This window comes from Arcicella rigui (genome assembly GCF_034929435.1).
GTDB classification, from domain to species: domain Bacteria; phylum Bacteroidota; class Bacteroidia; order Cytophagales; family Spirosomataceae; genus Arcicella; species Arcicella rigui.
On record NZ_JAYFUM010000009.1, the window covers coordinates 115,343 to 173,013 of the forward strand.

The 57,671-nt window shown below is 35.7% G+C and carries 45 protein-coding genes (2 of these 45 running past the window's edge); 18 read left to right on the plus strand and 27 right to left on the minus strand.

Annotated features, from left to right (window positions below):
• The 6 genes from VB248_RS09285 to VB248_RS09310 form a co-directional block, all read left to right on the plus strand.
• Positions 1–348, plus strand: the 3' end of a protein-coding gene (locus VB248_RS09285; protein WP_323296489.1) for a TonB-dependent receptor. It extends 2,079 nt beyond the left edge of the window; 348 of the gene's 2,427 nt are visible here — the last part of the coding sequence; its start codon lies off the left edge, out of view; the stop codon is at positions 346–348.
• Positions 349–393: 45 nt separating this feature from the next.
• On the plus strand, positions 394–1,530 hold the full coding sequence (locus tag VB248_RS09290) for a DUF4249 domain-containing protein (RefSeq protein ID WP_323296490.1): 1,137 nt from the start codon (positions 394–396) through the stop codon (positions 1,528–1,530).
• Between the two features lie 135 nt (positions 1,531–1,665).
• Positions 1,666–2,730, plus strand: a complete 1,065-nt coding sequence (gene hemH, locus VB248_RS09295) for a ferrochelatase (protein ID WP_323296491.1) — start codon at positions 1,666–1,668, stop codon at positions 2,728–2,730.
• Between the two features lie 179 nt (positions 2,731–2,909).
• On the plus strand, positions 2,910–3,806 hold the full coding sequence (locus VB248_RS09300) for an EamA/RhaT family transporter (RefSeq protein ID WP_323296492.1): 897 nt from the start codon (positions 2,910–2,912) through the stop codon (positions 3,804–3,806).
• 63 nt (positions 3,807–3,869) lie between these two features.
• Positions 3,870–5,045, plus strand: a complete 1,176-nt coding sequence (locus VB248_RS09305; protein WP_323296493.1) for a class I SAM-dependent rRNA methyltransferase — start codon at positions 3,870–3,872, stop codon at positions 5,043–5,045.
• Between the two features lie 292 nt (positions 5,046–5,337).
• On the plus strand, positions 5,338–5,568 hold the full coding sequence (locus tag VB248_RS09310; RefSeq protein ID WP_323296494.1) for a hypothetical protein: 231 nt from the start codon (positions 5,338–5,340) through the stop codon (positions 5,566–5,568).
• Positions 5,569–5,694: 126 nt separating this feature from the next.
• Here the strand turns inward: VB248_RS09310 and VB248_RS09315 are convergent, their stop codons facing one another.
• Entirely contained in the window at positions 5,695–7,662 is a 1,968-nt protein-coding gene (locus VB248_RS09315) for a tetratricopeptide repeat-containing sensor histidine kinase (protein ID WP_323296495.1), read from the minus strand.
• A gap of 445 nt (positions 7,663–8,107) precedes the next feature.
• Between VB248_RS09315 and VB248_RS09320 the strand changes: the two genes are divergently transcribed.
• Positions 8,108–9,871 (plus strand): ATP-binding protein, encoded by a 1,764-nt coding sequence (locus VB248_RS09320; RefSeq protein WP_323296496.1) that lies wholly within the window; start codon positions 8,108–8,110, stop codon positions 9,869–9,871.
• On the plus strand, positions 9,861–11,612 hold the full coding sequence (locus VB248_RS09325; RefSeq protein ID WP_323296497.1) for an OmpL47-type beta-barrel domain-containing protein: 1,752 nt from the start codon (positions 9,861–9,863) through the stop codon (positions 11,610–11,612). Before VB248_RS09320 ends, VB248_RS09325 begins: the two co-directional genes overlap by 11 nt.
• A gap of 70 nt (positions 11,613–11,682) precedes the next feature.
• On the opposite strand, the gene VB248_RS09330 is transcribed toward VB248_RS09325, so the two are convergent.
• The 14 genes from VB248_RS09330 to VB248_RS09395 all read right to left on the minus strand — a co-directional run bounded on the left by VB248_RS09330 (position 11,683) and on the right by VB248_RS09395 (position 31,179).
• A complete protein-coding gene (locus tag VB248_RS09330; protein ID WP_323296498.1) occupies positions 11,683–13,155 on the minus strand; it encodes a Gfo/Idh/MocA family protein in 1,473 nt (490 codons plus the stop codon).
• An 80-nt stretch (positions 13,156–13,235) separates the two neighbouring features.
• Complete coding sequence (locus VB248_RS09335; RefSeq protein ID WP_323296499.1) at positions 13,236–14,027, minus strand: hypothetical protein; 792 nt, start codon at positions 14,025–14,027, stop codon at positions 13,236–13,238.
• A gap of 161 nt (positions 14,028–14,188) precedes the next feature.
• Positions 14,189–14,494, minus strand: coding sequence for a DUF4286 family protein (locus VB248_RS09340; protein WP_323296500.1), 306 nt, complete (start codon positions 14,492–14,494; stop codon positions 14,189–14,191).
• A gap of 271 nt (positions 14,495–14,765) precedes the next feature.
• Positions 14,766–15,488, minus strand: a complete 723-nt coding sequence (gene gldF / locus VB248_RS09345) for a gliding motility-associated ABC transporter permease subunit GldF (RefSeq protein ID WP_323296501.1) — start codon at positions 15,486–15,488, stop codon at positions 14,766–14,768.
• Positions 15,489–15,518: 30 nt separating this feature from the next.
• A complete protein-coding gene (locus VB248_RS09350) occupies positions 15,519–16,052 on the minus strand; it encodes a DUF4199 domain-containing protein (protein WP_323296502.1) in 534 nt (177 codons plus the stop codon).
• A gap of 2 nt (positions 16,053–16,054) precedes the next feature.
• Positions 16,055–16,606: a DUF4199 domain-containing protein gene (locus VB248_RS09355; protein WP_323296503.1), complete on the minus strand. Its 552-nt coding sequence runs from the start codon at positions 16,604–16,606 to the stop codon at positions 16,055–16,057.
• Positions 16,607–16,758: 152 nt separating this feature from the next.
• Positions 16,759–18,027, minus strand: a complete 1,269-nt coding sequence (locus tag VB248_RS09360) for a dihydroorotase (protein ID WP_323296504.1) — start codon at positions 18,025–18,027, stop codon at positions 16,759–16,761.
• 292 nt (positions 18,028–18,319) lie between these two features.
• Complete coding sequence (gcvH, locus tag VB248_RS09365; protein WP_323296505.1) at positions 18,320–18,700, minus strand: glycine cleavage system protein GcvH; 381 nt, start codon at positions 18,698–18,700, stop codon at positions 18,320–18,322.
• A gap of 94 nt (positions 18,701–18,794) precedes the next feature.
• The gene (gene sov / locus VB248_RS09370) at positions 18,795–26,060 is read right to left on the minus strand and encodes a T9SS outer membrane translocon Sov/SprA (RefSeq protein ID WP_323296506.1); all 7,266 of its coding nucleotides are present in this window, start codon (positions 26,058–26,060) and stop codon (positions 18,795–18,797) included.
• 187 nt (positions 26,061–26,247) lie between these two features.
• Entirely contained in the window at positions 26,248–26,841 is a 594-nt protein-coding gene (gene ruvA / locus VB248_RS09375) for a Holliday junction branch migration protein RuvA (RefSeq protein ID WP_323296507.1), read from the minus strand.
• A gap of 160 nt (positions 26,842–27,001) precedes the next feature.
• Entirely contained in the window at positions 27,002–28,525 is a 1,524-nt protein-coding gene (locus tag VB248_RS09380) for a lytic transglycosylase domain-containing protein (protein WP_323296508.1), read from the minus strand.
• Between the two features lie 301 nt (positions 28,526–28,826).
• The gene (gene gatA, locus VB248_RS09385) at positions 28,827–30,251 is read right to left on the minus strand and encodes an Asp-tRNA(Asn)/Glu-tRNA(Gln) amidotransferase subunit GatA (RefSeq protein WP_323296509.1); all 1,425 of its coding nucleotides are present in this window, start codon (positions 30,249–30,251) and stop codon (positions 28,827–28,829) included.
• Positions 30,252–30,431: 180 nt separating this feature from the next.
• The gene (locus VB248_RS09390) at positions 30,432–30,635 is read right to left on the minus strand and encodes a Sec-independent protein translocase subunit TatA/TatB (protein ID WP_323296510.1); all 204 of its coding nucleotides are present in this window, start codon (positions 30,633–30,635) and stop codon (positions 30,432–30,434) included.
• A gap of 109 nt (positions 30,636–30,744) precedes the next feature.
• Positions 30,745–31,179 carry a YkvA family protein gene (locus VB248_RS09395; RefSeq protein ID WP_323296511.1) on the minus strand — a complete coding sequence of 145 codons (435 nt, stop codon included), beginning with the start codon at positions 31,177–31,179 and terminating at the stop codon, positions 30,745–30,747.
• A gap of 190 nt (positions 31,180–31,369) precedes the next feature.
• Between VB248_RS09395 and mdh the strand changes: the two genes are divergently transcribed.
• Complete coding sequence (gene mdh / locus VB248_RS09400) at positions 31,370–32,308, plus strand: malate dehydrogenase (RefSeq protein ID WP_323296512.1); 939 nt, start codon at positions 31,370–31,372, stop codon at positions 32,306–32,308.
• Between the two features lie 171 nt (positions 32,309–32,479).
• On the opposite strand, the gene VB248_RS09405 is transcribed toward mdh, so the two are convergent.
• Positions 32,480–33,757 carry a M20/M25/M40 family metallo-hydrolase gene (locus VB248_RS09405; protein WP_323296513.1) on the minus strand — a complete coding sequence of 426 codons (1,278 nt, stop codon included), beginning with the start codon at positions 33,755–33,757 and terminating at the stop codon, positions 32,480–32,482.
• Positions 33,758–34,152: 395 nt separating this feature from the next.
• Here VB248_RS09405 and VB248_RS09410 point away from each other — a divergent pair, with 395 nt between their 5' ends.
• Positions 34,153–35,046 (plus strand): OmpA/MotB family protein, encoded by an 894-nt coding sequence (locus tag VB248_RS09410; protein WP_323296514.1) that lies wholly within the window; start codon positions 34,153–34,155, stop codon positions 35,044–35,046.
• 74 nt (positions 35,047–35,120) lie between these two features.
• Here the strand turns inward: VB248_RS09410 and VB248_RS09415 are convergent, their stop codons facing one another.
• Positions 35,121–36,026: a prohibitin family protein gene (locus tag VB248_RS09415; protein WP_323296515.1), complete on the minus strand. Its 906-nt coding sequence runs from the start codon at positions 36,024–36,026 to the stop codon at positions 35,121–35,123.
• A 170-nt stretch (positions 36,027–36,196) separates the two neighbouring features.
• Positions 36,197–36,664 (minus strand): Mpo1 family 2-hydroxy fatty acid dioxygenase, encoded by a 468-nt coding sequence (locus VB248_RS09420; RefSeq protein WP_323296516.1) that lies wholly within the window; start codon positions 36,662–36,664, stop codon positions 36,197–36,199.
• A gap of 191 nt (positions 36,665–36,855) precedes the next feature.
• Between VB248_RS09420 and VB248_RS09425 the strand changes: the two genes are divergently transcribed.
• On the plus strand, positions 36,856–37,434 hold the full coding sequence (locus tag VB248_RS09425; RefSeq protein WP_323296517.1) for a thymidine kinase: 579 nt from the start codon (positions 36,856–36,858) through the stop codon (positions 37,432–37,434).
• A 24-nt stretch (positions 37,435–37,458) separates the two neighbouring features.
• A complete protein-coding gene (gene porZ, locus VB248_RS09430) occupies positions 37,459–39,276 on the plus strand; it encodes a type IX secretion system anionic LPS delivery protein PorZ (RefSeq protein ID WP_323296518.1) in 1,818 nt (605 codons plus the stop codon).
• Between the two features lie 44 nt (positions 39,277–39,320).
• Here porZ and VB248_RS09435 read toward each other — a convergent pair whose 3' ends face one another.
• Positions 39,321–39,908 carry an NUMOD4 domain-containing protein gene (locus VB248_RS09435; RefSeq protein ID WP_407652903.1) on the minus strand — a complete coding sequence of 196 codons (588 nt, stop codon included), beginning with the start codon at positions 39,906–39,908 and terminating at the stop codon, positions 39,321–39,323.
• A 78-nt stretch (positions 39,909–39,986) separates the two neighbouring features.
• Positions 39,987–42,080: a hypothetical protein gene (locus VB248_RS09440; protein WP_323296520.1), complete on the minus strand. Its 2,094-nt coding sequence runs from the start codon at positions 42,078–42,080 to the stop codon at positions 39,987–39,989.
• Positions 42,081–42,130: 50 nt separating this feature from the next.
• Between VB248_RS09440 and VB248_RS09445 the strand changes: the two genes are divergently transcribed.
• The gene (locus VB248_RS09445; protein ID WP_323296521.1) at positions 42,131–42,487 is read left to right on the plus strand and encodes a CoA-binding protein; all 357 of its coding nucleotides are present in this window, start codon (positions 42,131–42,133) and stop codon (positions 42,485–42,487) included.
• Between the two features lie 145 nt (positions 42,488–42,632).
• Here VB248_RS09445 and VB248_RS09450 read toward each other — a convergent pair whose 3' ends face one another.
• Positions 42,633–45,929, minus strand: coding sequence for a TonB-dependent receptor (locus VB248_RS09450; protein WP_323296522.1), 3,297 nt, complete (start codon positions 45,927–45,929; stop codon positions 42,633–42,635).
• Between the two features lie 416 nt (positions 45,930–46,345).
• Here VB248_RS09450 and VB248_RS09455 point away from each other — a divergent pair, with 416 nt between their 5' ends.
• From VB248_RS09455 to pssA, 4 genes are all read left to right on the plus strand, one after another.
• Positions 46,346–47,119 carry an alpha/beta fold hydrolase gene (locus tag VB248_RS09455; RefSeq protein WP_323296523.1) on the plus strand — a complete coding sequence of 258 codons (774 nt, stop codon included), beginning with the start codon at positions 46,346–46,348 and terminating at the stop codon, positions 47,117–47,119.
• 17 nt (positions 47,120–47,136) lie between these two features.
• Positions 47,137–47,829: an SAM-dependent methyltransferase gene (locus tag VB248_RS09460; RefSeq protein ID WP_323296524.1), complete on the plus strand. Its 693-nt coding sequence runs from the start codon at positions 47,137–47,139 to the stop codon at positions 47,827–47,829.
• Positions 47,830–47,895: 66 nt separating this feature from the next.
• The gene (locus VB248_RS09465; RefSeq protein WP_323296525.1) at positions 47,896–48,537 is read left to right on the plus strand and encodes an MBL fold metallo-hydrolase; all 642 of its coding nucleotides are present in this window, start codon (positions 47,896–47,898) and stop codon (positions 48,535–48,537) included.
• 14 nt (positions 48,538–48,551) lie between these two features.
• On the plus strand, positions 48,552–49,277 hold the full coding sequence (gene pssA, locus VB248_RS09470) for a CDP-diacylglycerol--serine O-phosphatidyltransferase (protein WP_323296526.1): 726 nt from the start codon (positions 48,552–48,554) through the stop codon (positions 49,275–49,277).
• Positions 49,278–49,407: 130 nt separating this feature from the next.
• Here pssA and VB248_RS09475 read toward each other — a convergent pair whose 3' ends face one another.
• The gene (locus tag VB248_RS09475; RefSeq protein WP_323296527.1) at positions 49,408–50,061 is read right to left on the minus strand and encodes a gluconate 2-dehydrogenase subunit 3 family protein; all 654 of its coding nucleotides are present in this window, start codon (positions 50,059–50,061) and stop codon (positions 49,408–49,410) included.
• A gap of 155 nt (positions 50,062–50,216) precedes the next feature.
• Complete coding sequence (locus VB248_RS09480) at positions 50,217–51,962, minus strand: GMC family oxidoreductase (RefSeq protein ID WP_323296528.1); 1,746 nt, start codon at positions 51,960–51,962, stop codon at positions 50,217–50,219.
• A gap of 240 nt (positions 51,963–52,202) precedes the next feature.
• Here VB248_RS09480 and VB248_RS09485 point away from each other — a divergent pair, with 240 nt between their 5' ends.
• Complete coding sequence (locus VB248_RS09485) at positions 52,203–54,155, plus strand: sialate O-acetylesterase (protein WP_323296529.1); 1,953 nt, start codon at positions 52,203–52,205, stop codon at positions 54,153–54,155.
• Positions 54,156–54,250: 95 nt separating this feature from the next.
• Here the strand turns inward: VB248_RS09485 and moeB are convergent, their stop codons facing one another.
• The 4 genes from moeB to VB248_RS09505 all read right to left on the minus strand — a co-directional run.
• On the minus strand, positions 54,251–55,303 hold the full coding sequence (moeB, locus tag VB248_RS09490) for a molybdopterin-synthase adenylyltransferase MoeB (RefSeq protein WP_323296530.1): 1,053 nt from the start codon (positions 55,301–55,303) through the stop codon (positions 54,251–54,253).
• Positions 55,304–55,445: 142 nt separating this feature from the next.
• On the minus strand, positions 55,446–56,558 hold the full coding sequence (gene thiH, locus VB248_RS09495; protein WP_323296531.1) for a 2-iminoacetate synthase ThiH: 1,113 nt from the start codon (positions 56,556–56,558) through the stop codon (positions 55,446–55,448).
• 195 nt (positions 56,559–56,753) lie between these two features.
• On the minus strand, positions 56,754–57,524 hold the full coding sequence (locus tag VB248_RS09500) for a thiazole synthase (protein WP_323296532.1): 771 nt from the start codon (positions 57,522–57,524) through the stop codon (positions 56,754–56,756).
• Positions 57,505–57,671 carry the end of a thiamine phosphate synthase gene (locus VB248_RS09505; RefSeq protein WP_323296533.1) on the minus strand. 487 nt of this gene lie beyond the right edge of the window, so 167 of the gene's 654 nt are visible here — the last part of the coding sequence; the start codon falls outside the window, past its right edge; the stop codon is at positions 57,505–57,507. Before VB248_RS09505 ends, VB248_RS09500 begins: the two co-directional genes overlap by 20 nt.

Genomic DNA, 57,671 nt, shown 5'->3' on the forward strand with positions numbered 1-57,671 from the left:
ATTCACCACAGTTTTTCTTTTACTTTTGCTTATAATACTGGTCGCCCGTTTTCTTCTCCATCAGGTTTTTTCCAGTTGAACAATCAGAAATATCCTGTGTATGAAACACGAAATAACGACAGAGTTCCTGACTATCACCGTTTAGATTTTTCTTGGACAATCACCAATCCAAGCCTAAAAGAAAAACGCTGGGAAGGCAGTTGGACTTTCACCGTTTATAATCTATATGGAAGAGCCAATGCTTACTCGGTATTTTTCAAACCTTACAGAGGTGGCTTGCGTCCGTATCAGCTAAGTGTATTTGCCAATCCTTTGGTTTCATTAACATACAATTTTAAATTTTTATAAAAATCTCCAATCCTATTTTATTCAAGATTAGAGTCATTCAGCATTATGAAAACACAATTCCCAATATATTTTATCTTGTTAATCATCTTGATAGCATCGTGTATTACTCCTATCTCAGACTTTGAACAAGTAAATACCAAAAGTTATTTTACCATCGAAGCCTCGCTTACTGACCAAGCTGGCCCGCATACTGTGCATTTATATATGTCGTCCAATCAGATTTCGGGTGGATATTTTCAGCCAGTAATCAACGCTAATGTAACTATTACAGATGAAAAAGGAACTGTCGAAACCCTAAGCGACCCTACTCAGAAAGGATATTATGTCACTTCAAGTACTTTTAAAGGAAAAGTGGGAAGTACTTATACTTTGAATATTGTAACAAGTGACGGAAGAAAATATGTTTCGCAGCCAGAAACGATGAGAGCCGCACCTGAAATTGAAAATCTTATCACAAAATTTGAAGTAGAAGATATTTATGCCAAAGGTGACCCTCGTCGTGGAGGATTTAATGTTTATGTAGATTTTCAAGATTTTCAAACCCTTGGCGATAACTATCAATGGTATTGGAGACATTACCAAAAAGCTTATATCTGCGAAGTATGTTCAAATGGCTACTATGATTTCAGAAGTAATTCATGTACTTTTCCAAGAGTACCTACCGACATTACGCTAAAATATAAATGCGATGGCGATTGTTGGGATATTACTTATGCCACTTCTTTAAATGTATTTTCAGATGCTTTATTAAATGGTAAAAGAATTACTGGAAGAAGAGTAGCTCGCATTCCTTTCGATGATATTACGCCTTATTATCTACAATTTGAACAAAGGTCTATTACGCAAAACTCTTATAATTATTACCAAAGTTTGGTGGCTCAGACTCAAAATAACGGTACTTTATTTGATGTGCCTGCTGAAACAAAGTTTAGTTTCAACGTAAAATCAACTACTAATTCATCTGAAAAAATACTTGGTATTTTTGATGTATATGCTGTAAAATCTAAAGTTTTCTATATCGACAGGTCGGTTGGCATTCCTGCTGGTGAAACGCCTACGCCTAATATTGTTTATGGCGATGTGTTTTCTTGTCCAGTTGGTGCTGTTGGTTGTAAAGAATATGTGCAGTGTTTTCAAAGTTCCAATCGTACTCCATTTAAACCTGTTGGCTGGCGTGATTAAGTAAAATTATCAGAAATTAATCCACTGATTTTCGTTACAGAAAAGATAAAATCGAACAAATTTGTATTTGAATGAGTTGTCTAATGACAATCTATTAAATTCTTTCTTACGTAAATAGTAGAAAAAATACTCTCAATGCAAGTACAAGAACCACAACTGTCATCAAAGCAAAGTATTGCTAACCATTTTAAGACTGGCGTTTTAATTGTCAATTTAGGTACTCCAGATTCGCCAAGTACGCCTGATGTTCGTAAATATTTACGTGAATTTTTGATGGATGGCAGAGTAATTGACTTTCCATTTGTGTTCAGATGGATGTTGGTAAATTTAATTATCGCTCCGTTTCGTTCGCCAAAATCAGCGAAAGTGTATCAAGAACTTTGGACAGACAGAGGTTCTCCCCTAAAGTTTTATGGCGAAGACGTTGAGCGAATGTTACAAGCTCAGTTAGGAACTGAATACGATGTAAAACTGGCGATGCGTTACCAAAACCCAAGCATGGACGCTGGCTTGGAAGCATTCAGAAAAGCTGGTTATAAAAAAATTATTGTCGTTCCATTTTTCCCTCAGTACGCTTCAGCAACTACGGGTTCGGTATATGAAAAGACGATGGAAATTGTAAAAAATTGGCAGATTATTCCAGAAATTAGTTTTGTCAATACTTTTTACGACCATCCTAAATTTGTTCAGTTCTTTACAGAAGCCGCACAGCAATACATGGCAAAACATGAGTATGATTACTTTATGTTTAGCTATCACGGTTTGCCTGAAAGACAAATCAGAAAAGGCGATTGTACGGGCAATACTTGTAAATTAGGTTCATGTTGTGATACCATCCATGCGATGAATCAATATTGTTACAGAGCTCAGTGCCATGAAACTACTCGTCTTTTAGCCAAATCTTTAGGTTTGAAAGAAGGTGATTATATGACTACTTTCCAATCAAGATTAGGAAAAGACCCTTGGATTCAGCCATATACCGATGCTACTATTAAAGAGATGGTAGCTAAAGGCAAAAAGAAAATCTTGGTTTTCTCGCCTGCTTTTGTGGCGGATTGTTTAGAAACTACCATCGAAATCGGCGAAGAGTACAAAGAACTTTTTGAAGAATTAGGCGGCGAACATTGGCAATTGGTTGAAAGCTTGAACAACTCTCCTCTTTGGGTAGATTTATTAGAAGATTTAATAAAAAAAGCATAGCAACCATTTCAAATACTGAAAAGCTTAGGCTAAAAATACCAAACAAAAAAGTTTTGATATATTCTTGAAGAGAAGAAATATATCAAAACTTTTTTTTGTTACTTGCCACAGTTTATTGTCTGCTTTCCAGCAAGGACAAGTCCAAATTCATAACTCATAATTCAAAACTCATCACTTTTATGATATATTTATTACTCAGTATTTTCTTTTCTGTACTCTTACTCATCAATTTTCGATTGCACCCACGTTTTCAGGTCAATACTTTTCAGGCAATCATTCTTAATTATCCTGTTTGTATCATTACAGGCTTGTTGTTTCTTCCTAAAGACCAACATTTTAGTTTAAATCTCTCCGAAACCTCCACACAATTAGCCATGCTTTTGGGCGTAGGCTTTGTGATTACTTTTATGTTATCAGGTTTTTCTACACAAAAAATCGGGATGGCTACTACCTCTTTGGCAAATAATATGTCGCTGGTTGTTCCTGTGATTTTTAGTTTGATAGTTTTGAAAATGAGTGCCTCTTTTGATGTTCTCAATTACACTGGTTTGGCATTGGCGATTGTAGCGGTTGTGTTAAGTACGGTAAAGAAAGACGCACCTTCCGAAAACGCCTCTTCACTCAATCAATACTGGTGGTTGCCTGTGGCGGTGTTTACAATGTACGGCATTACGAACACAAGTTTTAATTATCTGAATGCTACTTATGTAACAAAGGCTGGTACAACCATTCCTTTTACGCTTACGATTTTGGTTGGCTCGGTTGTGGCGGGCGGTTCGGTTTTATTGTTAAGATTGATTCAACAAAAAGAGGTTTTTGACCCAAAAAGTATCATCGCCGCTATTCCATTGGGGATTCCTAATTTCTTATCTTTTTATTACTTACTAAAAGCCTTAGACCAATACCAAAACAATGGTGCTTTTGTGTTGCCGATGTACAATATTGGGGTAATTGTGGGTTCGGCTTTGGTGGCTTTTGTTTTTTTCAAAGAAAAATTCTCTTCACTCAATAAAATTGGTTTATTATTGGCAATTCTTGCGATTGTTTTGATTTCTCACCAAAGTTTAAATTGGTAAGCATTTCTAAAAAAAGCTATTCAACAAAAATTTAAAACCATTTTTCATCTGTAATTTTACAGCATGAAATCACAAATAATATTAAAAGCAGGAAAAGAGAATCCTGTGAAACGTTTTCACCCATGGATTTTCTCGGGTGCTATTGCAAAAATTATTGGCAGTCCTACCGATGGCGAAGCGGTTGATGTGTTAGATTCACATAAAAACTATTTGGCTACCGGACATTATCATGAGGGAAGTATTGCCGTTAAAATATTTTCTTTTCAAGAAACTACTTCTGATGAAAACTTTTGGTTTGAAAAAATCCAAAAAGCCTACCAAGTTCGTCAATTAATTGATTTTGAAACGACCAATTGTTACCGTTTAATTCATGGTGAGGGCGACGGATGTCCCGGTCTTATCATTGATTTTTATAATGGTGTTGCGGTTTTTCAGGCTCACAGTATCGGAATGTACCTTGAAAAAGACAAAATTGCTCTTGCTCTTCAAAAAGTTTATGGCGATAAGTTGTTAGCGATTTACAATAAATCGCATGAAACACTTCCCAATCAGTTTGCGGCATCTGTGCAGAATGGTTATTTGTTTGGAGCTTGCCCAGTGCCACATTCGGTGCTTGAAAATGGCTTTAAGTTTATGATTAATTGGGAAACTGGACAAAAAACGGGTTTCTTCCTCGACCAAAGAGATAATAGGGCTTTGTTGGCGAAGTATTCTAAAGGCAAAAAGGTATTAAATTCTTTCTGTTATTCGGGTGGTTTTTCAATGTATGCTTTGGGAGCTGGTGCAGAATTGGTGCATTCGGTAGATGTTTCTCAAAAGGCGATTGATTTGGTCAATCAGAACATTTCAGCGAATGGTTTTGAAGGATTAAATCATCAAGCTTACGCAGAAGATGTGATGAAGTACTTGAAAGCGAACGACCAGTTCTATGATCTTATCATTCTCGACCCACCAGCTTATGCTAAAAATGTAGCAACTCGCCATAATGCTATCCAAGGTTATAAAAGATTGAATACAGAAGGCTTTAAGCGTTTAGCAAAAGGGGGAATTTTGTTTACATTCTCTTGTTCGCAAGTGGTAGATAGAGAATTGTTTTATAATACTGTGGTTTCGGCGGCTTTAGAAGCAGGACGACAAGCAAAAGTATTACATCACCTTACGCAACCAGCAGACCACCCTGTCAATTTCTTTCATCCTGAAGGAAGTTACTTAAAAGGTTTGGTTTTATATGTAGAATAGCCTCCTCAATGAGCCATTCGGGCTTATCAATATTTATTCAGGGTAAAGCTAAAAGATGTAGGTATCAAAAAAGCTTTACTCTGTCTAAAACAAATGTACTTTGTGCTATCACAAAAACATTTTTATACCTCACATTAAGGTTTTTACTACTCTCAAAAAGCTCTTCCATTCAAACATCTATTACTCTTCCTCAATCAAGAAGTAATTCATGTTAAACATTGATAAAATAGACTCAATCAAGTAATAAGTCATATCAAACATTGATAAAATAGACTCAATCAATGAGCAATTTATGTCAAACATTGATAAAATAGATTTAATCAAAGAGCAATTCTTGTTAAACATTAACCAATTAGACTCAATCAATGAACAATTCTTGTTAAACATTAACCAATTAGACTTAATCAATGAGCAATTATTGTTAAACATTAACCAATTAGACTCAATCAATGAGCAATTCTTGTTAAACATTGATGAATTAGATTTAATCAAGAAGCAATTCTTGTTAAACATTGGCGATTAAGATTGAAGCAAGAAGGCATTCTGATAAAACATTGATGATTAAGGATTTATCAATGAGCAATTGATGCTAAAAATTGATAATTTCTATGCAGATAAATAGCTATTTTAGGAAAATAATAATAGGCTATTAAGCAACAGGAATCGAAAAGAAGAAGCTTGTTCCCTCATTTGGTTTACTTTCAAACCAAATTCTTCCTTGATTTTTCTCTACAAGTTCTTTACATAGTAAAAGTCCTAAACCACTCCCCTTTTCTTTGTTAGTGCCATAAGTAGAGTATGAAGTATATTTATTAAATATCTTATCTTGAGCCTCTAATGCAATACCTACGCCATCGTCTTTTACCGAAACTATCACTTCATTTTGTTCAGTTTGTAATTGAGCTTTGATAGTAATACAATTACCTGCATTTAAGAACTTTACCGCATTCTCAATCAAATTTCTAAGGACAATATCAATCATCGTTTCGTCAGCAAAAACCGTCAAGTCTTCTGCATGCTCGTCTATTTGTAAGGCAATCTTTTTATCTGAAGCCCTACCTTCAATAAGTGCAATGTTTTGTTTGATTAACTTTTGAATATCAAAATGTGTGGGTTTAGTTTGCATACCATCCATTTGACTTTTCGCCCAATACAATAAATTATCAATCAAATTGGCGGTAACATTCAAGCTTTGGGAAGCCTTTTCGATAAAAAACTTTTTCTCTTCTTCATCCAATTCCTCCATTCCCAACATCTCCATCATCCCTTTGATTGAATGTATAGGCCCACGTAAATCATGCCCAATGATAGAAAACATTCTGTTTCTAACTAAGATAAGTTCTTCTAAATGTTTATTCTTCTCTACAATCTCATTGTTTTGTTCTTCAAGTTTAAGTATCAACTTTCGTTTAGCAAGATAGTTTCTTACTAAAAAAACTACAATACATAGTAAAGACAAAGCACAAACAGTTATAAAATCACGTTTGAGTTTGATGTTTGCAAGTTCTTTTTGGTCAATTAGTTTCTCATTTCGTAAACCATCTACTTGCTGCTGCTTTTTTTCGAGCTCAATCACTGACATTTTTGCAATCATTCTCGACCGCTCAATGCCAATCACAGAATCTTTGAGAGCAATTTCAAGATTTCTAAAGTAAAGAGCTTTATTATAATCACCCATTTTTAAATAGGTCATATACAAAGTATTATCAATCACACGACCAAGCTCCTGAATCCCAAGTTGTTTATTCTCTTCAAATGCCATTTTCCCATAATACAAGCTTAGTTGATAATTTCCTGTATAGTAATTGATAAGGGCAAAGGCACTATGGCAATAAACTATTCCCTCTACATCCTTAGTTGCAGTGGCGATACTCAATGATTTATTAATGTATTTTAGAGCAAGTGGATACTTCCCTTGAATCATTAAATTTTCACCTATATTGTAAAGAGTTATGGCGATTCCCAGTGAGTCTTTTAGTTGAGTGGCAATGCTCAAGGCTTTTTGATTATAAACAATGGCAGAATCGGATTTGGAGTTATCCTTAAAAATTTCGCCAATGTTTACCAAAACACTATGAATCCTGTGTTTGTCAGGCTTTTTTTGTTGAATAGCAATTTTATAAGACTTCTTGTAAAAGTAGAGAGCTTTAGGGAAATCTTTTAATTGAGCATAAACAATTCCGATAGCGTTTAAGGCATTTCCTTGCACTTCGGTTAGCCCTAATTCTTCACTTATTCTTAATGCCTCAAAGTAATACGCTAAGGCTTCTGGAAGTTGTGCTTTTGAAACTAAGGCTAACCCTTTTGAAATATTAGCAAGGGCTATGCCTTTTTGAAAACCTAATGCTTTTGAAAGGGTTAGAGACTGTTGGGCGAAGAATAAAGCACTGTCGGAGTTTCTATTCCAATAAAATTTTGAGAGAGCGTAGTAAGCATTTACTTTATCCGTGTCTTTTTTAGCTGTTTTAAGCTTTTCATGTAAAGACTTTATATTTTCAGATTGAGCCAATAGATTCTCATTCAACATCAATACCAATATTATCGCTGAAAATAAACTTATGATAAGTTTTTGTTTCAATCTCAGAAAAATCGGTAAAGTATAAATCAAGTTTATCATATTTTAAAATTAAACCTATTCAGAACTAAAATAGTCAAAAGCCATTGAACAGGAGTATTTGATTTATTTAGTTAGCATGTATCACCCAATAAATGCTGTAAGACAAGCGAGAAGAAATCATTCTTCTTGTGTACTTCCACAAATAAACTTATACATAATGTCTTAAATCAACAAGTTTAATGAGCTTTATTTGATGTAAAAAATAAAAATATTATCAAAAAAAGTAGTCAAAACAAAGGTTGGGTGAATCTTAAAAAACAGCAATTATTTCAGAAAATACCAAGAGCAAATATCTTGCTAAAAAAATAGATATTCATTAAATCCTATAAATTCGCTTGCATTCTTGTACTTTTTGAAGTGGTGTTCATGAAAAAAAGACTTAAAAGAAAAAATTGTAGTATAAAAGCCTTAATTTTGCAAATGAAGTTTCTTTTATATTCTCAATATGTATTTGAATAGGCCACTATTAAATCTATTATACATTCTTGTATTCGCCTTTAGTCTTCCTTCAAAGGCACAGGTACTTCCTCTGAATCGTAGCGACTCAGGGCGGGTAGCTCAATACCAAGCTTTGTATGAATCCTACAATCAAGCTAATAATTTAAAAGAAGCATCCAGAATGATGAATGAAATTGGCTTCATTTACTGGAACTACAATCAGTATAAAAGAGCCATCAGTTTTTATGAAAAAAGTTTGAAACTTAACTATGCCATTGACAACCGCAACGGCGTAGCGATGCTTCACAACAATTTAGGAATGCTCTATGCCGATGTGCAAGATTACGAAAAAGCCTTGTATCACTTTTCGCTGACACTTGCCGCCAGACGCATCAATAAAGAACCCATCAGTATTATCTCATCTCTAAAAAATAGAGCAGTAGTTTATAACAACGTAAGAAAATACAATGAAGCCATTAAAGACCTACAAGAAGCACTTAGTTTAGCAAGGGAAGTCAACAACTCAAACGAGATGTCGAGTGCCTATGCGATGTTGAGCGAAACCTTCGAAAAAATGGGGAACGTTGATGAATCTATCAAATACTTTAAGTTGTATAAATCTTTCCATGATGCCGAACAAAAAAATAAAGTTGAAAAACTGGATTATGAATTGCAAAAGGAAAGCCTCAATAAGCAAATTGCAGAGTTGAATGCCAAAACAAAAGAAATTGAGCTTCAACAAAACGAGAAGAAATTAGAAGAAAGTAAAGAGTTACTTCGGATTAAAAATAATGCTTACAAAGAACTTTATAAAAATTTTACGAAGGCAGAATTAATTGTAGAACTTCAAAAAAAACAGATTAAAGTAGAAGAAGCAGAAGCACAAGCCAAACAAGCCGAAGCCGATATTCTTAAAAAAGAAAGATGGTATGTTTGGGTGATAGCAATCATCATTACTTTAGCGGTATTAATTATTGCTACGATTATTTATTTGAACAGTAGAAAAATCAAACAACAGAATCAGCAATTACATCAACAAAATATCGCAATCGCCAAGCAAAAAGAGCAATTAGCGATTTCAAATGATGTAAAAAATAAAATCTTTTCAATTATCGCACACGACCTTCGTGGACCAATTGGTTCATTGAAGAGTTTCTTTATGATTTTAGAAGAATTTGATGATATTCCAGAAGATGTTCAAGAGATTTTGGAACAATTGAACATTGAAAACTCTCAGATTTCTAATATATTAGACAACTTATTGAACTGGGCAAAAACCCAAATGGCTGAACTTACGCCTAAACTACAAGCCGTAAATGTAAACCAAGTAGTAGAAGAAAACGTAAATCTTTTACAAAGAATAGCCGAAGGAAAAATCATTACGCTTAAAAATGAAGTACCTAAAAGCTTGGTGGCTCATTCTGATGTAGAAATGACCAAGATTGTCTTTAGAAATTTAATTCAAAACGCATTAAAATTCACAAAAGCAGAAGGAACAGTAACCATTACGGGAAAAAGATTAAGTGACGATTTATTAGAATTTAAAGTAATTGATAGCGGCGTAGGCATGAGTGCTGAAAAAGTGCAAACCTTATTTAACTTAAAGAGCAATAAGTCCACTTATGGTACTAATAATGAAAAAGGAACAGGACTTGGGCTTGTACTTTGCAACGACTTTATAAGAATATGCGGTGGTAGCCTTGTTGTCACCAGTGAAGAAAACGTAGGAACTACCATTACTGTAACCTTGAATACAAACCATGATTCGTAAAAACATTTTAAAATCAATGATTTTGGCAGCTTTGGCATTTAATGCTTCGGCACAAACTGCCCAAACTATCAAACCAAAGTATTTTAAAGATAATTCAACAGGTAAATTATACTGGAACAAAAAATTGCCAGTATATATTTGGGTTTCAACCACCCCCGACCACGCTGAACAACTTTTACAAAAATCTTCAAATGAAAAGTACTCTGTACCTTTTTATTTAGATACCGAAGGCGTTAATTTCATTCGTTCTAAAAACGCAGTTGACCCTGTTACCAAAGAACCTGTGAAGCCCTTGCAAGAAGTAATGTTAGAAGTATATGCCGATGGTGTAGCCCCAGAAACGGGCGTTACTTTTTATAATGGCTTCAGAAAATATGTTAATGCTACTGGAAAAGTTTTTTATGGCCCTTATGTCAATTTCAATTTGCAAGCAACTGATAAAACCAGTGGGGTTGAATCTATTTTCTACTCAATCAACAGTAGTCCTTTTGAAGTATATCACACTGAGAAAAAATTATCAACTCAGGGCAATTATACGCTTAAATTCTTCGCCAGTGACCGTGTAGGAAATGCAGGAAAAGTACAAGAGCAAATTTTTACGGTAGATAATACTCCGCCGTTTACCAATTTGAACGTAAATGGTATTACAGACGAAAAAGCAGTTTCTTTTACCAGTAAAATGTATTTCAATATGGTTGATAGCATTGCTGGGTTGAAACAAACTTACTACAAATTTGATAATGGGAATTATGTTCCTTATGATGGTGCTTCGATTCCATTTTCGGCATTAAATGAAGGACAACATACTTTGGCGTATTATTCAACGGATAATGTCAATAACCAAGAACCAGAGAAAAAATTCGATTTCTTTCTCGATAAAAGCTCACCTTTGATGGCTGCTGATATTTTGGGAGATAGATACATTGCCAATAATATCATTTATTTCTCTGGAAAAACGAAATTAAAATTAACAGCCATTGATAATAAAGTAGGCGTTAAAGTAGTAAAATATGCTATTGATAATCAGCCATTTACTACTTATAGCAATCCGTTCTATTTGCCAAGTATTTCGGGTTTACACAGCATTCGCTACTATTCAATTGATAATTTAGATAATCAAACTACGGGTGTAACAGGAGTTGGTTATGAAGAGTACAAACACAGTGTAAGTAAAGTATATGTTGACTTGACAGGGCCTACGCTCTCGCATGAAATTATTGGTGATGTTGTGATTAGAAGAGACACGATGCTTTTAGGACCAAACAATTTTATTAAACTAAATGCTGTTGACCCAGAATCTGGTTTACAAAAAGTTACATATAGTTTTGATGGTAAGCTGATTGAGAATGATTACACAACGCCAATCAAAATGACACAAAAGGGCGTTCATACATTTGAATACTTCGGTTATGACAATGTAAACAACCGTAATGTAGCTGCCTTTACATTTATTAGTGATATTGAAGGCCCAGAATTATTCAATTTCTTTACCGTAGGAAGTATCAGTAGCAAACAAGGCTTAGAAGTATATCCTTCAAAAGTTGGCTTCTCTCTGGCAGGAACAGACGTTTTGGCGGGCTTAAAAACTATTACATATAGTATTAATGGTCAGCCAGCGAAATTGTACACTACTACCGTGAATGGATTTAAACCAAATACAAAATATACCATCAAAATTGTAGGAACAGACTACTTGGGAAATCAATCTTCAAAAGAAGTTAGTTTCTTAACTGGGAAGTAACATTAATTTTCAAAATCAAAAAGCCGTCAAAATTAAATTTTTGACGGCTTTTTTTGATACTTATCAATTTTTATAAATCTGCAACTTTCCAGCCAGAACGATATTCACGACCAACAAATTGATTGGCATCATCAAAATTAGTGATTTTCATATCGTTGCCATTCCAGAGTAATTTATTTCTTCCATAGAAATCAAATCCACCTCTTTCATTCTTTTTACGAAGCATATAACTACGAATGGCTAAATTACCCATCAAAACAGTTTCAGTAAGTGGCCCAGAATAATCAAACGAAGAAGTTAAAGCTTTGTGTTCTTTACTTTCAAAACCTGCCTTACAAGCATTTGTCCAACTTACTTGGTGTCCGTACTCAGGTAATCCTTTCACATCGCTTGGAATATCTTTTGGCATTTCGATTTTCTCACCTGATTTCAAATAGATTTTAGGGTCATTGCCATACATTCCGATAGTCATAATTCCTTTTGTACCTGTCAAGATAATACCGTTTGCTCCAGCATCATTACTGATTGGTTCATTGGCAGGAATCAAGTCTGGGTGCATTGGTCTGATACCGCCATCCATCCAAATCATTTTCATTGGTGTTTTATTCTTCTTGGTTTCAGGGAATTTAATTTCCACATGAGACGAAGGCGGACAACCTTCTGGAATGTACTCTGGCGTCCAATCTTTAATAAATACCGCTCCAACGCTACATTCTACTTCTGTTGGATAGCCCAAACCTAAAATTCTAAAAGCAGAGTCGATTGTATGACAGCCAATATCTCCTAAAGCACCTGTACCAAAATTCCACCAACCACGCCATTTGAATGGATGATACAATGGATGATAGTCAACCCATTGAGCCGGCCCAACCCAAGTATCCCAGTCTTGTGGAGACATAGCATCAATTAATTTTGGTTTGTCTGTTGGCACTGGAATACCTTGTGGCCAAACAGGACGGTTTGTCCAAATATTTACGGTATGTACTGGTCCAATTTTACCTTCATCAAACCATTTCATCGCTACATTCTGAGCAGGGTTTGAAGACCCCTGATTTCCCATTTGTGTAACTACTTTGTACTTTCTGGCAGCGTTTGTCAATAAACGAGCCTCAGCAATATTATGCGTTAATGGTTTTTGTACATAAACGTGCTTTCCTTGCTGCATACAAGCCATGGCTGCATAAGCATGGAAATGGTCGGGCGTTGAAATCGTTACGGCATCAATATCCGAACGCATTTCATCCAACATTACTCTAAAATCACGGTATTTTTTAGCATTAGGGAATTTATCAAAGGCAGTTTTAGCTCTTGAAAAATCGACATCACAAAGCGCTACTACGTTGGAAGTTCCATTGTTATAGGCATTTATAATATCAGATTGACCTTTACCACCTGCACCGATGGCTGCAATATTAAGTTTATCGCTTGGGGCAATAAAGCCTTTACCAAGCACGTGCCGAGGAACAATAAAAAAGCTACCAACGGCTAAAGAACCTTTTTTTAGAAAATCTCTTCTGGAGTTTTGCTGTTTAGAATTGGACATAGTTAATTTTGAGTTTGCTTTAGAATAAAACTCAAATTACGTTTATTCAACAAAAACTTTATCCTGTTATAGCAATAATTCTATTTAGAAAGTTTTAAATGATAGCCAACAGTGGGAATTAAAAATACTTTTGAGTCACTTGATGTTAAACCTGCTGGAAAAGCAATGTTTATATCAAAAGCATGTCTTGCTCTATCGAAACGTAAGCCTCCCGAAAATACAAATCCATCCTCAATACTCAATCCGTTATCTAAAGCAAAAAAGTTTTCAGTAAAGAAGGTAAGGTTCGGCGATATTTTTTTCATGTATCCGATTGATACTCCTACACTTCCACTGTTATCTTCTACAAAAAAAACTGGACTTATATTAAAAAACTCTTCTTTCTTTCCTAAACTCAGCGAAGGAATTACGGCTAAAGTATGTCCAATATGATCTCCTCCTAAAAGATTTCCAGAAACAGATAGATTTACTTTTTTGTTGGATATGACGTTTAGTTTAGCTTTTAAATTATAAAATTCAGTTGGAATAATAGTAAAAAAGCCTGCTCCAACACTTAGCCTTTTGGTAACACCAATAGCAAACTCGCTATAATAAACCATTATATTGTGGTATTCTACGGCTTCGGCTTCTACTGGAAATGCGGTGGGTGTAAACATAAAGCGATTTACAAATCGGTTTTCATAATACGATTTATTGAAAGTACTTTTATTTTTATCGTACAATTCCATACTCAAAATCTGGTCGGCTTTTACTGTAACAAGCCCCATATTTTCAGTTTGGATTTTACTTTCAACGGTATTTTGCTCAATGATTTTACCAAGTAATTGCGTGCCATCTTTCAAACGAATGATGAAAATACTGGGAACGGACACGGTGGTATCTTTTTTATAATAATCTTGAGCAGTGGCACAAAAGCCAACTAAAATGAAGCAAAATAGAAGCAAGCCTTTTTTCATAGTAATATCAGAGATGTTTATAGAGGTTTTAATTAATAACAAAATAAGCAATGTAATGCTACATTGCTTAAAATGGTTTAAAAAATTTCTTGAAGTAAACTCGCAAAAAACACATACTTTCCTCGGTATCGTTTATCAACTGACAAGTTTAGGTCGTCTAAATAATCATTTTCATATACTTCAAAACCTTCAATACTATCAAAAAAATATTGCACAGAGTAAGTAACTCCGCCATTATCAATTTCAGTAAGTAATTTCAGCATTTTAAAGCTTTTCGGAAAACCAGTACGCATAACATTTGGGATGTGTGTAGTTCGCATCCAATCCAAAAAATCCGCCTCAGCGTTTAAGTCGATATTATAAGTAATATTATGAAATAGCATGAATTGTATTGTTTTTAGCTGTGAGCTATGAGCAGTTAGCTTTGAGCTTTTTTTTGCTTTTTAAGTCTTAAATTTAAAATCTTACTTCTTGAAGTCCTAAAGTCTAAAATCTTACTTCTTGTATCTTAAAGCTATAAAGTCCCAAGTCATAAAATCAAAAATCTAAAATCTTGTTTCTTGAATCTTGTATCTTAAAGTCTTTAAGTCCTAAATCTTAAAGTCCTAAAGTCTAAAATCTTGTATCTTGCTTCTTGTATCTCAATAAAAAAACTCATCTAATCGTCGATAATTTCAATTTTGTTCCCCAAAGAGCTATGAATATCACTGAAAAAAAGTAAATAAGATTTCTGGAATCAATCAAGCCTTTACCTAAAGCATCGTATTGATAATCAAGACCTAATTGATTAAAAATATAGGCAAAATCACCCAAGAATGATAATTGTGCTAATTGTCCGATTCCATAATACAAAAACAAACAAATCGTAAATGCCAGAATAAAAGCAGTTACTTGGTTGTCGGTTAATGAAGAAGTAAAAATTCCAATTGCCACAAATACACAAGCCAAAAAGAAAAGCCCCAAGTAAGAACTAATGACGGCGGCGGTATCAATATTTCCTTGTGGATTGCCCAACTGATATACAGAGTAATAATAAATTGCCGTAGGCAGAAGAGATAACAATACCAAATAGCAACAAGCAAAGTACTTTCCGAGAATAATCTGCCATTTTGAAAGCGGTTTAGTAAACAGTAACTCAATAGTTCCCGTTTTTACTTCCTCCGCAAAAGCCTTCATGGTAATAGCAGGTATCAGAAACAAAAAGATAAAAGGAGCAACTTGAAAAAAAGAAGACAAATCTGCATAGCCAAAGTCAAGAATATTGTCTTTGAAAAACCATACAAATAAACCAGTAGCCGTAAAAAAAACACCAATAACAATATAGCCTACCAAGGAGCTAAGAAAAGTATTGACTTCTTTTTTGAAGATTTGATACATAATAAATTATCTTTTGCAAATGCTGAACGCTTACTCAAAAATTGATTTTTCCTTTTTCAGAATCGCAGAAATGACCAAAGCCAGCAATAATCCAGTTAGAAAACCCATAAAAATCGTAACGATGAAAGCTAAACTTGGGTCGGTAGCCCAAGCAATAATTTTCTCATTCATTTCCATTTGTGCTTCTGAACCGCCTTGTTCTTCCATTTTTTCACGCATCATATTCGCCTGACGCACTACTTCTGAATTATCAATATATTTAATGTAAAGCATATTGAAACCTCCAGAAACAACTCCCCAAACTGTTCCAGCCAACAAACCAATTCCCAAACCTTGTCCGTAGGTCATCAAATCGTTGTTTTGACTTTTAAAATCTTTCATTGCCAATACTTGTATCAAGCAAGTAAATGCCAAAGCAATAATACTTAGAACAAAACCAATAGAAGCATCGCCAGTATTCTTAATACCTAAAAATTGGGTTGCCAATGATAAAATAATGGAGATAATCCCAGAAATCAATCCCCATTTAAGAGCAATTCGAGTAGTAGTTGTTTGATTTTCCATTGTTACTTGTTTTTAATATACACATATTGCTTTCTAAAAAACAGAGAAATCATAATTGAAACAAGGATTCCTAAAGGGATTTTTCCTTTCAGACCAATGATTTCGTCAACAGCAATATCTTTTGGCGATAATACTTTAAAAGCGGCAATAATACTGTTGAACGATTCTACACCCATTTCTTTGATATATCCATTTTTTACAGAAGGCATTTGAAGCATCTGAATTGTTTGTGAAATATAGTCAGATAAAATGGTATTTCCAGATGAACTTAACCAAAAATAAAGTCCAACAGCACTTACAATTGCTCCGAAAAGATTCGTAAGGTTTGCTACGGCAAGTCCTTCCCAAAAATGTAAAGTTTGGTCAGTGTTATTCTTACGATATGCACGAACAGCCAAAACCATACAAACAAAACTTAGCAAAACAGAAGGTGCTTTTTTGCCATCTAAAGGTACTTGTCCAAGACTTTTTACAAACAGACAGTATCCTAAAGTAAGAAAACCAGCCAATAAACCGTAAAGAACAATGGTTTTGATAAATGATTTATTAAACATTTTTTTGATTTTTTTAGCTACGAGCTGTGAGATTTGAGCTATGAGATTTAAGCTTTGAGCTATAAGCCTTGAGCTATGAGTAAAACAAAGTTGAAAGTTGACTCACAAGCTCATAACTCATAGCTCATCGCTCACAGCTTATAGCTCAAAGCTTACACAATTACACTTATAGCTTTTCCTCTTAAAGTTTTTCCAATAAAAGGTGAATTTTTTGAATTTGAAACAATTTTCTTTTCACGATAAATCCATTCTTCATCTTCCGAAAATACCGTTAAATTCGCCTTTACTCCTTCTTTAATTTTAGGAATAGGAAGTCTCAAAATTTTACGTGGATTTACCGTAATTTTTTCAATCAAATCCGCCAAGTCCATACTTTCATTATAAGTATTAGCCGCAGCGAAAAGTGTTTCCAAACCAATTACACCAAACTCCGCCATATCAAATTCCAATTTCTTTGCCTCTTCGTCCTGTGGATTATGGTCTGAAACAATGGCATCAATTGTTCCATCTTCCAAGCCTTTCCAAAGTGCCTCTACGTCTTCCTGAGTACGGAAAGGAGGATTTACTTTGAAGTTTGTATTAAAATCAACCAAATCATTTTCGGTAAAACAAAGCTGATGAGCGGATACATCACAAGTAATCGGAAGCCCCATATCTTTACCCATTCTAATTAAATTCACCGATTCAGCCGACGAAATTCCTGCAAAATGCAATAGACTTTTATCCGTAGGAATTTCTGTAAAAGGCGTATTGATAAGGTATTCAAGCAATTTCAAATCTCTCATCAACATAATTTCTTCTGCCATTTGTGGCATTCCTTTCATGCCCAAAAAAGTACTCATCATACCATCGTGCATTTGCCCGAAATGAGTAAGATTTGTTTCTTCAGGACGATTGATAAGTACGCCACCAAATTGAGAAAGGTATTGTAAAGTTTTTAAGAGAATATCAGGATTTTGGATGGGATGTTCGCCATCGGTAAAGGCAACTGCACCCGCTTCGTGAAGGTCAATCATTTCGGTAAAATCTTTACCTTCGCACTTCAAAGTAACGGCTGCCATCGGGTGAAACTTCACCTTCTCCCCTGCTCTTTGTAAATATTTTACACTCTCACGAGTTTGTACTACTGGTTTGGTATTGGGCAATAAAGCAATTTCAGAAAATCCGCCAGCCAAAGCGGCAGCCTCCATCGACTCAAAACTTTCTTTGTGTTCGTAGCCCGGTTCTTTGGGATGTACTCTTAAATCGAACCAACCTATTGAAACACAAATATTTTTACCTTCTATAATTTCGTCTGCTTCAAGATTTATTTGTTCATCTATATGACGAATGATGCCTTCTTCAACAAAAATATCTTTTACCTGTCCGTTGAGGTCAGAGTTCTTAGCAATAATTTTAGCGGAACGAATCAGAATTTTCATATTTTTTACCAAGACTTAAATGTTCTATTTGTGTTTTGATTGTCTTTGATGTCTATTTCTTTAAATCAATTTTGGTGGATACTCTCAATATAAGTAATGAACACAATTTAAGTGACGTTTTGATTTAGGTAAAATTTTGATTGTCAGCTACCTAAAATAACAATCACCAATCACTTTTTACTAATCACTTAATTTGTAGCGAACCTTATTCTGATAGATTGGAATCATGCAGAGATTTGTGTATCAAAAAAAAGCCCTGACTGTCAGGGCTTTATCAAGTATCTATTTTGGATTAATGTCCAACGTGTGCTTGGTAAGTATCAGCATCCATCAAAGCTTCAACGTCAGCAGGATTAGCTACTTTCATTTTAATCATCCAGCCTTCACCATAAGGGTCTGAGTTTACTAATTCAGGAGCGTTTACTAAAGCTTCATTTACTTCTAAAACTTCGCCTGCTACTGGTAAAAACAAATCTGAAACTGTTTTTACAGCTTCAACTGAACCAAAAATTTCGTCTTGTGCTAAGGTTTGTCCTTCTGTTTCGATTTCTACGTAAACAATATCACCTAATTCACCTTGTGCAAAATCTGTGATTCCTACGATAGCAATATCACCCTCTAATTTCACCCATTCGTGTTCTTTTGTATAACGAAGCTCTGCTGGAAAATTCATCTCTGTCGATTTTTTGTTGATTTTTAAATTGGCTCGCAAGTTAAATTAAAATTAGTAAAGTTCAAAAACCTTGCCTATCAATAATCAAGCTGTTTTATTCAGATAAACTAAAGCGTACTTGGAAACCTGCTGCCACTGTTGAACGATAATAAGAGTTTGAAACCAATGGATTATTAAACATTTTATCAAAGTAAACATTCACACTTAGGCGTTTATTTACGTTGTAAGATGCCTGTGGACGGAATTGAAAATTGATAAATCCTTGCGTAACAACTGTTTCTGCATCTAATTTTCTCTGAATCGTTCGGGTGTCTCTGATTGTCAAATTAGCACTAAATTTCAAATCATTCGGAAGCCTTACTCTTCTGCCTCTTACATTGAAAGGTACTAACATATTGGCTTTGGTAAAGCCCATTCCTACCGTCAAATCTTTATTGCTTAGTTCATTTACTTGCGAGTTCGCTAAATTCAAACCTACTGTTCTATCTTGGTTATATTCAAATTTCAAAGAAATTTTACTTTTTGTAATAGCATTAAAACCTACAAATGGAGCAAAACGCTCTTCAAATTTGATTACGCTCATCACAAAAACGGGTATCAAAGTACCGTCTGAATTTACTTTAGATGACAGTGGATACATCAAATTATCTAAAGTCAATTGGAATGGGTCTGTATATTCCAAAGATGACACAAAATTTCCTACGCTATAAGTAGAAGTATAAGAATGTGTCAGCGAAATCGTTGAAAATCTTTGCTTAAACCACGGTACATTGGTTAAACCATTGTAATCTACTCGCCAGTTGGGCAAAGGTAAATTCACAAAAGGTGAAAAGCTTACTTTATTCGGTGAAACGCCACTGTATGCCGCAAAAAAAGCAGGAATTAATACATCTTGTGAGTTTAGATTGTATTCGCCAGAACCAGATTTCTGTGAATTAAGTCTTTCTAAAATAATCTGACGATAACTTCTAAAACGATTAAAAATCACGGAATTGTCATCTGGTGAATTACTATCAAAGGTAGTCAAGAAAGATAAAAATGACATACTGTAATTTCCAGAGCGTACAGGACTTTGACTTTGGAATTCTCCCCCAACCGAAGCGGGTCTGAAAAACTCTTGATAATTATCTGTCCTACTCCATTTTCCTTCAATCTGAATTTTGAAATCTCTGACAGGTTCTAAAGCACTTCGGTAGGTGAAATTTTGCGTTCGGGTTTGTACAAATGGAACGTTCTGAACTGTACTTTTAGTAAGCCAACCGTTTTCGGCTGCCCTGAAACGAATATTACCATCCTGACTTCCTGTAATAAAACCAAAACCGGGTGCTGTACTTTGGTTGTTCATCCCAAACAAACCGGGATTTGGCATAAAACCAGCCAAAGTCGTAGATTCATCAATATTATAATTGACATTAATTCCCCTGACAGTCATCAACAAACGAGTAATACTTTTGAGAATGTTGGACTGAGGTTTTATAATTTCTTCATCGTCACCCGGATTTCGAGCAATATTTTTCCTGATAACTCTTGGTTGATTGGCAATTCTTAAAGCTCTTACACGGTTGTAAAGTGCTACTAAATCTATTTTTCCAGTGATTCCTCGGTTTCTGGTATTTTTAATAATATTTCCAAAAGGTGTTCCTAATGAATCTACAATGTTGTAAGAATTCGCCGCATAAGTATAACCAAAACGATGCGAATACTCTGCCGTCATCCAGTCGGTTAGCGGTGATTTATTCAATGGTAAACGCCAAACTGAGTTTACTTGTTGGTCGAAATTTTTCACACGACCAAAGCGTCGTAAATTGGCATTTACTGAATCTCGGTCTTTCTGAGTCGTTAGTTCTCCATAAGGTTCATCAATAATGGCGTTGGCAGTAGCACTATAATTGAGAGTTACGCTTTTAGTTAAATTCCAACCTAAATTATAAAAACGATTAAAAGTCCAGTACTTCTCAAACATCGGAGCTACGCCGTCGGTCGTTAGAATCGGTATTCCACTACTTCCCGAAAGGCTTACTTGTGCATTTCGTAATTGCGTTTTTACAAAACTTCTATCCATTTCAGCACGCAGAGTTACGGAAGTAGGTAAAGGAGCAATATTAAAATCTTTCACCCACTGGAGTAATGGATGTTCGGTTTTCATTCGCCTAAATGGTTCAATGTACCTCGGATTATTGGTGTAAGAGTACCTCAGCCCTCCTCTATGCGAAGTTTGTCGGTATTCATCAATCAGAATACTACTTCTTTTTGTTTCAGCAAAAGCGTAGGTAATACTGATATTTTCAATGTCCCACAAATGCGTAACTGCATTAGGTTTGGTTTTTATTTTCCGAACGTTGGTTAAATTAATACCCTTTCTTTCAGTATTATCTTGTACCATTTTTCGGTACTTTTCACGCTCAATCGGGTTAGAAATGGTGGCTAAAGTACTGTCAAGATAAATGTCTGGGTCGAGCGGGTTATAAGTGGGTGCTACATTTCTTCTATCATAGCTTACGTAAAGTGGGATTTTCATTCCCCATTTTTCAGGAAAAAGCTTGTCGATATTAATATTGGCAGCGATACCATACTCAATCGTATTTTCTCTGGCTCTTTCTGAAATCTTCGATTGTACTCCTCCAAAACCAAAGTTTTTAAACGAACCACTCATCGTTACATTGGCAAAATCTGCCAATTTCAAGCCTAATTTTCCAAGAGCGGCTTGTCCAGAAGTTTGGTCAAAGCCTGATGCTCGTAGTTCATCTACCCAAATACAAAAAGATTTTGCTTGTTCATCGGCTGATTTTGGGTTTCTTACACCAATCATTGTGGTTAGAATAGCACTTTGGTCGGGACGACCCACAACGGTAACAAAATACGTGTGTCCATTATTGCCGACTACTTCTTTTCTGTATGGCGAAGTAAGACTCTTTCCAAGTCGGTCACGTTCTAATTTTACACTTTTGATAACAGCAAAAGGAATATCAATTTCATTTTCTGAACGCCAAACTTCTTCCGAAGTCAATGAAGTAGCATAATGTGTTTGTTTCAAACCTTTAGTTTCTACTTCATAATAGTTGTCTGTCAAGTCAGTACCAATTCTGATAAAAGCTGATACTTTGTCTTCCACATCGTTGTTGGCACTGTTCATGTGGACGAACATTTTAAGGTTTTTATAATTGATAAAATCAAAAAGTGTATTTTTAAAACCTGCTCTTGAATCTCCGTCACGCAAACCATCTACACATAAGCTCAAAGATTGTTCATTCAGTTGTGCGTTAGTAATGGTAGTAATATCTCTGTCTCGAACAAAACCGGGCGGAACTGCATAAGGTACAGTATTATTTCCTTTATTGGCTGGGCCATTTTCTTCGATATTGACGGTCGTGATTCTAAAATTGGCATCATAAGGTTCTGGTACATCCTGCAAACCTCTTGGCGTAAGTTCTCCTGTATATTTACGATATTGAAAACCTGAAAGTTGGAACGAAGTCATACGAAGTACAACGGGTTGTTCCCAACCTGTCAGGAAAGTACGGATAAATCTCATGGATTTAAAGCCATTGACATTCCCTACTTTTGAAGTATATTCTTTGATTGGAATTCTGAACAAGAACCAATCTACGCCGTTTTCGGTGATTTTATCTACAATATAGTTTTGTCCAACCACCATTTTTTCTTGTTTCAAATCTAACTCGTACTGATAATAAGCTTGGTTATCATTTACGGTGTTATCGTTGTTCAAATCTTCACGGTCGGGTTGTTGGTTACTCGATTCTGTATAACCAGAATTTGTATTGGCAGAAGCCGAAGTAGTAGGCGAGTTGTTTTCAAGCCCCATGTAATTTTTATAACGAAGTACAACACTTGAAGTATTGTTATATTTTTCGTTGAGATAATGGACAAAATCATCTCCTGATGGGTCGCTTTCAAATTCTAATAAAGCCGTTTGGTCGGTTACTTTTTTACGAACTTCATCTAAATAAGTACTAAAAAATTTCTGCTCATTTAGGTTTTCATTGTCAGCGGTAGCTCTGTTGGGTAGTCCGTCTAAACCAACATCTTGTAAACTTCTTTCTGAAGTACTTGAGAAAGCATTCGTTACAAACTGTTGATGCGGAGCAAGTCCCCAAATGGTTTGTTCTACATTTAAAGATGTACCAGAAGTAATTTTTTCACCCGCAGGAATACCATTTTCAAAATTTGAAAATCCATCTGGCACAAAATCTTCTGAAATATCACCAATATTAAAAATCAATTTTCCCCCAGTTTGATTTCTTCTTTGGCTATTTACTCTATCCACTGCTAAATCGCCTGTGGCTCTTACAATTCCTAAATCGCCTTCAATCAAGGGATTCATCATCCAAAATTCTAAGGTTTCAATATTGGCATTGTCAAAATCGGTATCCGAAGTAATGGCACGAGTGATAGCTCCAAAGTTTTGCGTTGGATTATTCAAGAAACCTCTATCGTTCAAATCTGTTGAATAATTGTACAAGCCTCTTTCTCCCGGGAAATAAGCAATGTCTAAAACTGCCAATGGAAGCCCTGTAATATTGTTGGCTAACTGGCGATTGGGGAATAAACTTGTTACCGAAACGGCTCTTTCGTAAGCAAACTTCGCTGATTCCTCCGCACTTACTCCACTCACGTTAATATCATAACCGCCACTTCCGTACAAACTGAAATCGGCGATATAAGCCGAAATTTTTGCTCTTTTATAAGCACTGGCATAAGTATTAGTGGCTGCATCAGGAAACATCAAAGGCGTTGAGCCAGGTTTCCAAGATGTCGCCTGACTGCTCAAGCTAAAAATACTTCTACTTGCTTCAAAATCATCAATAAAAGCATTGTCTTGCACTGCCTTATTTACACCCGGTATCAATTGTGCGTACTCTCCTTGAAAATCAATTCCTGACATTTCTTTTGTAGAAATCAAAGGAAGAGCATCTACTAATTTGGTAAGAAATTTTGAAGGACGTTGAATGGAAGCGTCAAAACCGAAAATGGTATTATTAACGGGTTCGTTCCCGATTTGTACTCTGGTTAAAAAATTAGGCGTACTTTCTTTCATGTGTTGAATGGTTGCTCCCAAATGGAAGTTTTGTCCAACGGTATAATCCAAGTGTGTTCCTAATAAAGTACGCACTTGGTTATTGAAAATATCAGGTTTTTCATAACAAATCTTGATTTCTCTACCAGAGTTGGCAAGACCTGTATTATCTAAAATTCTTACTCTTGCCGACTGAGCTTCAACGATATAATCTGTTCCTGCCGTCAGAGGAACACCGCCCACAGATACTTGTACTGATTTTGCATCAACCCCAATCGGAATAGATACATCGCCTCCGCCAGAGGACTGATAACTACCTTTTATGAAAAATTTATCTTTACTGGTAATTTGTGCTGCATCGGTTTGGGTACTACTGTAAAGTTTTTCAAACACATATTTGTCTGCTAATTGAGCTTCATCAATATCAAACTGCTTTTGTAAAGTTGAGCCAAATGGTTCAAGTACAGGAAATATAATTTTACCATTTTTGCTATCAACTGTTACGCCTTCTACAAAGTCAAAGTTTCCATCTACTTGTGCATCTCCGTTTTGATTCAATTTATCAAGTCCCAAAACTCTAATCAAAGGCACATCTTTCAACTTTCTCCCTTCTTGTAAATTAGGGTTATCAACGCCTGTTTGGTCATCTTTATAAACGACTCTCAACTGAAAACCCTGCTTTGACAATTGCATGGCATTGAGTGTGTAAACGTTTTTCATCATCAAATCCCACATCGGATGCTCCAGATTGTTTCGGATGGTTGAAGATTTTAACATTTTCAAAATCAATACTTTATCATCGGCAAGGTCTTGGTAATCTTCTGTAAGCTCTCCTACTTGATGTCTTTGTCCGTTCAAAGTATATTCATAGGAAACTGCAAGAATTTCATCGTTTCTCAAAGGAGTAATCAATGAAATATATCCCAATTCTGGACTGAACTTAAATTCACGGTCAGTAAGTCTTTTTGCCCCACGCAATAAATCAAAGTCAGTTCCTTTGGTCAGTCCAAATTCTGATTGTAAACGATAAGTAGCTTGGTCTGCTTTTCTTACTTCCGAATCGGCTCTTAGCTTATCATACAAACCATTGTTTTTATTGTCAACGGGAGTTTGTGCATTACCGTTGATTGGCTGAATATTTTTACTGATTTTATTATAAGGATTTCCTTCTCCTAAATCAGAGAAAGCTGCCAAATTCCGTAAGGTTTCAGTACTTTGTGTTCGGTTGGTTACATATACTTCAACACGAGTAATAGTAATACCCGAAGTAATAATTGGCAAATTCTTGAGCGAGCGTTCGTAATTATCTCTAAAATAATTTGAAAGGAAAAAGTGTCTATTTTCATCATAAGCACTTGATTTTATTTCAAAAGATTTCCCTTGAGTACCGCCTTTTAGCGTAATACAATCTTGTTTTGAACGCTGTTGTGCAATAACCGTAGTTACGTCTAAATTCCCAAAACGCATCAAAGTTTTCAAACCGAAAAGGTTTTGAACGCCCGGTATCAATTGGCTATTGAGTTGCCACGAGGTATTTCCAACTTCTACATTTTGTAAAATATCTTCTTCATTCGTTCGCCAGTTAAGTTTTAATTGATTTTGAAAATTGAAACTTGCTTTTGTATCAAAATTGGTATTAATATTCAGCTTGTCACCAATTTTTCCTTGAAAGTTGATATTGGCTTGTTCGGTAAAATTCAAATTTCCGATATACCGTTGTTGCACTGGAATCGCTGGATTATCAACAAACTGCCCTAAGTAACCAATGTCCAACAATACAAATCCGTTTGGTTTAAAATCCACTTGAGTGCCTCCGAAAATTCTGTCAATGGCTGGCGGTAATTCAAGTTTTGGCAACAAACCTCTTCCCTTTGTTTCGTCTTTTCCATCTTGCGAAGCAGCGTATTTTCGCCAATAGTCTCGCATAAACCGACTTTCTTGTAGCGTAGAGTATTGCTTAATACTTAGCTGTTCAGCAGGGCGATAGTCTGGATTGCCGTTAAGATTATTGATTTTTTCGTAAACAGATATTTTTCCTGAAGAATCTAATTTAAAATCTGTGCTAAAATTTTTATTGTCTTTCACCACAAATGGAGAAGAAGGCGTTTTTTCAGAAAAACGAGTAGCACGACGGTCTTTTAATTTTAAGCGAGGATATTTACCCGATTTTTTAAGGGTGGTGTCGGTAATAGCAGAAAATAATTTTCGTGAAGTATTCGGTGCCAGATGATGTGCTAATTCACGCACAGGCGAAACCCATGCAAGAGAAGCAAAAACTGACAATATAAAACCTCCAGAAAGTAAGTAAAACTTTTTTCGTTGCACAGTTAAGTAGCTTGATAGTCAAATACCGAAGTATTTTGTTTGATGTGGCACTATTGAGAAATTAACACTCTAATCAATCTCAATAAGGTAAAGTTGGACTCTTTACCTTATTTTCAAACGTCTGTATGATACTCAATATTTTCAAGAAGTAATTTTTTAACATAATATTTCTTGAAAACTAAAACAATTATCGTAACGCCATTTTAATTAATTGTTCTACCGTAATATCTTGTCCTTCTTTTTTCAAAATGGCGTCTATACTTTTCTCTGCTACATTTTTCGGTATTCCCAAAGTAACTAAGGCTGCCAAAGCTTCGTTTCTCACTTTGGTACTTTGTACTGGGAACATCGAAGGCGTAGCAGTACCCAACATATTTTCTTTCCTGAGCTTATCTTTGAGTTCGATAATGGCTCTTTGAGCGGTTTTTGCTCCAATTCCTTTGATACTCTGAATCGTTTTTACGTCTTCGTTCATGATTGCATGACGAATTTCAGCCGATGACATCGACGACAACATGACCAAAGCAGTACTTGGCCCAATCCCAGATACACTCACCAAATCCAAGAAAAGTGTTTTTTCATCAGGTTCTTTAAAACCGTATAAAATATGGGCGTCTTCTCGGATATTCAAAAATGTGTAGAGTTTACAGCGTTCTGTTCCGTCTTGCAAAGCGGCATAGGTTTGTAATGAAATCTTGATTTCATAGCCAACACCATGCACGTCAATAATAACGTAGGCAGGGTCTTTATAAGTCAATTTACCGTCGATATAGGCAATCATCTAAACTTTTGTATTAATAGAAATTCTTACGTTGTCTTTTCTAAACGATAGATTTTCTCCTTTGTGAATATATTTGATAAATTCAAAAATACGCAAAAGTCCGCATAACACAAATGTCATACGGACTTTTAAATTAATGTCTGTTGGCTAAAGCCTTCGTTTATGAAACTCGGATTTTCATTCCAGCTTTTACAATATTACTTTTTATTCCGTTGAGCTTTTTCAATTTGTCAATTGAAATACCGCCATAACGTTGTGAAATATTCCAAAGTGTATCGCCATCTTGTACATTATGGAAACGTACTTTTCCTTTACGAACGTTTTCTTTGTCTTTATGATTTGAACGTGCGTACTTAATCGTACTTGAAACCGCTACTTCTTTGAAAATCACTAATTTTTGTCCGGGCTGAATCATAGAGTTTTTCAAATGATTCCACACTTTAATATCATAAACATCTACATCAAAACGCTCGGCAATATCACTCAAATTATCTTTTTTACGCACTACATATACTTTCTTTTTCGGCTTTTTGTTGATTACAACATCTTCCATGTCGTCTTCAATCGTTTCTTTGTTTTCCGTAACCGCAGCGGCAGTTAAGTTTGCCTTCAAAGTAGTATCATCAGTCCTTCTTGCTAATAATATTTCAGTATTTTGTTGAGCTTTCTCAAAAATTGAAGCGGGCATTTTAGTTGCCGAATCCAAAATTGTTTTACGATTATCTTTGAAAAAAGCTAAGTCGTATTTAGGAAGTCTCAACTGAAAATTACGAGTCTGACTTGGTAAAATATGAGTCAAAACGTGTGGGTTCAATCTTTGAATATCTTCTAAACAAATATTACTCAAAGAGGCGAATTTATCTAAGTCAATATAAGAGTTTACAAGGATAGTATCGTGTGGAAGTGCTGTTTCTAAATTTTCAGCATAAATATCATGTGAATCAGCATGGTTCATCATGTACAAAATACCAATATACTGTGGCACATAAGCACGGGTTTCACGAGGCAAATAATTGTAAATTTCCCAGAAAGTTTGTCCACCATTACTTTTGCGAATAGCTCTACGCACATTTCCCGGCCCTGTGTTGTATGCCGCTAAAACCAAATGCCAGTCTCCGAAAATATTATACAACTGACGCATATATTTACAGGCAGCTTCAGTAGCTTTTTCAGGGTCAAAACGTTCATCTACGTACTCATCTATCTTCAAACCAAAATCTACACGAGCAGTTTTTGGCATAAACTGCCACAAACCACCTGCCCCAGCACGAGATATTACTTTAGGGTTCAGACCTGATTCAATCAATGACAAATACTTCAGTTCGTCGGGTAGATTATATTTCTTTAAATACTTCTCATACAAAGGGAAAAAAACACCTTTACGTTCGAGCATCGTTTTCGTAAACGAAGGTTTACGGTAGGCAAAATACTCTACAAACTGATGAGTAACAGTATTATATGTAAGAGGAATCTCTTTTTGAAGGGCTAATAAACGAGGCTCTACAATCTTAGGGTCGATTAACCAAGTAGGCTCAGGTTCAACAATTGGCTGTACATTTGTTACCGTCGTGGTATCTGTTTTCGCAGTTTCTTGGTCTGGGCCTGCTGTTATTTGGGCATTTGTCATTGTGCCTACCAAGAGTAAACAAGCAAGACTAAATGTTCTAAAAGTGGCAAGTATCATACGGTAAGGATGGGTCAATCATTTATTAATGGTTCAATTACAAAACTAACAAGTACAAATTTAATTAAATTATACTTAAAAAACGAACAACATTTTGTATTAATAAAAGAATGTGTAGTCTTTAATAAAGAAATAAGCTTTTTGCTTTTTTTATTAAAAATGGAAACGGCAGACAGTGAATTGACTACAAGATTAGTCTTTAAAAAAATTTCCCTTATCCTTCTTTGTGAAGATTCAGGATAAGGGAAATGATAAAATGTAATTATTTTAATATCTGTAAAAAGATAAAAACTCAAAATTTTTAGTTTTGATACAATTCCTGAGCAAAAGCTAATAACGATGCTTCTTCAAAAGCACCAGCCATTACTTGAAACCCAATTGGCATTCCGTCGTTATCTAATCCATTTGGAACTGAAATGGCAGGTAAGCCAACTACATTTGCTTGAACGGTAAACAAGTCGCCCAAATACATTTGTAATGGGTCAGATGTTTTTTCTCCTAATTTGTAGGCGGTGGTTGGCGTAGTTGGGCAAACCAAAAAGTCGTATTCAGATAATAAATTATCGGTATATTCTTTAATCAAGCGTCTGGCTTTTTGTGCTTTGGTATAGTAGGCATCGTAATAACTTGCACTTAGCACAAAAGTGCCTAACATGATTCTTTTTCTTACTTCTTTGCCAAAACCTTCAAACCTTGATTTTTTATAAAGCGACATCAAATCCGTAGCCTCAGCACTTCTATGTCCATAACGAACGCCATCAAACCTTGATAAGTTTGAACTCGCCTCTGCGGTGGTCAAGGTATAGTAAGTAGGTAAGAAGTATTTTATCAAGGGAAAATCAACTGCTTCTACTTGATGACCTTGGGCTTTCAACAACTCCAATTTCGCCAATGTGGCAGCTTTTACTTCTGCTTGCAAACCTTCACTTTCTACGGCTTCTTTCAAATAACCAATCTTAAAGGTTTTCTTTTCTGACTGATAATTTGAATAAGAAGGTACTTCTTTTCTTGAAACTGTACTATCGTTTTCGTCTTTTCCAGCAATTACTTCTAATAAAATAGCGGCATCAGAAACTGATTTTGTAATAGGCCCGATACAATCAAATGAAGAAGCGTAGGCAATCAAACCCCAACGAGATACACGAGTATAAGTAGGTTTTAGCCCAACTAAGCCACAAAAACCAGCTGGCATTCTTACCGAACCACCTGTATCTGTACCCAAAGAAGCCAAACACATATCTGCTTGAACTGCCACTGCCGAACCACCCGATGAACCACCTGCTACACGATTTTCACCCACCGCATTTAAACATGGCCCAAAGGCTGAATTTTCATTGGTTGAACCCATTCCGAATTCATCACAGTTCTGACGACCAATAATAATGGCATCTTCATCAATCACTCTTTGTACAGCCGTAGCGGTAAATTGTGATTCAAAACCATTTAAAATCTTACTTCCTGCTTGTGAAACGTGGTCTTTATAACAAAGCAAATCTTTAATTCCCAAAACCATCCCAGCCAATTTTTTAGCTGTTCCAGCTTTGATTTTAGCATCAATTTCGTCAGCTTTTGCTAAAGCTTCTTCATCAAAAACTGATAAAAAAGCGTTCAACGTTTTGTTCTTCTCCTCAATATTTCTCAAATAGAATTCTACTAACTGGCGACAAGTAAGGCTACCAGCGTAAAGGTCTGTTTGAATATCTTTTAAGGTTGAATATACTTTCATAAATAATTCTAAATTTTAGTGTAATGTCAATAAATACCTGAAAATCAGAGAATTTTATTGATAATATTTGCTAACAAAGAGTACCAAGTTTTAATTTTGTCCAATTGCTTAACAAAACAAAAGCATAGTCAAGACGGGAAAAATCATCTTGACTATGCTCTGGTCAAAAATACTTTAATACTATTTTGTATCGTCTTCTAAGCCTTTAGTAATTTGCTCAGTAACATCTTTCTGAGCTTCCTTGAATTCTTTGATGCCTTTTCCTAAGCCTTTCATTAATTCTGGTAATTTTTTACCGCCAAAAAATAACAACACAGCTAAACCCACCAAAATTAATTCTGGACCGCCCATGTTTAAAAAGATAAAAATTGAAGTAAGTTCCATGTCCTTAGTTATTAAATATTTGCGTAAAGATAAGCAATGATTTTAGATTTTAGTTTTCAGTTTTTAGTTTTTCTTTTATCAGAATAGCATACAGAGCCTTGTAAAGGCTCTATTCCGACAATAATTCACCTTTTTCCCAAGCGATAAAATTCTCAATATCTGTTCTGAGCGAAGTAAATACCCACATGACCAAAGCCAAATCATCGGAAAGCCCTATAATTGGTAAAAAATCAGGAATAAAGTCGAATGGTGAAATAAAATAAATCAAAACTGTTAGAATCTTTAAAATAGAACTCCAAGGCACTATTCTATATTGCCCCGATACATAAGCTTTTACCATTCTACTGAGCGTTGTAATTCGGTCGGCAAGTACTTGTCCGATTCCCTTGTTTTCTTTTTGAGCTACTTCTTTGGCTTTGGTGAGTGTTTCTCTTAATAATTCCAAAATTGCCAAACCTGCTCCTGCATATTTTCCCGCTTTTTTAGAAGCAGTTTTAAAGAAAACTGATTTTAATACTCGGCTCAATAATTCTTTATTTTCCATGATTTAGTAGATTGATTATCATTTACTTTCAGCGAATTTACGCTATTAACGCAAGACAAATATACAATTTACCAAACTTTTACTAAGAATTTTACAAAAAAGGCTTGTAAAAAAAACTCTGAATAAGCAAATGGCTTACTTTTGCGTTATATTTTCAACATATTTATAAAACAATTAATTCAAATCAATTATGTCAAAAATAACTGTTGTTGGTGCAGGAGCTGTGGGTGCAACCACTGCTGATAACATTGCCCGTAAAGAATTAGCATCGGAAGTAGTATTACTTGACATCAAGCAGGGTTTTGCTGAAGGAAAAGCCTTAGATATGTTTCAAACTGCTGCCATTTTGGGTTGGGATACTAAATTAAAGGGTGTTACAAATGACTATTCTCAGACTGCCAATTCAGATGTAGTGGTTATTACTTCTGGGCTTCCTCGTAAACCGGGTATGACTCGTGAAGAGTTAATTGGTGTAAACGCTGGCATTGTAAAATCAGTAGTTGATAATATTTTGAAATATTCGCCTGATGCTATTTTTGTGATTGTATCTAACCCAATGGATACTATGACTTACTTGGCATTGAAGGCTTCTGGCTTACCTAAAAATCGTATTATTGGTATGGGTGGAGCTTTAGACTCAGCTCGTTTCAAGTGCTATTTGTCTTTAGCCATGAATGTTTCTCCAAATGATTTACACGCATCGGTAATCGGTGGACACGGAGATACTACTATGATTCCTCTTACTCGTTTGGCTACTTGGAACGGTACTCCAGTGGCAAATTATTTAGATGAAGCTACACTTGGCAAAGTGGCTGCTGATACTATGGTGGGTGGTGCTACACTTACTGGTTTATTGGGTACTTCTGCTTGGTATGCTCCGGGTGCTGCAAGTTTATCGGTAGTAGAGTCTATCATTCGTGATGAAAAACGTGTTATTCCTTGTTCAGTATTATTAGAAGGCGAGTACGGTCAGTCTGATATTTGTTTGGGCGTACCTGTTGTTTTAGGCAAAACTGGTTGGGAAAAAATCATCGACTACAACTTGAATGAAGCTGAACAAGCATTATTTGCTAAATCAGCAGATGCTGTTCGTAACATGAACAATGTATTAAGTACTTTAGAATTGTAGTAAATTTATATATCAAAAAAAGGCTACCTCAAAATTTTTGAGGTAGCCTTTTTTATTTAATAAATCAATGAAGAGACAATTTATATTTGGGATTTCTGATTTCAGAAATATGATAAATACTCCTTAACAAGCTATTTTAAAAGCCGAAATCCGAAATCCGAAATCAATACATTACCTTGTCAATCTATAAATAAACAAAGCCGTTCGTTGCACTAATTTTGGAAACTCTTTAATATTCATCGTTTCACCGGGTGCATGAGCTCCTCTGCCCGAAGCTCCCAGACCGTCCAAACAAGCGACATACTTGGCAATATAAGAAATATCCCCTGCTCCTCTCGAACCTGGGTCGCCAGCTTGTACAGGGCCGAATCCTAAATCTATGCTTACTTTGCTAAGTTCTGCCAATAGTTGTTCGTTTTCTTTGGTAGGTTCCATGGCAGGAATGCCATCTTGAAAAGTAATTTCAGCCTTTGTTTTATTTAAACTTTGGGCTACAATTTCTTTCATTTTCAAACGAGCATTTTCTTTTTGACTTTCTGTTAAAAAGCGTAAATCACCCGAAACAATTACTCTTGGAGCAATAATATTATCTTTCCCGATAGCTTCCTTATTATCGTTAATTTCAGAACCTCCCACTATCAAACCCGGATTGAAAGTTAGATACCGTTCTTGACTCAACTTTTCTCTGAATTCATTCAAAATTCTGGCGGCTTCATAAATTGCTCCGTATCCAGCTTGCTGACTAAAAATCGTTGAAGAGTGTCCCATTACTCCTTTTACATTTAATTTCCATCCACTCGAACCTCTACGAGCAGTCGCCACTGTGTTCATACCTACGGCTGTTTCAAAAGCCAATGCTATTTCAGCCTGCTTGGCTCTTTCGATAAAATCTTTACGACTAATACTGGTTGGTCGTCCTGCACTTTCTTCATCTCCTGTAAAATAGGCAGTCAGCGAAGTATTTTCTAAAAGTCCATTGGCTTGCAATGCTTTCAAAGCGGCTATCAAAACTACATCTCCGCCTTTCATATCGTTTACGCCTTGGCCAGTTACTGTCGAATCATTTACATAAGAATAGGGCGTAAATGTCATTGCTTTTTCAAAAACTGTATCTAAATGTCCAATCAAAAAAAGTTTTTTGCCTGCTTTCCCTTTTCTTTCAGCCACTAAATGCCCTGCACGCTTCAAAGAATCTGGCAATGAAACCCATTCTGTTTGAAAACCTAAATTATCAAACTCTTTTCTGAGAATCGCTCCTACTTCTTTGACACCTTCGGTATTCAAAGTACCGCTATTGATATTTACAATTTTCTTGAGAAGAGCTTCAGATTCTGACAACTGCTGATTGACAGTATTGACAATCTTTTGCTCGGTAGTATTTAATTTTTGGGCTTCAGCTTGAAGCAAACTTGCAAGAAGTAAGGATGAAGTTAAAATGATTTTTTTCATGTAATTTTTATTTATTTAAACTAAAAATAAGGCTTTTAAGAGAAAAAAAGAAACCTTATTATCTCAAAGAGTATTTATCGAAAGAAAAAACTTATGTTCATAAAGGTTTTTTCCTTTATGATGAGTCTTACAGAATCAACCTTATAAAGGATGGCTTGATGTAAAATAAATTATCAAAAAAATATTTTTTTAAAATGAAGTATTTTCAAACTCAAATTTGTACAAACTCAGTTTTTAATTGTTTTTTTTGATGATTTTTCAAAATAAAGGGCTTTTTTTGCGATAAAAGAATTATTTTAGAATTCACGTACCAAACAAAGCATTACAATCATGTAACTTTTTTGTAGTAATTTCGTATTAAATACAATTAAGCAATTAGCATAAACTAAAAAAGTATGAAAAAATTAATTTTGTTTGCCTCAACTATCGTAATCATGTCTTCTTGCGTTAGCAAGAAAAAATTAGCGGCAGCTCAAGCAGATTATGCAAACTTAAAAGCAAGTATGGAGAAAATGGCTTCTTCTTCTAAGCTTAGTTTGAAAGACTGTGAAGACAAAGTAGCTAAATTGGAAGCGGACTTGAACGCTAAAGACAGCGAATTACAAACTAAAACCAAATTATTGAAAGGCTTGGAAGACCAAGTTGACTATTTGAAAAAAACTAACACTAACTTGTTAGACAGAATGTCAGACCTTTCAGTAGTTAGTAAGTCTGGTGCTGAAAGTATCAAAAAATCTTTGGAAACTTTGAACGAACAAAGCAAGTATATCAAAGATTTGAACTCTTCAGTTCAACGTAAAGATTCTTTGAATTTAGCTTTAGTAATGACATTGAAACGTTCATTAGCTGATGTAAATGACGAAGATGTAACTGTTGAAGTGAAAAAAGGTGTAGTTTACATCTCTATTTCTGACAAAATGTTATTCCAGTCGGGTAGTGCTGTAATCAACCAAAAAGCTGAAGCTGTTTTAGAAAAAGTAGCTAAAGTTGTAAACGACCACAAAGATTTAGACATCTTAGTTGAAGGTCATACTGATAGTGTACCTATTTCAACTGACTGTTTGAAAGATAACTGGGATTTAAGTACAAAACGTGCTACTTCAGTTGTTCGTTTATTACAAACTAAATTCAGCGTAGCTCCTGAGCGTATGACTGCTGGTGGACGTTCTGAATATGCTCCTAAAGATTCTAACGATAAGAGTACTGGACGTAAATTGAACCGTAGAACTGAAATTATCGTAACTCCTAAATTGGATCAATTCTTCCAATTATTAACTCAAGGAAAATAATTTTAGATTCCATTTCATAAAAAAAGCTGTTTTCTTCCCGAAAACAGCTTTTTTATTTTTACAGAAAATAGCCTTTACTTATCTCCAAGAATGAGTGGCATATTCCCTTTTCCTCCTAAAATAATTACTTTGGTATTCGGTGAAGTAGCAATTTCTTTCTGAGCTTTAATGGCTTCATATTGCAATTGTTTATCGCTCAAGCCCGTAGAAAGTATTTTTTGGTAATCTGCTATACCTTGTGCTTCTACTCTTTTTCGCTCGGCTTCTTGCTTTTCTTTTTGAAGTACAAACTGCATTTTTTGTGCATCCTGTTCAGCATTAATTTTCGATTCTATCGTCTGTTTTACCGAAGTGGGTAAGTTGATATTTCTTACCAAAAGTTGTTCAAGTAAAAGACCTCTTTGACGTAAATCTTTTTCAATAGATTTAAAAATTCTATTCTGAAATTCATCTCTTTTAGTTGAATACAAAGCAACGGCATCATAATAAACGGCATTATCTCTGATTTTTGTACGAGTAATTGGTCTTACTACTTTATCGTTGTAGTCTAAACCTATTTCTTTGAAAATCTTAGGTGCTTCTCCCGGAATTACTCTGTACAACACGGTAAGGTCGATAATTACTTCCAAACCGTCTGCCGTTAATACTCTAATCGCATCGTCGCCATCTTTACTTCCTTCATCGTGAATAGCCGACATGGTATAGTTTTGTGTTTTGGTATCAAAAGTTTGTACTTCTGCCAAAGGGTTTACAAAATTCAAACCACTGGAAAGAATATTTGGATTGACATTACCAAATAAAGATTGAACGCCCACTTCGCCAGCATCAATTTGCTTGACACCCGAAGAAAGTACACCAATGATTAATAAAATTCCTCCGACAACTTTTACAGGACGAGAAAACTTCGCAAACGTGAGAGCAGGTGTATTAATCGAAAAACCTGCTACAATGACAATCAGTCCAATGATAATTAAAAACATGGTCTTGGTTTATTTAAGTGATTTTGAGCCTATTTACAGTAATTTTAAAATCCTCTGTAAACAAAAACAGTATCAAATATTCACTACTTGATACTGTTTTATTCTGAAATAGTATGAATGGTATGTTTGAGGGATTGGAAGGATAAATTCCTGAAATATTAACAATTAGATTAATAATGAATACCCAAACGCTGATAAATGAAGCTCATCAACCAAGCTGGGCCAATCATAAGAAAGAGTAAATCTTTGAAAAATGAGGGTTTTTTACCTTCTACTTTATGCCCCCAAAATTGACCAATCCAAGCCAAAACAAAAATGGTGACACAAACTTGCCACAAGGGAACAAAATTTAAGTCTTCTATCAAATAACAAAGAAATATACAAAAAGAAGAAAAGAGGAACATCCCGAAGGACAAAGATTTTGAAAGGGTAAAATAGAAAATCAAGGTAAACGTTAATATGACTAATGCTACATTCCCTTGAATTTGCCCAATATTGAAGTATGAAATTTTAATAGTGTACAACAAACCTAAAATACTAAAAAAAATAAGTGGCACACAAATCCAATGAATTGTTTTGTTAGTGGGATTTTGGTGGCTTTCTCCATATTCTTCAAGCCATTTGTCTATTGATTTCATTTGAGTATGAATATTGAGTGGTTTAACAATATACAATTATACAAATATTTCTTCAAATAAGTCAATAAAATTATATATTTTTTGTACTATTCTATTAAGAGATGTTCTGAATTAATAAAATATACTGACGCATTTCAAAATCGTGTAACTTCGTAAGCAAAATGTATTCAAACCAAAAAAAACTTTAAAAAGTGTTTATTGAACCTTATCACAACCAACATCAACAAAATACTATAAAAACAGGCTGGATAGAAGTAGTCTGCGGTTCGATGTTTTCTGGAAAAACAGAAGAATTAATTCGTCGATTGAATCGTGCAAGAATTGCCAAACAAAAGGTTGCAATTTTCAAGCCTTCTATTGATACTCGCTATCATCAAGCAAATATTGTGTCACATAATGCTTCTTCTATTAGCTCTACTCCCATTCAAAACTCCATTGAAATACTCCATCTTGCAGGCGACTGCGACGTAGTGGGTATAGATGAAGCTCAGTTTTTTGATGAAAAAATTGTGGAAATAGCCAATCAATTAGCCAATGAAGGCAAAAGAGTAATTGTTGCAGGCTTGGATATGGATTTTCAAGGAAATCCATTTGGGCCAATGCCCAAATTAATGGCAATTGCCGAATACATCACAAAAGTTCATGCTGTTTGTATGGTTTGTGGCGATGTAGCCAATTACTCTTACCGCAAAACAGCCATCAAAGAACAAGTAATGCTTGGCGAAACCGACAGCTACGAAGCCCGATGCCGCAAATGTTTTCATTTGTAAAATACAAGCGTAATGATACCAAATTTGAAAAAAATACCATATTTCTTGCTGATTACTTGCCTTGTTTTTCTGACGAACAAGCTGAATGCACAAACGCCCATTGGTACTTGGCAAACCTATTTTAACTACGCCAAAGCCAAACAAGTACTGGTATTGGGAAACAAAATTTATTGTATCAGCGAAAATGGATTTTTCTATTATGACACCTCCGAAAACCAAGCCATTACTTTATCAAAAATAGATGGACTCAGCGAAGTAGGCATTGCAAAAATTCATTACGTGGCTTCAAGGCAAAGTATTATTATCGCTTACACTTCTGGTAATATCGACATACTTAGCCTTTCGTCCACCAACGAACCACTTGAAATCAGTAATATTTCTTTATTGAAAGAATCGACTATTCAAGGAAGTAAAGGGGTAAATCATATCGCCTCCAAAGATAATTTAGCCTATTTATCTTACAACTTTGGCTTGGTAGTTTTGGACGTAGCTAAGCAAGACATTAAAGAAACCTATCAAAATTTAGGAGACAAGGGTTCATCTATCGAGATTTATAAAACTGCTTTTGCCAACGACAGCATTTACTTGGCAACTTCGGTTGGAATCAGAAAGGCAAAGTATGCGAGTAATGTCAATTTGCAATATTTTGGTAATTGGTCAACTTTATACCCAGTCAAAAGTACGCTAAGTACTTGGCAAAATGGTATTCTTGTGGCTGATAACTCTGGAAAGATTTTTTCATATCAGAATGGCAAAAGCACTAATTTAATCGACCTCAGTAATAAAATTGATGTATTAGAAATCCTGCAAGCCAATAAATACTGGGTTTTGACAGGAACGTCGAGTAATATTTTAGATTTATCCCAAAACACATACAGCAGTTTTGGCAATGCCAATATTAAGGCAATCAAAGATTTACAAGTTGATGCACAAGGGAAATACTGGTTGGCTGATTATCAGAATGGTTTGATGAGTAACTCAGAAGGCAGTTTCAAATCTTATAGTCCACAAAGTTTGGATACGCTTTACCAAAACCGTAAAGATTCAGTTGTAGCAGATACCGAGGGAAATCTATGGATTAGAGGCTCAGTTTTTGGTGGCATTCTTGTCAAAAATTCAAGTAATCAACAAAAGTATATTTCTACGGGAATCGGCTATGGAAATTTGCCAAGTAGCAATGTGAAAACTTTGGTTTTGGATAAAGATGGACAAATGTGGACGGGAACAGACAAAGGAGTAGTCGTTTTTGACAGTCCGAGTAATGTTTTTTCGGGAAGCAACTTTGATGCTTACACGCCCATTTATGAAAAGAGGCGATTACTGGGCAATGAAACAGTCAATACGATTGCAGTGGATGGCGGAAATCGTAAATGGATGGGAACAAACAATGGATTGTTTCTATTCAGTTCAGATGGTACTTCATTGGTTTCGCAATTTACTGAAAGTGATTCTCCTTTGCCCTCAAACGAAATTTTATATGTAAAAACCGACAGCAAAGGCGAAGTATTTATTAGAACATCAAAAGGTTTGGTTTCTTACAGAGGCACAGCCACAGAAAGTACTTCTTTACAATCTGAAAATACCGTAAAAGTATTTCCTAACCCTGTTCGCCCTGATTTTGAAGGAACAATCGGTATTGAAGGCTTGGTAGAAAATGCTTTTGTAAAAATCACTGATATTGCTGGCAATCTCATTTATGAAACTCAGGCAAATGGCGGAACTGCCACTTGGAATGGAAAAACACTTGCAGGTAAAAAAGCAGAAACAGGCATTTATTTGATTTTTAGCGGAAATGCTAAAGGAGAAGAAACTTTAGTGAATAGATTGGTCATTGTAAAATAATAAGGGTTTAGCCTTCAAAAGAAATGCTAAACCCTTATTCTGTATTAGTCTTCTAATTTCACATGTCCCCAGTTTTCACCCGAACGAATTCGGTTTAACTGAGTATGAGTAATGCCAAATTGCTTGGCTATCATTTTCAAACGGTTTTTATCAGACCTCAACATTTTTTTAATCATCAATACTTTACTTTCTGTTAGTTTGTAGTTTTTAGTCCTTTTCGGAATTACTCTATCTTTCACCGCAGGATTGTCACGATTGTGGATTGTCATTTCGTCACGAGTAGCCCATTTTAAATTTTCAAAATAATTATTTAGCTTATCGTGGTCGAGATGGATAACAAATTTTTGTTCTTCATTATCTTTTGGTACAAAAAACTCAGCAACTAATTTATGTACATAACGATTTAAGGATTTATTACCTTTTGCTCTGATATTGAGCGACTTGTAACCTTGAATTTTTGAGCCATTAATAATCTCGCCATGTACCGAATTATTCTGAAAGCTCTTTAATCGACCGTAATTTGACACCTTGTAAACAGGTGGATTTTCAACTTCATTAAAAGGAATATCTACCCATTTTTCATTCCAGAAACTTAAATTCTTCTTAGCTCCTGAAGGTCCTTTTTTGTCCATCATGTTAGTAAAATTAGCGTTTTATGTGGTCAGTATTTATTTAATTTAACTATAACTCTTAGGCAATGTTTGTATAATTTAATGATGGTATCTATAAATTCTACACTCTCCGGCATCGAGTGAACCTACATTGATTTGGTTTTGAGAAGGCACAATATTTTCCGTACTTGGGTGAGTAGAATAAATATTTTCTAATTTATTCAATTCAACAGCATTTTCCAATACAACTTCACTGCTTTTATTTTCCAAATCCATATTTACAATAAATAAGTAAGTTCGGTTTTCGGTCTGAGTCCAAGCGATTACCTTCTTTTGTCCAGCAAAATCTGGTTCAATTAGCCAACGTGTACTTTGGTTTCCAAGTGTTGGGCAAACACTTTCAGAAATTTTTCTCAAAATAGTCAAATTATGGAATAATTCCCCATTTTTCCCCCACTGAAATTTTGTTTTCGTTGCTTTTGGTCCTTCTGAAAGCTGAAATACATACAATTTTGTATAATGCTCGTTTGGTGCAGGCGTTGGGTGAGGGTCACGTTGTTCAAAACCTAAACTCATATAAGTAGGCATATCTGCGAGAAATAATGCCATAAACATTCTTACTTCGTTGCCTTTTAGGTAAAATTCATCAAAACGTGGGTCGTCTTTATCTGCGGTAATGATGGTAAAATTCGGAGCAAATTTTCTGGTTGTTAATAAATGATGATAACGGGCAAATGAGGAAACAAAAATCTCTGAACCCAATACCATCGACTGTAAATCACCTAAAGTACTGTCAGCATCCGAGCCTTCTAAATGGTCTTCTTCTACCCCATAAGCCATCGTATTGGGTGGTGCTAAGAAACTTTCTGCAAAATAGCCAAAATAAGGTCTGTGCTGGCAAATTTCATGTTTGATATACTTATGAATGTCATAATACAAATCTGGGTTTTCTGGCGTACCTTCTTTCCTCAACTGTACGTGCGACATATCTCCACGCATAAAGTCAAAATTATAATCACGAGCAAAACCTAAGTACTTCTCTGCGGTATATGACCATACTTCATAGCGAGGTTTCGAGAAATCAATTTCCCAATCTGCATTATCATTTAAACTTTCATACAGTTTGAAACGAGCTAATGGGCCAAAAACCCTTGACATTTCTTCTGGCTTTGAAATAATAAAATCACGCCAAACTCTACCGTCAGCATCAACCGTTTTAGCTTCTTCTCTTTTATCTACTTCCAAACCTCTATATGGCGGTGCCATTGTAGCAGGTACTGGTTCGTAGCCTTCAGCAAATAGATGATTGATGAGTTGATTTCGGCGTTGGTTACGTCTTTCTAAATGCTCCTTCTCACCAAAAAGTACTTGTAATCTTTTTTCTTCAGCAAAAAGACGATTATCAAAAAATACTTCTTTTTCTTTTGGATAGTCATCAGCGGAAACGCCACCAAATTGAGCTAAAAAATCTAAAATTAGTTCTTGTACTTTTTCATGCAAATTGGCAGCATGGTCTGTAATTTCAAACTCTCTTCTTTGTAGCCATTCAAAAAAATGTGGATTAGCCAATGCCACTTCCGAATAGCGGTCGGTGTGTGGAATCACATCCATCCCAACGGTTTTGCCCATCAAATGCAGTAGATTGGATACAACCTTTAGCTGTTTCTCTACGGTATTCAAATGAGGGAAGTATTGAGCTAATTCAGCATCAAAAAACTCGGGATTAATATTCCAACTCGCCATACCGTATAAGCTTGCGACTACACCACACTCCCAAATTGGAAGTAAATGAATAGAAGACTGAGCTTGCGGAAGAGTAAGAGCATACTTCACTACATTGAAAAAACTACCAATGGTACGAACGTTGATACCTACCATGTTGACAGTCTTGAACCAAGAAGTGTCCGTATTTTTTTGAACTGGGCTTTCAATACTGTTGTTCGGATTGAGAGCCTGATACAAATCTGCTTGACCAAAGCGTTTTTCCAAAATATAAAGTAATTGGACTGCAGGAATTTTCACTGCTTCTTCGGGCAATAGATTTACAATGAAGGAATGTTTTTGGGTGGAAAAGGCCGTAATAGCCTCCTGTTGATGATTCGTCCAGTAGTGCTGAAAATCATCATAATGTTCAGGAATATTCATAAATGTTGTATAAAAATGGTCTTTCGTTTTTTTGAGAACTAAAGTCACTCAGAAAAATGTTTAAAAATAAAATAAATTATTGGAAAATTTATACAATTATGAAAACATTAGTCGTTGGAGCGTCCACAAATCCAGAAAGGTATTCATTTATCGCTACAAATATGTTAAAATCTTATGGACATGAAGTGGTTTTGTATGGAAAAAAAAGCGGAGAAGTAGCAGGAAGTGTAATTGAGACTGCTCAAAAGCCATTTGAAGGAATAGATACTATTACAATGTACGTTGGTGCAAATCATCAGTCAGAATTGTACAATTACTTAATTCAATTAAAACCCAGAAGAATAATTTTTAATCCCGGTACAGAAAATCCAGTTTTTGAAGAAAAAGCCTTACAAGCTGGTATAGAGGTAGAAGAAGCCTGTACTTTAGTTTTACTTTCTACGAAACAGTACTAATGATTGGATATGAGTTTTGAATGATTAATTATGAGATAGTCTTGTTTAAAACTTTTTACTCAAAAATCATTATCAACTCAATTATAACAATAAAGCCCGAAGAAATTTCTTCGGGCTTTATTGTTATAAAAAGCTTTTATCAATCTTAGTTGAAGATATAACGAATACCTAATTGAATTTGGTAAACGTTTGATAAAGCATAGTTTTTAACAAAAGTATCTTGTAATAAAACAGTCTTGTTATTTACTACTTGAGTAGCTAATCTATAGCTTGGGTTACCAGCAGCATCTACACTTGCTAATGTTAAAGGAGCAGTTGTAGCAGCAGTATAAGTTAAACCAGCTGTATTAGAAATAAGGTTACCTACGTTCAAAATATCAGCTCTGAAACGAAGCGTATTTACTTTCTTACCTACTTTGATGTTGAAGTCTTGTTCAGCAGAGAAATCAAAACGAGTCAACCATGGGAATTGCTGTCCATTTCTTTCAGCATAAGAACCTCTTCTTGATGATAAATATTGATCGTTATTAATCCAAGCATCAAAAGCAGCTTGTTGTTGTTCAGGAGTAAATGTACCGTTAGCAACAAAGTTTAATTTTTCACCAGCTTTAGGGATATAAATCAAGTCGTTGTTGTTCTGACCATCTCCGTTAAAGTCGTTAGAATAAACATAAGAAAGCTTAGTACCACTGTTTGAAACCATACCTAAAGTAAATGTAGTAGCTCCACCGATTTTACCGCCATAATTGATACGGTAATTTACATATCCTACAAAACGGCTACGTAAATCGTTGTTTGAATAACCTAATCCTAAATAGTTTACACCGCCTACTGTTGGAGTAGCAGCATCAACTGTACTACCTACTGAAGCAATGTCTTTAGCATAAGCATAAGTATATGCAATCATACCACCCCAACCATTAGTGTTTGGTTTTTCTAATTTAGCTGTAAAGCTGTAAGAATAACCTTCGTCTGTGTTAGTTAAGATGTAAGCACTGTTTGTTTTGGCGTTAATATAAAGCGAGTTAGCAGCAGCCACTGATCTTGGATAACGGCTACGGTTATCAGCACCTGCAAAAGTTGCCGTAGGAGCTTTCAAGTTTACGTCGATATATTTCAAACCATTTACGTTTTGGTTATAGATATATTCTAAAGTACCGATAAATCCGAATGGAAGCTTGTGGTCAACAGCGATGTTTGTTTTCCAAATTTGAGGGAATTTTAAATTCTCATCATTAGCATTCAACGTAAAGGCAGGAATTGTTGAAAGGTCTGTTGTCGAAGGCGTGTATTTGCTTGGGTCCAAAGTGAATGGGAAAGCAGTTGTGTTATCCGCACTTCTCAAAGCTGTGTTCACACCGTTGTTACCTAATTGGTTAGAAATTAACACATAAGGAATACGAGCTAAGAATAAACCAGAACCACCACGAATTTGAGTTGTTTTATCGCCTTTCAAGTCATAGTTAAAACCAATTCTTGGAGATATATAAACTCTATTTTTCGGCATATTTGCTGTGTTGATTGTATAATCAGCACCATCTGGCGTTTTGTAAGTTAAACCTGCCACAGTAGCATTATAGTAGTCGATTTCAGTACCAACTGCGATATAGTCTGCACGAATACCAGCTGTAATTTTCAAGTTTTCTTTCAATTGATATTCATCTTGAACGTACGCTGAAGTTGTCGATACTTTCAATACTTGCCAAGGGTCTTGTCCGTTAGGCAATAATGAATAACGGTAGTTGAAACGAGCTAAAGTAACTGGAGAAACTGTCAAATTTGGATTTGCCAAGTATGCGTTCATTGCCGTCTCGAAATCTGCCATTGATCTATACACATATACACCTTGTGAAGATGGGAAGAATAAGTTATCAGACTTGAAGAACTCGTAAGATAAACCTGCTGTAAGTGTATGCTTTCCAGAGAAGTAAGTAAAGTTATCTGTTAAATTGAAAGTAGAATATCTCAACTTGTTGCTTGGAGTGAATGGGTCCATACCAGCAGATGTATAAGTTGATCTTGTAGTTGGGTCTTGAATCTCAATCAATGGGAACAACTGTGTACGATACTCTCTGTCTTCAACTTGCTTATTATAAGTAGCAATTAAGTTGTTTGCCATTCTTGAATTAAACGTTGAGTTTAATTCCGCAACAATTGAACGAGTGTTATCTTGAATGATATAACCTGTATTTTGTGGCGACATAGCCGTTGCAGAGTTAGTTCTGTTACCAAAACCAGCAGTAGCACTACTATTACTACCCGAAATTAAATTGTCTGATTTTGAATCGTGGTGCGAGTAACGAACTGTTAACTTATGCTTATCATTGATGTTGTAATCAATACGAGCTAAGAATTTCTTACTGTTTGAAACGCTGTTAAATCCGTCTAATGCACCAGCATTCCAACCAAGCTTACCCATAATATCTGATACTTTCTGTAAGTCAGCAAGAGTTGTTCTTGAAACGTTACCTCCACCGCTTCCAGTATTTGCCGACCAGCTTAATGCAGGCTGAGTACTTTCAATTGTTTCAGCATTGATGAAGTAAAACAATTTGTTTTTGATAATAGCACCACCTACACGGAAACCTGTTGTTTTTTCGCTAAAGTCTGTGATTTTTACTGTAGTTGTATCAATCTTGTTACCAACTAATTTTTGGTTTTTGAAGAAGTGATACACAGAACCTGAAACATCATTTGTACCCGAACGAGTTACAGCGTTGATAGCTGCCCCTGTAAAACCTGACTGACGAACATCGAAAGGTGCAATGTTGATTTGTAATTGTTCAACCGCATCTAAAGAAATTGCACCATAACCAGTTCTACCACCTGCCTGAGCATCACTACCCAAACCGAAACCGTTGTTAAATACAGAACCGTCAATGGTAAAGTTGTTGAAACGTGAATCTTGACCAGCGAATGAAGTACCATTACTATAAGCGTTGTACTTTGTAACACTGTTGATTGTACGGTTTAAAGTTGGTAAACTCGATAAAGTTTGTCCAGAGAAAGTACTTGAAGCACCTGTTTTACTTGAACTGAAAATATCGCTTTTACCTGCAGTTACTACTACTTCAGCCAATTGCTTACCTTCTTCTGTAAGTTTGATATTAAAGTTACTCGCAACCCCTAATGTTGTAAAAACTTCTGAAAGAACCTCTGGTTTGTAACCTACAAATGTTACAGTAACTGTAAATGGTCCACCAACCCTAACGCCCGGTAATGTAAAACGACCAGCAGCATTTGTTGAAGCACCATAACGTGAACCAGAAGGAGTATGTACAGCAACAACGGAAGCTCCTGGCAAAGCCTCTCCCTTTGCATCTACTACACTACCTGTAATAGAAGAAGATGTCACCTGAGCAAAAACCTGTACACTGGAAATGGTAGCCATTATCGCAATAACAATTGCAGTAACTACCTTTGTTGTAAAGAATTTCTTCATGTTTGAAAATTTGGAATTTAGTTAGAATTAGTACTGTTGAATTCTTCACAAAATAACAACATTTTTTTAGCTTGAACAATACTCAACGGTTAAGAATCTGTAAATACAAATTATACAACCTACTGATTTATAGATATAATACAATTATTTATTTGAATAATCAAGCCTATTTACAAAAATGATATTTATTATTTTTAAGAAAATCTCTTTTTTTACAAAGTCTATCAGTTTGGTATTTTTTTAAGATGTGTATTTTCTAATAACCCTATATTTATACGTTAATTAATTGTTAAGAACTTGTTATTATTCCAATAATTCATCTCTACAATGTGCTTGTTTGTAAATTTCAAGAAGAAAGAAGAACTTTGGCGTTTGGATTTATTACCGACATTGATTTGATTTAACAATTTTAAATAATGAAACTATACTTTAGACAAAGCGGCGAGTCGGGTTCGCCTATTATCATATTACATGGGATTTTTGGTTCTTCGGACAACTGGCTGACGATTGGAAAAATCTTGGGAGAAGAAAACCGTGTTTTTATGGTTGACCAACGAAATCATGGGCAATCGCCGAGAAGTGATGAGTTTAATTATGATGTAATGGCGGCAGATTTACATGAATTTATTCTTGAACACAAACTTGAAAACCCAATCATCGTTGGGCATTCGATGGGTGGAAAAGCGGTTATGCAATTTGCGATGAGCTACCCCGACGCTTTTTCAAAAATGGTTGTAGTAGATATTGCTCCAAAATATTATCCTGTTCATCATTCAATGATTTTACAAGGTTTGGCTTCTGTCGATTTAAAAAATCTTAAAAGCAGAACTGAGGCTAATGAAATTCTCAGCCGTTTTGAAGAGAATGAAGGCGTTCGACAATTTCTTTTGAAAAATTTATGGAGAAATCCTGTTAAAAATAATGAATTTGATTGGCGAATCAACTTGCCTGTGATTACTCAAAATATTGATGTAGTAGGTCATGAATTACAAAATGAACAGACCGTAGAAAAACCTGCTTTGTTTATTCGTGGTTCAGAATCGCACTATATTCAGCCCGAAGATGAACGTAAAATTTGGGAACTCTTTCCAAATTATGAGCTTGAGACAATCGAAGGTGCTGGACACTGGGTACAAGCCGACAAACCCAAAGAATTTATTGAAATATTAACACGATTTGTGAAATCGTAAAAACAAATCGTAAGATTATGCTATTTCTCATTCCCACGATGCTTGCTCCCGAAACTGCCGAGGCAGTACTTTCGCCACAAATCAAAGAAGTGATTCGTAATACGGAGTATTATTTTGTGGAAAATATTCGCACGACACGTCGCTTTATCAGTGAATTGAAAGTTGGAAAAGTAATAGACCAACTTCATTTTTTTGAGTTAAATAAGGATACTTCTTTGGCTCAAGTAAAACAGTATTTCAAGGAAATTCCACCACAAAAAAATATTGGTGTAATTTCCGAAGCAGGTTGCCCGGGCGTTGCCGACCCCGGTGCTTTAGCTGTACAAGTAGCACACCAAATGGGCATAAAAGTAGTGCCTTTAGTAGGGCCTTCTTCAATTTTATTAGGCTTGATGGCATCTGGCTTTTCTGGACAATCTTTTGTATTTCATGGTTACTTGCCCATCGAAAAAGTAGAGCGAAGTAAGAAAATTAAAAGTTTGGAACAAGAAGCTAAAAAAGGACAAACCCAAATTTTTATGGAAACCCCTTTTAGAAATAATCAACTCTTGGAAGATTTGTTCGCCAACCTTAGCGGAGCAAGTTTACTTTGTATTGCTTGTAATGTTACGGCTGCCGACGAGATGATTCAAACCAAAAGTATTAACGATTGGAAAAAGCAAAAACCTGATTTACACAAGAAACCAACGATGTTTTTACTTTCAATTTAACAATTTTAAGGAATTATTTTCATCTTTGTAATTACGTAAAATAGCATTATTCCGAAAACGACCAACATGATACAAGTTCAAGCATTTACCTTCAACCCATTCGGTGAAAACACCTACCTTCTTTTTGATGAAACAAAAGAATGTGTAGTTGTTGACCCTGGCTGTCATAATTACGAAGAAAGAAAAATATTAAAAGATTTTATTGAAGCACAACAATTGAAAGTAGTGCATTTGCTTAATACTCATGCACACATCGACCACGTACTTGGCAATGAGTTTATTAAAAGAACTTACAACGTAAAGCTACATCTGCATCAAAAAGACTTACCATTATTGAATAATGCCGCAAGCCGTGCAGAGTATTATGGCTTTCCAAATTACGAAGGCTCAACGGTAGATGTTTTTATTGAAGAAGGCGACAAAATTACTTTCGGAAATTCAACCTTAGATATACTTTTTGTGCCGGGTCATGCACCTGGTCATGTGGCATTTGTGAATGTTGAACAAAATATTTGTATCAGTGGCGACGTGCTATTTAAAAGTAGTATCGGAAGAACCGATTTCCCTTTATGCAGTTACGAAGATTTACAAAAGAGTATTAGAACCAAACTTTATACTTTACCTGCTGAAGTAGTTGTTTATCCCGGTCATGGCATTACTACTACCATCGGATTTGAAAGAAAACATAATCCATTTATTAAATTATAATCCACTCTGAATTTATGAATGAAATAAAAAAACACATTCCGAATGCCTTGACTTGTGCAAATTTACTTTGTGGTTGCTTTGGAATTTTGAATGTATTCAGAGGAGATTTAGAAACTGCTTCTTATTTAATTGGTATTGCTTTGGTTTGCGACTGGCTTGATGGTTTCGTTGCTCGCATACTTCATGTAAGTTCGCCCATTGGCAAAGAATTAGATTCATTGGCAGACATGGTGACATTTGGTGTATTGCCTGCTTTTATGATGTTGCATTTATTAGAAGGTAGTTGCAACGGTTATTGTACTACTGGACTTTTTGGTTTTCACAAACCTTATATTGCTTTTGGATTGGCTGTTTTTTCGGGTTTACGTTTGGCAAAATTCAATATTGATACTCGCCAAAGTGATTCCTTCATCGGAGTTCCCACTCCAGCCAATGGAATGATAGTAGCTTCACTCCCATTGATTGCGGCTTTTCAGCCTGAGTACAAAACAATTTTTATTAATTATAATGTACTTACTTTTTACTCAATCATCATGTCGTATTTGCTGGTAGCCGAACTTCCATTGTTTGCTCTAAAATTCAAAAGTTTCGCTTGGCAGTCTAATCAATTAAAATACGTGTTTTTACTTTTGTCTGTTTTACTTTTAGTACTCTTAAAATTTGTAGCGATACCTGTGATAATTCTGATGTACATTGGCTTATCGGTAGCTCAAAATGTACTTATGAAGAGAACTAATTGAAAAGTATAAAACTCCCTAATAAATTAAAATTCTTAATAAACGACAAAAGGCTGAGGAAACTCTCAGCCTTTTGTCGTTTATTATTTATGTAAATATATGATTATTAGATACATGAAATACTAATCACTACTTACGAATCGTAACTCAAACCATATTGTTTAAGTACTTCTTCGGGTACTCCATCCCAATTATTAGGTCTATTTCCTACATAACCGATGTCGTTATGACCCATTTCGGAAGAATAAAAACCTGATGCTGTTAGGTTTCTCATTAATGAGAAGAAACTTACCCCTTGCGATACCGCAGGTTTTGCTTTCTCTGGATAGGCAATTTCATCTACAAGACTGATTTGCTCCTTGGCAGTACAAGCAATGAAATTTTTACCAAAACGCTTAATTGAGGCAGAATCTAACCAACGTAAACCTCCACGCAATGGCGTTTGAAACGAAGGTTGGTCTTTTGCCATAAACTCAATAAAAGCAGGTACGCCTGCTTGAGAAGCACTTCCAGAATGAGCATCAGCAGGAATAATAATATCCGACAACAATGTAATAGTTTTTATTTCGTGGTCGGTAAAGAATTTTTCAGCTAATAATTTGGCATCACGAGCGATTTCATCTTCCGTTCTACCATAATTATATTTTGGAACAGCAGGAGTACTGGCTTTTGCTTTTGGCTTAGGTTTTGGGCCATCGAGCATTTCCATCGCCTTAGCTTCTGGGCTTATCACCGCCATTCCCAACGATGACATCCCTATACTTTTTAAATAATCTCTTCTTTTCATAATAATAATTTGAAAATTTGATGACTTGGAAATTTTAACAAATAAGTAGAATTATTGAGTAGCATCTTTAAAAACACCACTCCAATTTGGGAATTATGAGCTTCTAAACTGACCCACAGAGTGACAGACCACTCATAATTCATAATTCAAAACTCTTATAAGTTTCCTTTTTTCTTTTCATTAATGATAAACTCAGAAGTACGAGCCGACAGAGCCAAGATTGTCCAAGTAGCATTTTTATCTCCTTGTGAAACGAAAGGAGCAGCATCAGCTACAAACAAGTTTTTCACATCATGTGCCTGACAATTCGAGTTAAGCACAGAAGTTTTTGGGTCATTCCCCATTCTGGCAGTGCCTACTTCATGGATAATTCTTCCTGGGTCAGCCAAACCATAATTGGTACTTGCATCCGGCTTTTTACCTAATGGAATACCTCCCATTTCAGTAATCAATTGTTCAAAAGTCTCCTGCATGTGCTTCGCCTGCTTGATTTCGTAATCAGACCATTTGTAGTGGAAACGTAAAACTGGAATACCATATTTATCAACCACCGTTGGGTCGATTTCGCAATAATTATTATAATCAGGCACAGGTTCGCCACGACCAGCCATACCGATATAAGCCCCATAGAAGCGACGATAATCTTCTTTCAAAGATGCACCATAGCCCCCTGCTGCCTTTTTAATACCTTCACGAGTTGGGAATTTCTCGTTGATGCCTTCAATGCCCCAACCAAAACCATAAGCTGGCATTCCCATACCTCCACCATATTCGATGTGATAACCACGAGGAAAATCTAATTTTTTATTATCGCCCCACCAAGGAGTATAAACGTGCATACCTCCTACGCCATCTTCGTTATAACGTTTTCTATCAAACAAAGCTGGAATAATTGCCGAACGAGATGCCCCCGTAGAGTCGTTGATATAACGCCCAACAATACCGCTTGAGTTGGCTAATCCATTCGGGAAACGAGCAGATTTTGAGTTCAATAACAAACGAGCTGTTTCACCAGCACTGGCTGCCAAAATTACAATTTTACCTTTTACAACCTTTTCAGTCATCGTGCGAGTATCAACATAAGATACTCCCGTTGCCAAACCAGTAGTTGGGTCTGTCAACACTTCACGAGCCATTGCGTAGGTAATCAAAGTACAATTTCCTGTTTTAATAGCAGGAATCATCAAAACCGACGAAGAAGAAAAATCGGCATAAGCCTGACACGCTCTATTACATTGGCTACAATAAAAACACTGTCCACGGTCTTTATTAATTGGTTTTGTAAGAATAGAAAGACGAGATGGAATCACAGGAATTCCGATATTTTGTCCACTTTTCTTAATCATTAATTCGTGTAAACGAGGTTTTGGAGGTGGCAAGAAATATCCATCTGGGTCGTTTCTGCGTCCTTCGTTCGTACCGAATACTCCGATTAATTTATCTACGTAATCATAATAAGGTTTTACGTCATCGTAGCCGATAGGCCAGTCATCACCCAAACCATCTATTGACTTTCTTTTAAAATCATCTGGACCAAAACGAAGCGAAATTCTTCCCCAGTGATTAGTTCTCCCTCCCAACATTCTTGAACGAAACCAATCGAACTTAGTACCATCTTTTCGAGTGTAAGGTTCGCCTTCAATATCCCAACCACCATAAGCCGCATCAAAGTCACCGAAAGCACGAGTAGTAGAAGCACCACGACGAGGCGATTCCCATGGACTTTTAAGTTGAGTAATATACTTAGGGTCGGCAGGGTCGTAATACTGACCTGCTTCCAAAACACATACTTTTGCTCCCGCTTTAGTCAGTTCATAAGCAGCCATACCTCCGCCAGCACCAGAACCAATAATTACGACATCATATACCGTAGCCTGTTCTTTTATCTGAAAGTCTAACATTTAAAAATGAGTTTTAGGTTGAAATGAATAAAATATATTAAGAAGGGAAAATAGGTATTTTATACTGATTGCTTGTCCTTGTTTGTGAGAAAAGAGGAGGATGGGAAGAATTAATTCCGAAGTATTGCAACTTCTGAATTGATAATCTTTCTTCTAAAAAACCATTAGCTTAGGACAAAGCTCAGTAAAATAAATCCTACTTTCGGGAGCATTATTTTCTCATTCTTTTTAACATTCATTATGAAACGTTTTCTTTTTATTATTTTCTTATTCATCTGTCATCTAAGCGTTGGGCAACTACGTTTGGCTCGCCTTTTTTCTGACCATGTCGTTCTTCAAAGACAAAAAGCTATTCCTGTTTGGGGTTGGGCAAATCCTAATGAAAAAGTAAGTGTTACTTTGGCTGGGCAGTCGCAAAGTACTATGGCAGATGCTTCTGGAAAATGGATGGTTAAATTCTCTCCCTTAGAAGCTGGCGGCCCACATAAAATGGGCGTAACGGCGAAATCAGGTACGTTGACTGTCAGTGATATTTTAGTAGGTGAAGTTTGGCTTTGTTCGGGGCAATCAAATATGGAATGGAGGGTATTGCAAGCAAACAATTTTCAAGAAGAAAAAAAGAATGCCAACTTCCCCAATATTCGTCAGTTTTATGTGGAACATGAAGTAACCATGACACCACAAACTGAATTGAAAACTGGTGATTGGAAAATGGCTTCTGCCGAAACCGTTGGAGATTTTACGGCTGTGGGTTTTTTCTTTGCCCGAGAATTATATCAAAAACTGAATATTCCCATCGGTTTGATTCACTCGTCTTGGGGTGGTTCGCAAGTAGAAGGTTGGATTAGCAAGGAAGGAATGTTGTCGAATGAAGAACTTAAAAGCTACGCTCAGAATCTTCCAAACAACTGGAAAGATGCTGACCATTTTCACGACCAAAAAGTTCAGAAACAACTATTGGGCGATAAGATTAATCCGAGTCTGGAGGATGAAAAAAAATACCTTGAAGCTAATTATGATTTCTCTAAATGGCTTTTTGGCGACAGTCCAATGGGACAGTGGGATTGGAAAGGTATTTGGGCTTTTCGTGGCAATGGTTTTATGGCTCGTTTAGTGGAAATTCCTGCTGAAATGACCGCCCAACAATCAACTCTGGCTTTGGCAGAAAATGATAGTTATAACGAAATCTATATCAATGGTAAATTGGTTTCTGCTGGTATCATCAAGGGTGTTCGTAAAATCGTTGTACCTGCTAATACTTGGAAGGCTGGAGAAAATAAATTAATGATAAAATTTGGGAATGCTATCAACTTGCCTTGGTATGGTTTGGGTTTACAAGGTTCGGCAAGTGACTTGTACCTTGAAGCTGGAAATCAAAAAATTAGTTTATCGAATGGCTGGCGTTTGATGCCTTCGTTCGCTGAAAAACACGAGTACGTTCATTCGAGTAATAACATTGGTACAACAATCTACAATGCCATGATTGCCCCACTCGTGCCATTTTCAATCCGTGGTGCATTGTGGTATCAGGGAGAAACCAATGCGGGTAGAGCTTATCAATATCGCCAAAGTTTTCCTTTGATGATTCAAGACTGGAGAAAAAAATGGAATGATGAATTTTCATTTTACTTTGTGCAATTAGCCAATTATGGTGGCTACCAAAACAGTAATCAGGGAAGTAATTGGGCTGAATTGCGTGAAGCACAAACCATGACGCTCGCTTTACCTAAAACGGGGATGGCTGTAATTACTGACATCGGGAATCCTTATGATATTCATCCAACCAACAAACAAGATGTTGGACATCGTCTGGCTGTAAATGCTTTGAAAAAAGATTTTAATCAGAATATTGAGTATAGTTCGCCAATGTTTGACTCTATAAGTTATGAAGATGGAAAAGCTACCATTTCGTTTAAATTTACAGCTAAAGGCTTGAAAGTAGAGGATAAATTTGGCTACGTGAAAGGCTTTGAAATAGCAGGTGAAGACAAAATATTTTATTATGCGAAAGCTGAAATTGTAGGAGATAAAATTGTTGTCTATCATCCAAAAGGTTTAAAACCTATTTCTGTAAGGTACGCTTGGGCAGATTCGCCAATGGATGCCAATGTATTTAATTCAGAAGGTTTTCCCTTGAATTCATTTCGTACTGATACTTGGAAAGGTATTACCGTTCAAAACAAATTTGAGTAATGATTCAAGATATTAAAAGATAAAAATGGTTAATTATAAAGTCGAAATCAGTTTGATTTCGACTTTTTTGTTTTTAGTGAAACACATATTTTCTTTCAAATGCCACCAACTAAGTTCAAAAACCTTCCCTCTACTCCTGCTGATTTCAATAATTCAATGGCTTTGGCACTCCGTAAACCCGTTTGACAACAAAAAACGATTTCCTTTTCTATATCAAGCTCGTGAATACTTTCCAGTAAATCATCTAAAGGAATATTGATTCCACCGATATTATCACGCTCAAATTCGTGTGGATTTCTGACATCAATTAGTTGAAAATCTTTTTCTTCTTCCAACCATTTTTCTACGCTTTCTTTGTCAATTGTATCCGTATTTTCTGTCGGGAAATCACCACAAACCACCTGATAATCAAGCAATTTTGAAATATTTTTATTTTCAGGAATTGTCTTAAATTTAATAATTTGCGAACGCATCGAAAGCATATCAAAAACTAATAATTTCCCAGACAATACTTCGCCTGCACCTGTAATCATTTTAATTACTTCTGCCGCTTGCATCGTTCCGATGATGCCTGCCAAAGTACCAATTACACCTATTTCAGAACAATTCGGTACACTTCCTGCGGTGGGTGGTTCTGGATATAAGCAACGATAGGTTGGGCCATCCTGAAAGTTAAATACAGATACTTGTCCTTCAAACTTAAAAATTGAACCTGATACAAAAGGTTTATTCAACATCACCGAAGCATCATTTACTAAATAACGAGTGGCAAAATTATCAGAACCATCTACGATAATATCGTATTTCTCGAAAAGCTCAAGGGCATTTTCTGTATGAAGATTAACAGGAAAAATCTCAATACTTATAGTTGGATTAATGGCTAATAAACGCTCTTTGGCAACTACAACTTTCTTTTTATTGAGGTCGGCAGTGGTATAAAGGATTTGCCTTTGAAGATTTGAAATTGAAACTGTATCAGCATCCACAATGCCCAAATTTCCTACTCCTGCAGCAACCAAATACTGTAAAATAGGACAGCCCAAACCGCCTGCACCAATGACCAACACTCGTGCATCATTCAGTTTTTGCTGACCGTCTAAACCAATTTCTGGTAAAATTATTTGGCGATTATAACGCTGAAAATTCATTGCTTATACTTATTTAGTGATTGAGTGAATTGTGAATTAGTGAATGGAAAGATGGTTTATCAAAATTAAGCTCCCCAAAAACATTTTATTGAAATTAAAAATCACTAAATCACAACTCACTAACTCACAATTAAAAAATCACTCATTCACTAAATATAATCCAATCCTTCCAAACAGGCTCGTAGCCTTGTTGTTCAATCATTTTGGCTATTACTTCTGGGCTTCTTTCGTCTGAAATTTCAAATTGTTCCAAAGATGCTGGCTCAACGACATAACCACCCGGATTAGTTTTTGAACCCGCACTCATGGCAGTAATCCCCAATTTAATAATGTTATTTCTAAAAATTTCGTTCTCTCTTGTCGAAATAGAAAGTTCTACTTCTTCCTTAAAAATTCTGTACGCACAAATCAATTGCACTAATTCTGCATCAGACATCACTACTTTCGGTTCTAATCCTCCTGAAAATGGTCGTAATCTCGGAAAAGAAATAGAGTACTTGGTTTGCCAATATTGTTTTTCTAAATAATCTAAATGCAAAGCCGTAAAAAAAGAATCCGTTCGCCAATCTTCCAAACCAATCAAAACTCCCAAACCCATTTTATAAATTCCTCCTTTTCCCAATCGGTCGGGCGTTTGAATTCTGTACTCAAAATTAGACTTTTTCCCTTTTGGATGATGCAATTTATAATCTTCTTGATGATAGGTTTCTTGATAAACCAACACGGTATTCAAGCCTTCGGCAATCAATTCGCTATAATCTGTTTCATCCAAAGGCTGTACTTCCATTGAAATATGCGAGAAAAACGGGCGAATTAATTTGATGACATTTTTCAAATAAGGCACGCCAACAGTCTGATTTGCTTCGCCTGTAACAAGCAGGACATGGTCGTAATTCATGGCTTTCAGTACTTCTACTTCTGCTAAAATCTCTTTATCTGTCAGCGTTTTTCGTTTGATTTTATTATCAAAACTAAAACCGCAATAAGTACAAATGTTCTGACATTCATTCGATAAGTACAAAGGAACATACATCTGAATGGTTTTACCAAAACGTTTTTGTGTTAATTGCTGACTTATTTGTGCCATTTCCTCCAAAAATGGCATGGCGGCAGGCGAAATCAAGGCTTTGAAATCTTCTAAATTTCTTCGAGAAGTATTTAAAGCTCGTCGTACATCATCAGCAGTTTTCGACAAAATACTCTGCTGCACCTCAGCCCAAGAGTATTGTTGAAAAATATTTTGAAAGAAATTCATGTCTGAATGATTGAGTGAATTTGTGAATTGTGAATTAGTGATTGATACTATTTGTGATTGAGTTAGTGAGTTAGTGAGTTCAAATGTAATTTTTTCATAACAAGTTCAAAAAACAATTTACTATCGTCTTCAATTAAAGTCAATCATCTCATTACCAGTCATATATAATTAAAAAATTACTAACTCACTCAATCACTAATTCACAATTGAAAGAAATCCCGTCAGCGGGCTACTGGCAATGGCGTGATTTGTCTTTGGGGCAAGTCGGGCTTCATAAGCCATTCTTCCTGCTTCAACTGCCATTTTAAAGGCTTTTGCCATTTGAACTGGATTTTCTGAAACGGCAATCGCTGTATTCACTAACACCGCATCCGCACCCAATTCCATCGCTTTAGCAGCATCAGAAGGCGAGCCAATGCCAGCATCCACCACCACGGGTACATTACTTTGTTCGATAATGATTTCTAAAAAATCTATTGTTTTCAAACCTTTATTCGTTCCAATTGGCGAACCCAAAGGCATCACAGCCGCCACACCAACTTCTTCCAAACGCTTACACAAAACAGGGTCGGCATGAATGTAAGGCAATACCACAAAACCCAATTTCACCAATTCTTCCGCTGCTTTTAAGGTTTCAATAGCATCGGGTAAAAGATATTTAGGGTCGGGATGAATTTCTAATTTTAACCAATTGGTTTCCAAAGCTTCTCTGGCTAATTGTGCGGCAAAAATTGCTTCTTTAGCATTTCTCACGCCCGAAGTATTGGGCAATAAATTGAACTGTGGCTTACTCAGATGACTTAAAATATCATCTGACTGTTGGTGTAAATGCACTCTTTTTAAAGCCACCGTCACCAATTCAGAACCAGAAGCCAACAAACTTTCTTCCATCAAAGCCAACGAAGAAAACTTGCCTGTACCCGTAAAAAGTCTGGATGAAAATTCTTTATTTGCAATATTCAACATGGTATTTTTCGTTTAAAGCTTTCATAAAATCACTTGTCACTTCCGAAGGTTTTTCAGCCAAATTTATGACCGAAGAAACCGCTATTCCATGCAAACCAGCCAACAATAAATTTTCAACATCACTCAACAAAACGCCTCCAATGCCTA

Excerpts from the sequence above, each read along its gene's own strand:
- VB248_RS09315 (WP_323296495.1), bottom strand. The coding sequence starts at position 7,662 with ATGATAAACTTGATTTATACTTTACCGATTTTTCTGAGATTGAAACAA.
- VB248_RS09475 (WP_323296527.1), bottom strand. The coding sequence starts at position 50,061 with ATGAAAAGAAGAGATTATTTAAAAAGTATAGGGATGTCATCGTTGGGA.
- VB248_RS09460 (WP_323296524.1), top strand. The coding sequence starts at position 47,137 with ATGCTATTTCTCATTCCCACGATGCTTGCTCCCGAAACTGCCGAGGCA.
- VB248_RS09325 (WP_323296497.1), top strand. The coding sequence starts at position 9,861 with ATGATTCGTAAAAACATTTTAAAATCAATGATTTTGGCAGCTTTGGCA.
- thiH (WP_323296531.1), bottom strand. The coding sequence starts at position 56,558 with ATGAATTTCTTTCAAAATATTTTTCAACAATACTCTTGGGCTGAGGTG.
- VB248_RS09350 (WP_323296502.1), bottom strand. The coding sequence starts at position 16,052 with ATGGAAAATCAAACAACTACTACTCGAATTGCTCTTAAATGGGGATTG.
- VB248_RS09395 (WP_323296511.1), bottom strand. The coding sequence starts at position 31,179 with ATGGAAAATAAAGAATTATTGAGCCGAGTATTAAAATCAGTTTTCTTT.
- VB248_RS09450 (WP_323296522.1), bottom strand. The coding sequence starts at position 45,929 with ATGAAGAAATTCTTTACAACAAAGGTAGTTACTGCAATTGTTATTGCG.
- VB248_RS09330 (WP_323296498.1), bottom strand. The coding sequence starts at position 13,155 with ATGTCCAATTCTAAACAGCAAAACTCCAGAAGAGATTTTCTAAAAAAA.
- VB248_RS09500 (WP_323296532.1), bottom strand. The coding sequence starts at position 57,524 with ATGTTGAATATTGCAAATAAAGAATTTTCATCCAGACTTTTTACGGGT.
- VB248_RS09320 (WP_323296496.1), top strand. The coding sequence starts at position 8,108 with ATGTATTTGAATAGGCCACTATTAAATCTATTATACATTCTTGTATTC.
- VB248_RS09420 (WP_323296516.1), bottom strand. The coding sequence starts at position 36,664 with ATGAAATCAATAGACAAATGGCTTGAAGAATATGGAGAAAGCCACCAA.
- VB248_RS09340 (WP_323296500.1), bottom strand. The coding sequence starts at position 14,494 with ATGCTATTTCATAATATTACTTATAATATCGACTTAAACGCTGAGGCG.
- VB248_RS09290 (WP_323296490.1), top strand. The coding sequence starts at position 394 with ATGAAAACACAATTCCCAATATATTTTATCTTGTTAATCATCTTGATA.
- VB248_RS09480 (WP_323296528.1), bottom strand. The coding sequence starts at position 51,962 with ATGTTAGACTTTCAGATAAAAGAACAGGCTACGGTATATGATGTCGTA.
- VB248_RS09355 (WP_323296503.1), bottom strand. The coding sequence starts at position 16,606 with ATGTTTAATAAATCATTTATCAAAACCATTGTTCTTTACGGTTTATTG.
- VB248_RS09360 (WP_323296504.1), bottom strand. The coding sequence starts at position 18,027 with ATGAAAATTCTGATTCGTTCCGCTAAAATTATTGCTAAGAACTCTGAC.
- VB248_RS09305 (WP_323296493.1), top strand. The coding sequence starts at position 3,870 with ATGAAATCACAAATAATATTAAAAGCAGGAAAAGAGAATCCTGTGAAA.
- VB248_RS09455 (WP_323296523.1), top strand. The coding sequence starts at position 46,346 with ATGAAACTATACTTTAGACAAAGCGGCGAGTCGGGTTCGCCTATTATC.
- mdh (WP_323296512.1), top strand. The coding sequence starts at position 31,370 with ATGTCAAAAATAACTGTTGTTGGTGCAGGAGCTGTGGGTGCAACCACT.
- hemH (WP_323296491.1), top strand. The coding sequence starts at position 1,666 with ATGCAAGTACAAGAACCACAACTGTCATCAAAGCAAAGTATTGCTAAC.
- gatA (WP_323296509.1), bottom strand. The coding sequence starts at position 30,251 with ATGAAAGTATATTCAACCTTAAAAGATATTCAAACAGACCTTTACGCT.
- VB248_RS09435 (WP_407652903.1), bottom strand. The coding sequence starts at position 39,908 with ATGGACAAAAAAGGACCTTCAGGAGCTAAGAAGAATTTAAGTTTCTGG.
- gcvH (WP_323296505.1), bottom strand. The coding sequence starts at position 18,700 with ATGAATTTTCCAGCAGAGCTTCGTTATACAAAAGAACACGAATGGGTG.
- VB248_RS09465 (WP_323296525.1), top strand. The coding sequence starts at position 47,896 with ATGATACAAGTTCAAGCATTTACCTTCAACCCATTCGGTGAAAACACC.
- VB248_RS09445 (WP_323296521.1), top strand. The coding sequence starts at position 42,131 with ATGAAAACATTAGTCGTTGGAGCGTCCACAAATCCAGAAAGGTATTCA.
- VB248_RS09380 (WP_323296508.1), bottom strand. The coding sequence starts at position 28,525 with ATGATACTTGCCACTTTTAGAACATTTAGTCTTGCTTGTTTACTCTTG.
- VB248_RS09310 (WP_323296494.1), top strand. The coding sequence starts at position 5,338 with ATGTCAAACATTGATAAAATAGATTTAATCAAAGAGCAATTCTTGTTA.
- VB248_RS09410 (WP_323296514.1), top strand. The coding sequence starts at position 34,153 with ATGAAAAAATTAATTTTGTTTGCCTCAACTATCGTAATCATGTCTTCT.
- VB248_RS09390 (WP_323296510.1), bottom strand. The coding sequence starts at position 30,635 with ATGGAACTTACTTCAATTTTTATCTTTTTAAACATGGGCGGTCCAGAA.
- VB248_RS09300 (WP_323296492.1), top strand. The coding sequence starts at position 2,910 with ATGATATATTTATTACTCAGTATTTTCTTTTCTGTACTCTTACTCATC.
- ruvA (WP_323296507.1), bottom strand. The coding sequence starts at position 26,841 with ATGATTGCCTATATCGACGGTAAATTGACTTATAAAGACCCTGCCTAC.
- VB248_RS09415 (WP_323296515.1), bottom strand. The coding sequence starts at position 36,026 with ATGTTTTTAATTATCATTGGACTGATTGTCATTGTAGCAGGTTTTTCG.
- gldF (WP_323296501.1), bottom strand. The coding sequence starts at position 15,488 with ATGTATCAAATCTTCAAAAAAGAAGTCAATACTTTTCTTAGCTCCTTG.
- pssA (WP_323296526.1), top strand. The coding sequence starts at position 48,552 with ATGAATGAAATAAAAAAACACATTCCGAATGCCTTGACTTGTGCAAAT.
- VB248_RS09485 (WP_323296529.1), top strand. The coding sequence starts at position 52,203 with ATGAAACGTTTTCTTTTTATTATTTTCTTATTCATCTGTCATCTAAGC.
- moeB (WP_323296530.1), bottom strand. The coding sequence starts at position 55,303 with ATGAATTTTCAGCGTTATAATCGCCAAATAATTTTACCAGAAATTGGT.
- VB248_RS09405 (WP_323296513.1), bottom strand. The coding sequence starts at position 33,757 with ATGAAAAAAATCATTTTAACTTCATCCTTACTTCTTGCAAGTTTGCTT.